The organism is Streptomyces sp. BK208, assembly GCF_004364245.1.
In the GTDB taxonomy this organism is placed as follows: domain Bacteria; phylum Actinomycetota; class Actinomycetes; order Streptomycetales; family Streptomycetaceae; genus Streptomyces.
In genome coordinates, this window is record NZ_SOAV01000001.1 from 676477 (window position 1) to 734147 (window position 57671).

The window sequence follows — 57671 nt, forward strand, 5'->3', positions numbered from 1 at the left end:
GCGCGTGGGGCGGGCCGTCCGCGGCGGGCGCGCGGAACGGGCCGGTCCGGGCGGACTCGGGAAGCAGCAGTCGCCGCAGACTCCCCCTCCCGGCACCCGGTAGTACAGGCAGCAGCTGCGGCGGCGGAAGGACGTGCCGGTGAGGGTGCCGGCTCCGGTGAGCAGCGGGTGGGCCAGCAGGTCCGCGGTGAGCGACCGGGCCCGGTCGGCGGTGTCCGTACGGCCGTGGCGGCGGGCCCAGCGGTCCAGTTCGCGTCCGGCGCCGGCCAGGGCGGAGGCCGTGTTGCCGCGCAGCAGCCCGGTCGCGACCCCGTAGCGGGCGTGCACGGTCGCGGCGAGGGGTGCGAGATGAGCGGTGAGCACGACGTCCGCGACGGTGGCGGCGTCCCCCGGCCGGGCGTGCACCTCGGTGAGCCAGAGGTCGTCGGGTGCGGTGGCCTCCGGGTCCCAGTGCAGCAGGCGGGGGTCGAGGTCGGGGACCTGCCCGTAGAGGACGGCGCAGGCCAGGGTCACCGACCAGAGGCGGGCCGCGAGCCCCTGGTGGGCCACGGAGGCGGCGACCCGGGCCTCGGGGGCGGCGAGCGCGTCGGCCACCTTCCGGACGCGCAGGTCCAGCGGATCGGCCGGCGGGCCGGCCCGGTGATCCGGAACCTGGACGTCCGCGGCCGCGTCCTCGTACCGCACGGCGGAGGTGTAGGCGTGGGCGAGCGGCACGGGGGCGGCGGGCCCCGGCGGGGGCAGGGGCCGCGAGGCGCGCAGGACGGAGAAGCCGCCGAGCGGGCGGAGGGCCGAGAGTCCCGGATCGAGGTCCACGAGCAGCAGTAGTATCAGGGCCGCCTGGGGGGGCCGGGCCAGGGGCCGGAGGCGGAAGTCGCCCACCCTGGGGAGGACGGCGGCGGCGGCGTACTCCATCGGTAGTAGGACCCAATGAGTGCTCAGGGACGACGACGGGAAGACCCTGAGGCGGCATCGTGTTGTGCATGGATGACGACCGATCGCCGCGCCGGGCCCAGTGCCCCCGCCTCACGCAGAGGAGCAGCCGATGAGCGCCCTCGCGTTGTCCGTGCTGCTGTCGCTCGTCTCCGCCGTGGCGTACGCGGGCGGAGCGATCGTGCAGGAGCAGGTCGCGGCGTCGTCCCCGGGTGCCCAGTACGCTCCCGTGCGCCATCCCGCCTGGTGGGCGGCGGTGTCGCTGAACGGCCTCGGTGGTCTGCTGCACGTGGTCGCCCTGGCGCTCGGCCCGCTGAGCCTGGTGCAGCCGCTGGGAGCGCTCACCATCGTCTTCGCGCTGCCCATGGCGGCGTTCTTCGTGGGCCGCAGGGCCGGAGCGACGGCCTGGCGGGGTGCGCTGATGGCCACGGTCGGTCTCGCCGGTCTGCTGTCGCTGGTCGGCGCCTCCGACGTGCAGTCGCTGAGCACGGCGCAGCGGGTGGCGGTGGCCCTGGTCACCGGTGGTGCGCTCGTGGCGCTGATGATCGCGGGGCGGGCCGCGCACCGGCATCCGGCGGTGCGCAGCATCCTGCTGGCGACCGCGTCCGGCATGGCCTTCGGCATGTCCTCCGTCTTCACCAAGACGGTCGCGGTCGACTGGACCGGCGGAGTGTCCGCCGGCGACCTGCCGTCGCTGGCCGTGATCGGGATACTCGCCACGGCCGGCATGGTGCTCTCGCAGGCCTCCTACCGCGGGGCCGGTCTCGCCGCGCCGCTGGCCACGCTCACGGTCGTGAACCCGGTGGTGGCCGCCGTCGTGGGCATCACGATGTTCGGCGAGACGTTCCGCTACGGCACGACCGGCACCGCGCTCGCCCTGAGCTGCGGAGTGGTCGCGGCCGGCGGACTGATCATGCTGACGACGGAGCGGATCGCGCGGGAGGGCGCCGAGGCCGAGGGCGTTCTGGACGGGGGCGTCCTGGACGAGGGTGAGGAAGAGGGACGGCACGGGAGTGCGGTGGCCGCGGTGTCCGGGGGCGGGGTGGCGGCATCGGCGGCCGCGGACGGTGCGGTTGCGGTGGCTGCGGCGACCTCGGCGGCTTCGGGCGGTGGGATCGCTCCAGCGGCGGCGGACAGCGGTGCGGTGGCTGCGGCGGCCGCGAACGGTGCGGTGGCTGCGGCGGCCGCGAACGGTGGGGTGGCCGCGGCGGTCGGGCAGGCGCCGGTGGCCGCGTCCGTGGTGGCGGCGCCCGTGGCCGCGGAGATTCCGGCGGCTCCGGGGGTGGCGACGGTGCCGGTGGCCCCGATGCCCCGGCTGTCCGGCAAGGTCTTCGTACCCTCCCCGGTCCCGTCGCCCGTTCCGGACACCGTCCCCTCCGAGGAGGAGACGTACGCTCCCCGGGCACCGGTGGAGCGGGACGGCGCGGCGCTCGCGTACGGCTCGCTCTACGGTGGCCTGTTCATCCCGCCGCTCATGCTCGACCGCCGACGGGTCCGGATCAGATCCTGACGCCGCGGGCCCGCAGATACGCCAGCGGGTCGACGTCCGAACCGAAGCCGGGCCCCGTCCGCACCTCGAAGTGCAGATGCGGGCCCGTGACGTTGCCCGTGGAGCCGGAGCGTCCGAGGCGCTGACCGACACCCACCGACTGACCGCTGCGCACGGAGATCGCCGAGAGGTGCGCGTACTGGGAGAAGCGTCCGTCGCCGTGCCGGACCACCACCTGGTAGCCGTACGAACCGCCCCACCCCGCGCTGACGACGTGTCCGGCCGCGACCGACTTCACGGAGGTGCCGGTGGGCACGGGGAAGTCGACGCCGGTGTGGTAGCCCTTCGACCAGGAGGAGCCCGCCTGGTGGTACGGCGTGCCGGTGGCGGCGTCGACGGGTGCCACGACGGCCTGGTGGGCGCCGGCCCCGCCGCCGGTGGACGACTTCTTCGGCGCCTTCCGCTGCTCCTGGTGCTTCTGCCGCTCCGGCTCCGACTTCTTCGCCGGTTTCTTCTGCTGCTTCGGCTCCTGCTTCGGCTCGTGCTTCGGCTCCTGCTTCTTCTGCTGCTTCGGCTCCTGCTGCCGTTCCTCGTGCTTTTCCTTCCGCTGCTCGGTCCCCCGGTCCGACCCGGCATCGGACGTCGTGGCCGTCCCCTGGCCGCGCAGTGACAGGCGCTGTCCGGGCAGGATCAGGTCGGGATCGGATCCGATCGCGCGGCGGTTGGCGTCGTACAGTCGCTGCCAGCCGCCCCGGACCTCGTGGGTGTCCGCGATGCCGGAGAGGGTGTCGCCGGTGACCACCGTGTACATCCGGGCCTTGCCGGCCCGGGACTGCGGTGTGGTCTGGGGCTTGACGTCCTTCACGGTGTCGGACTTCTCCGCCGCTCGGGCCGTCCGCTGCTCGCGGCTCTTCTCGGTCCCCGCTCCCCCGGCCGGCCGTAGGTCGGGCGTGTCACCGCCGCGGGCCAGCCCGGCCCGCTGCGAACACGCCGGCCAGGCGCCCGGACCCTGGGCGTCGAGCACCTTCTCGGCCACGGCGATCTGCTGGTCCTTGGTGGCCAGGTCCGCGCGCGGGGCGTACCGCGTGCCGCCGAAGGCCTCCCAGGTGGACTGGGTGAACTGCAACCCGCCGTAGTAGCCGTTGCCGGTGTTGATGTCCCAGTCGTCGGTGGACTCGCAGGCGGCGACCTTGTCCCAGGTCGCCACGTCGGCGGCGTGCGCCGTGCCGGTGCCGACGAGGGGCAGGGCCAGTCCCGCGCCGCCCGCGGTGACGGTCAGTGAGGCGCGGTTGATCCTGTTCGGCTGATACCGGCGGTGCCGGCCGCGTACGGCCATGGGGGACCCCTTCGACATTGCGTCAGGAGCGGCAAAAGTAAGCGCGGCGAACAGGCCATGACAAGACGGCAACCGGCCGGTTGAAAGCCCCGAGTGGCCGGGAACGCGCGGCCGTTGGCCGGATGGGGTGTCCGCCCCGCTGAGGCGCCGGGCCCCTCCCTCTCGTACTGGAGTCCTGAGAGTACGAAGTGCACCGACGTACCGGCACGTCAGCGTGGTCGAGCGGCGGAATTGACGATACTGGCGGACACGGGCACCACCGACACCAAGGTCATGAGGAGCCAACGCAATGAGCAGTACAGCGCAGATCGGCGTCACGGGTCTCGCGGTCATGGGCCGCAACCTCGCCCGCAACTTCGCCCGCAACGGCTACACGGTCGCGGTGCACAACCGGACCGCTTCGCGCACCCGGGCGCTCGTGGAGGAGTTCGGCAGCGAGGGGGATTTCGTCGCGACCGAGACCGCCAAGGAGTTCGTGGCGGCGCTGGAGCGGCCGCGACGTCTGGTGGTCATGGTGAAGGCCGGGGATCCGACCGACGCCGTGATCCGGGAGTTCGCCCCGCTCCTCGAACCCGGCGACATGATCATCGACGGGGGGAACGCGCACTTCGCGGACACCCGCCGCCGGGAGCGCGAACTGCGCGAGCAGGGCATCCACTTCGTGGGCACCGGCATCTCCGGCGGCGAGGAGGGCGCGCTGCACGGGCCCAGCATCATGCCGGGTGGCTCGAAGGAGTCGTACGACTCGCTGGGGCCGATGCTGGAGAAGATCTCGGCGAAGGCTGCGGACGAGGCTCCCTGTGTGACGCACGTCGGTCCCGACGGCGCCGGACACTTCGTGAAGATGGTGCACAACGGCATCGAGTACGCCGACATGCAGCTGATCGGCGAGGCGTACCAGCTGCTCCGCGACGTCGCCGGGTACTCCCCCGCGCAGATCGCGGAGATCTTCCGCACCTGGAACACCGGCCGCCTGGACTCCTACCTGATCGAGATCACGGCCGAGGTGCTGTCCCACGTGGACGCGGCGACGGGCAAGCCGTTCGTGGACGTGGTGGTCGACCAGGCGGAGCAGAAGGGCACCGGCCGCTGGACGGTGCAGATCGCCCTCGACCTGGGCGTCCCGGTCTCGGGCATCGCGGAGGCCGTCTTCGCCCGGTCCCTGTCCGGCCACGCGGCGCTGCGCGATGCCTCACGCGGCCTGGCCGGCCCCAAGGCATCCCCGCTCGGCGAGTCGGAGGCGGCGGCCTTCGCCGACCGCGTCGAGCAGGCGCTGTACGCGTCGAAGATCGTGTCGTACACGCAGGGCTTCCACGAGATCGCCGCGGGCAGCGAGGAGTACGGCTGGGACATCGACCTGGGCGCGGTCTCCGCGATCTGGCGCGGCGGCTGCATCATCCGCGCGGCCTTCCTGGACCGCATCCGCGCGGCGTACGACGCCCGCCCGGACCTGCCGAGCCTGCTGTCGGACGAGACTTTCGCGCAGGAGATCGCCGCCGCGCAGGACGACTGGCGCGAGGTCCTGGTCGCCGCGACCCGGCAGGGCGTGCCGACGCCGGGCTTCGCCGCGGCCCTCGCCTACTACGACGCCCTGCGCGCCGAGCGGCTCCCCGCCGCGCTGACCCAGGGGCAGCGGGACTTCTTCGGGGCGCACACCTACCGCAGGACGGACCGGGACGGCGCGTTCCACACGCTGTGGGGCGGGGACCGGTCGGAGGTCACCGCGTAGCACCGTCCCGGAACAGCCCCCGAGCCGTGTGCCCCGTCGTTCAGGTGAGCGGTGGCCCGGGCTCGGGGTTCGGCACGGGCTCGGGCCCCGGCGGGACCGGCGACGGCGAAGGACCCGGCGGTGTGGGCTGCGGGCCGGGACCCGGAGGCTGCGGGGTCGGCTCCGGACCGGGACCCGGAGGCTGCGGCGTGGGCTGCGGGCCTGGCCCCGGGGCCGGCGGCGGAGGGGTCGGCTCCGGGCCGGGAACCGGCGGTGTCGCCGGGTCCGGGGCCGGCTGTGGCGGCTCCGGGGCCGGTCCTGGAGTGGGCCCCGGCGGGACGGGATCCGGATAAGGGTTCGTCATGGCGCTGTCCTCCGGCCGGTCGGTCGACGTCGGCTCTCTCGACTTGTCCCCCGCCTACCCGAGGGCCGACGCCCCACTCACTCGGCCGTACGATCTCCCGCGCCCGAGTGCACCGGCGGGTCCGGGTGGCCCACACGGACCGCCGGCGCCGCGGCGGCGAGGCCCGGCCCGGGGCTGGCCAGCACGGGAACGCGGACCGTCGTGGTGTCCCGGGCGGGCGCCATGGACGCCTGGGCCAGGACGATCACGTCCGCGCCGGTCACCGAGTCGGCCGCCTCGGTCACCCGTCGCAGGTATCCGTCGGTGTCACCGGCCTCGAACCGCTGCCAGGCGCCGTCCACCAGCCGGGTCCGCACCTCCACGGGCCGGCCCGCGCGCCGGGCCTCCTCCTCGACCAGTACCGCCGTAGGAGCGAGTGTGCTCTCCAGGGCGGCGAGGACGAGGACACGCGGACCGACGGCGACCGCCGTAGCGGCCATCGGCCGGTCGACACGCAGTACCGGCACGCCGACGCCGGCCGCGGCTCCCGCTGCCTCGGCGACGCCGCCGATGGTGGAGCAGGTGCACAGCACGGCGCGCGCCCCGTCGGCCACCGCCCGCCTCAGCAGGCTCGCGACGGTTCCGGCCACCGCGTCCGGCCCTTCGCCCCGCGCCCGCTCCAGCAGTCCGGCGTCGACGTGGTGCCGCAGCTCCAGCCCCGGGTGCGCCGCGTCGCGCAGCGCGTCGAAAACCGGGACGTGGACGGCTGAGGTGTGCAACAGCGCCAGCACGCGAGCCCCCTCGATCTCTGCCTTCCGCGGTCAGGTTCGCCTCGCGGTCAGAACAGCCCGGGATGCGCCACGAGCCACTCCTTGGCCGCGCGCAGCAGCTCCGGGTCGGCGGCGGGCGCCTCGTCCGGGTGACGCTCGGCCCACTTCACGACGTACGGGCACAGCGGGGCGACCGTGGTGCCCTCTCGCCGCGCGATCCCGTACAGCTCGCGGGCCAGGGAACCGGCGATGCCCCGGCCCTCGTGGGCCGGTTCGACGATCGTGTGGACGGGGACGAGTGCGCGTTCGGGGGCGTCGAGCACGAAGTACTCGATGCGCCCGACGACCTCTCCGGCGGCGACCGCCTCCAGCCGTCCGGCCGCCCGGTCGTCACGGATCTCGATGTCACTCACGGCCACGCTCCTCGTCCCCGCGGGATCGCCGGGTCAGTACGGTCAGGCCGACACGGCCTGCGGGCTGCGCTCCTGGTCCGAGCCCGGCACCGGCTCGGACGCGTCGGCGCCCAGGGCGACGATACGGTTGTCACCGTCCACGTGCACGACCCGGGGCCGCAGCGACCGCGCCTCGGCGTCGGTGACCTGGGCGTAGCTGATGAGGATCACCAGATCACCGGGGTGCACGAGGTGAGCCGCGGCCCCGTTGATCCCGATCACCCCGGACCCCCGCTCCCCCTCGATGACGTACGTCTCGAGCCGGGCCCCGTTGGTGATGTCGACGATGTGCACGAGCTCACCGGGCAGCAGATCGGCGGCGTCCAGCAGATCGGCGTCGATGGTCACCGAGCCGACGTAGTGCAGGTCGGCCTGGGTGACGGTGGCGCGGTGGATCTTGGACTTGAGGACAGTGCGCAGCACTTTCGACTCCTAGGTGACGGCTCCCCGCCGCTTTCTGCAGGTCAGGGGCGTCGTTCACTGTACACCGGCGCTCGTTGAACTCGAAGACTCTGAAGAAGATCGGCTTTACCCGGGCAAGAAGGCTCCTCGCCTGTGCTTCCGTGCAGACCAGGCCGCTGCATCAACGTCGCCCACACATCCGCTGGAGCGCCTGTCTCCAGACTGGGCAAGGACCCATGCTGACCATATGCCGACTTACCTGACGACGCGCCAGGTTCGCACGTCGTCGAGCACGGAGCCACCCCCGCGTCGGCCTGGAAGACGGGGCCGAAGGCGTGGTCCGGGACGCCGTCGTCCGTACAGTTCACCGACGGGACGTAGGTGCGAGTCCACTCCACCAGTTCCCGTTCGAACGGGCGGGTCGCCAGGGATCCGTTTCTCCTCGAACGGGTAACGGCTGCTGTGCCGCTCATTGATGACCGGATGCACCGCGGCGAGGTCGCTGTTTCCCCCCTCCCGGGCCGGATCACGTGTTCGTCGGGTGGTGGTCGAACGTTCACCGGTAGTCGTCTCCTCGGTCCGTTCGCCACCGGTCGGGGACTGGCTCGTTGCCCGGCCGTCGTTGCCTCCGCGGGTGTGACTGGCGCCGCCACCGTCGCTGTCTGCGAGCACCGCCACGGGGTCGGTGTCACGGCCCGCTCGGCTGTTCGGCCGCCAGGTCGGGCTCCAGTGCCGGCCGGTGGCGGGGCCCGGCCAGCTCGCAGCGGACGTCGACCACGCCCTCGACCGAGCGCACCAGCCGTTCGACCAGTGGGACGACCGAGGTGTCGCGCACCCGTCCGGTCAGTGTGACCACGCCCTCGTGGGCCTCGACCTGGACCGGACCGATACCGTCTGGCAGTCGGCCGCCGACGACCTCGTGCCGGACCTCCTCAGCAATCTCCGGGTCGGGCCGAAGAAAGACCCTGAGCAGATCGCCACGGCTCACGATCCCCTGCAGCACGCCGTCGGCGCCGACGACGGGCAGGCGTTTGACTCCACGCCGAGCCATGACGCGGGCAGCCCCGGGCAGGGTCTCGTCGGGGCGTGCCGTGACAGCGGGGGACGTCATCAGGTCCGTCGCCATCACGCCTCGCGCCTTGTCGTGGGCCAGGACGGGCCCGGTCCTCGGGTGCACATCCTGGTCGCTGTCGCGGAGTTCCTCCTTGCGCAGCAGGTCGGCCTCGGAAACGACGCCGACCACCCGGTTCACCTCGTCGATGACGGGGAGGGCACTGATCCGCTGCGTTCGCATGGTCCGCACGATGTCCTTGAACCCGGCCCCGGCGGCCAGCGCCACGACGGAACGGGTCATGACGTCACTCACGGTGTAGACGGAGCCGTACATCGCTTCCTCCCGCGCGTATGTGGGCGGCGTTCTCACATGTCCAGGATGGGCTCTGTCGCTTGGGCCGGCATGGGCCGAACGGTCCGTCCCGCGGGGCCGTCCTTCCCGCACCGTCAAGAGCGGCACGATCGGCGGACTGTCGTGACCCGCGCCTACCACCACCGACAGGCCTCGCCTGCTCCGTCGCTCGACGGCCCGGAGGGTGGTCAGTACGCGGCAGCGCCCCGTTGTCGGAACACCTCACGGACCCGCACCGTCAGAGCGGGGTCGGGTACTGGCGTGTCCCACATGGGGAACGGGATGCCGAGTTTCCGGTACTTCGGTGCTCCGAGTTTGTGGAACGGCAGGACGTCGACGCGTTCGGCACTGCGCAGCCCGGCGACGAACCGGGCCAGAGCGTCCACTGCCCTCAGGTCGTCGGTCCACCCCGGCACCAGCACGTACCGGATCCACATGCGCACGCCGAGCCGGTCCAGGCGCTTGGCAAATGTCAGGGTAGGGGTGAGGTCGCCGCCGGTCAGTGCGCGGTAGACGTCGGCGTCGAAGGACTTGATGTCCAGCAGTACGAGGTCCGTGTCCCCGACAAGGGCGTCGTCGGCTCGGGCGCCCAGGAGCCCGGACGTGTCGAGGGCCGTGTGCAGGCCGCCTTCCTTGCAGCAGCGCAGGACGGCCGCCGTGAAGGCCGGCTGGAGGAGGGGCTCTCCCCCGCTGATGGTCATCCCTCCCCCGGCCGTGGTGACGAAAGCGCGGTATTCGCCGATCTTCCGCATCATCTCGTCGACCGTCACCTCCCGGCCGTCCCGCATGTGCCAGGTGTCGGGATTGGCGCAGTACAGGCAGCGCAGCGGGCAGCCGCTGACGAAGAGGACGAAGCGGGTTCCTGGGCCGTCCACGCCGGTGGACAGGTCCCAGGAGTGGATCCGGCCGATGACCGCTCCCTTGGTCATGGCGCTCACAGCGATCCGTGGAAGGTGCGGCCGATGACGTCGAGTTGCTGTTCACGGGTCAGGCGGACGAAGTTGACGGCGTAGCCGGACACGCGGATCGTGAGGTCGGGGTACTTGTCGGGGTTTTCCATGGCGTCCTCGAGCGTCGATCGGTCCAGCACGTTGACGTTCATGTGGAAGCCTCCGGCCGTCGTGTAGGCGTCGAGGATGCCGACGAGGTTGTCCTGGCGCTCGTCGGGGACGTGGCCCAGTCCTTCGGGTGTCACCGTCGCCGTCAGGGAGATGCCGTCGCGGGCTTGGTCGTAGGGCAGTTTCGCGAGGGACAGCGCGGCGGCGGCGAGCCCGTGCCGGTCCCGGCCGTTCGTCGGGTTGGCGCCGGGCGCGAAAGGCTGCCCGGCCCGGCGGCCGTCCGGCGTGTTGCCCGTGTGCTTGCCGTACACGACGTTGGAGGTGATGGTCAGCACGGACTGGGTGTGCTCGGCATCGCGGTAGGTGGGGTGCCTGCGCGCCTTGGCCATGAACGTCTTCACGAGGTCGACGGCCAGGGTGTCGGCGCGGTCGTCGTTGTTGCCGTATGCCGGGAAGTCGCCTTCGGTCCGGTAGTCCACGGCGAGTCCGCTCGGGTCCCGGATGATCCGGACCCGGGCGTACTTGACCGCGGACAGGCTGTCCGCAGCGACCGACAGGCCGGCGATGCCGCAGGCCATGAAGCGGTGCACCGGGTGGTCGTGCAGGGCCATCTCGATGCGTTCGTAGGCGTACTTGTCGTGCATGTAGTGGATGACGTTGAGCGCGTTCACGTAGGTCTCGGCGAGCCAGTCGAGGACGCGGTCGTAAGCGGCGGTCAGCTGACCGTATTCGAGGTACTCGCCGGTCAGAGGTGGCATCTCGGGGGTCACCTGTTCCCCGGTCATCTCGTCCCGGCCGCCGTTGACGGCGTACAGCAGTGCCTTGGCGACGTTGACCCGGGCTCCGAAGAACTGCATCTGCCTGCCCACGGCCATGGCGGACACGCAGCAGGCGATGGCGGTGTCGTCACCGGTGCGCGGTCGCATCAGATCGTCGGACTCGTACTGCACGGCGCTCGTGTCGATCGAGGCCTGTGCGCAGAAGCGCTTGAAGCCGACCGGCAACCGCGGCGACCACAGCACGGTCAGGTTGGGTTCCGGCGCCGGGCCGAGGTTGTAGAGAGTCCGCAGGAAGCGGAACGAGGTGCGGGTGACCAGCGGCCGTCCGTCGTTGCCGACGCCGCCGATGGACTCCGTCACCCAGGTGGGGTCACCGGAGAACAGCGCGTCGTATTCAGGGGTGCGCAGGAAGCGGACGATGCGCAGTTTGATGACGAAGTCGTCGACCAGTTCCTGGGCCTGGCTCTCGTCCAGGCGGCCCTCATCGAGGTCGCGCTGGAGGTAGACGTCCAGGAAGGTCGACGTGCGGCCCAGCGACATCGCTGCGCCGTTCTGCTCCTTCACAGCGGCCAGGTAGCCCAGGTAGAGCCACTGCACCGCCTCGTGGGCGCTCCGCGCGGGACGGGAGACGTCGCAGCCGTAGCCGGCCGCCATCTCGGTCAGCTCGCCGAGCGCTCTGTGCTGCTCGGCCAGTTCTTCCCGGTCGCGGATGACGTCCTGGGTGGAGGGCAGCGCGTCCAGGCGGGCGCGTTCGCCGCGCTTCGCCTCGGTGAGGCGGTCGGTGCCGTAGAGGGCCACCCGGCGATAGTCGCCGATGATGCGGCCACGGCCGTAGGAATCGGGCAGTCCGGTGATGATGCCGACGCGGCGGGCGGTGCGCATCGCGGGTGTGTAGGCGTCGAACACACCGTCGTTGTGGGTTTTGCGGTAGGTGCCGAAGACCTTGGTGACGAACGGGTCGGGCTCGTAGCCGTAGGCCCGCAGACCGCTCTCCACCACGCGCAGGCCGCCGGCGGGCATGATCGCCCGCTTGAGCGGGCGGTCGGTCTGGAGGCCGACGATCAGCTCGCGCTCCCGGTCGATGTAGCCGGGGGCGTGTGAGGTGATCGTGGAGGGAGTGGCGGTGTCCACGTCGAGGACGCCCTTGCGGCGTTCCTCGGGGAACAGCGCCGTCACCTTCGTCCAGAGGGCACCGGTGCGCTCCGTGGGGCCGGTGAGGAAGTCCGCGGTGCCGTCGTAGGGCGTGTAGTTCGCCTGGACGAAGTCGCGGACGTCGATGCGCTCGCGCCACCCGCTCCCGGCGAATCCCCGCCAGGCGTCGGTGACCGGGCCTGCTGCTGTCGCCGTCGCGGTCATCACGGGTCCTTCCCTCGATGGGTCCCTCACCGTCCATGCTGGTCCTCGGTCGTGCCCTCGAGGAGTGCCGGCCGGCATACCTTCACGTGCCGGCCGGCCCAAGGCGTCGGGACGTACGGCCCTCCCCGCGGCCCCGGTGCATCCTGCGGTGGAGCCGTTACCGCCGGGTGTCGGCCGGTCGGCGGCAGGGCCGACCGGCCCGCCTTTCCGGGACCGGTCGACCTCGCACCGGACCGGTCGGTGGAGGGACGCTGGAAACGGCACACCGTGCTGGCACCGGCACACAGTCCTCCGAGCCGAGGAGCGGGCGTCATGGTCCGATACGTGTACGACTTCACCGACGGCGGGCGTGAGCTGGCCGGTCTGCTCGGTGGCAAGGGCGCCAACCTGGCCGAGATGGTCCGGCTCGGCCTGCCGGTCCCGCCGGGCTTCACCCTCACCACCGAGGCGTGCCGGGCGTATCTGGAGACCGGCGCGGAGCCCGCCGGTCTCGCCCGAGAGGTCTCCGCGCACATGACCGGGCTGGAGGAGGGAGCCGGGCGGCGGCTGGGGCAGCGGGACGACCCGCTGCTGGTGTCCGTGCGGTCGGGTGCCCGGTTCTCCATGCCCGGCATGATGGAGACGATCCTCGACGTGGGCCTGAACGACGACTCGGTGGCCGGTCTGGCGAAGGCGTCGGGCAGCGCGCGGTTCGCCTGGGACTCCTACCGGCGGCTGGTCCAGATGTTCGGCAGCACGGTGATGGGTGTCGACGCCGCGCTGTTCGAGGGCGCGCTGGAGCGTCTGAAGGAGCTGCGGGGTGTCCCGGACGACGTACACCTCGGCGCAGCCGACCTGTCCGGGCTCGTGGAGACGTACAAGGAACTGATCCGCCGCGAGACCGGCGAGGACTTCCCGCAGTCTCCGGCGCTCCAGCTGCAGCGGGCGGTCCTGGCCGTCTTCGCCTCCTGGAACAGCGAACGGGCGCGGCTGTACCGGCACCGTGAGCACATCCCGGACGATCTCGGTACCGCCGTCAACGTACAGCGCATGGTCTTCGGCAATCTCGGAGCCGACTCCGGCAGCGGCGTCGCCTTCACCCGCGATCCGGCCACCGGACGGCGCGGACCGTACGGCGACTACCTGCCCGACGCACAGGGCGAGGACGTCGTCGCCGGCATCCGCAACACCGTCCCCCTGGCCGAGCTGGAACACCTGGACCCAGACTCCTACGGGCAGCTCCGGGAGCACATGCGGGCCCTCGAACAGCACTACCGCGACCTGTGCGACATCGAGTTCACCATCGAGCGCGGGAAGCTGTGGATGCTGCAGACCCGGGTGGGCAAGCGCACCGCCGAGGCGGCGTTCACCATCGCCGCCGCCCTGGCGGACGAGGGCCTCATCAGCGCGGACGATGCCCTCACGCGAGTGAGCGGGGAGGGCCTGGCCCGGTTGATGTTCCCCCGCTTCGATGCCTCCGCGACGGGTGACCCGCTCACGCGCGGCCTGCCGGCCTCGCCGGGCGCCGCGGTCGGTACGGCCGTCTTCGACTCCGCGGAGGCGGTACGACGCCACGCCGCCGGTGAGCCGGTGGTCCTGGTGCGCCAGGAGACCAACCCGGACGATCTGCCGGGCATGGTCGCCGCCCGGGCGGTGCTGACCAGCCGTGGCGGCAAGACCTCGCACGCGGCCGTGGTCGCACGCGGCATGGGCAAGGTCTGCGTCTGCGGCGCCGAGGACATCGTGGTGGACACCGAGGGCCGGCGGCTCACCACCGGCGACGGCACCGTCGTGGAGGAGGGCACCGTCCTGTCCGTGGACGGCTCCGCGGGCACGGTGTACGCCGGTGCGGTGCCGCTCGTGGACTCCACCGTGATGCGCCGCCTGGAGAACGGTACGACCGACAGCGTTGACGCGGCTTTGGACGCGGTGGCCGGCGCGGTCACGCGTGCCCTGGACCGCGCGGACACGGTGCGGCGGCTGGAGGTCAGGGCCAACGCCGACACGCCCGAGGACGCCGCGCGCGCTCGTCGGTTCGGTGCCCAGGGCATCGGCCTGTGCCGCACCGAGCACATGTTCCTCGGCGAGCGGCGCCGACTGGTCGAGTGGATGATCCTGGCGCAAACCGACGCGGAACGCGACCGGGCGCTCGACGCCCTGCTGCCGCTGCAGCGCCAGGACTTCACGGGCATCCTCACGGCGATGGACGGGATGCCGGTCACCATCCGCCTCCTCGATCCGCCGCTGCACGAGTTCCTGCCCGACCGCCTCGCACTCGCCACCCGTCTCGCCGCCGCCGAGGCCCGCGGCGAGGTCGTGGACACGCATGATGCCGAGCTGCTGGACGCCGTCAACCGCATGCACGAGGAGAATCCGATGCTCGGCCTACGAGGCGTCCGTCTCGGCCTGGTGGTTCCCGGGCTGGTCGCCATGCAGGTCCGGGCGATCGCCGAGGCGGTCGTGCAGCGTGTACGGGCGGGTGGCAACCCCCGGGCCGAGATCATGGTTCCACTCGTCGGCGACGTCACCGAGTTCCGGCTGGTACGCGAGGAGGTGGACCGCGTCCTGGCCGAGGTGTCCGCGACGTCAGGCGTCCCGGTGGCCTGCCCGGTCGGCACCATGATCGAGCTCCCGCGGGCGGCGCTCACCGCCGGACCGATCGCCGAGGTCGCGGAGTTCTTCTCCTTCGGCACCAACGACCTGACCCAGACCACCTGGGGATTCTCCCGCGACGATGTCGAGGCGGCCTTCTTCTCCGCCTACCTCGACAAGGGCGTCTTCTCCGCCTCCCCCTTCGAGACGATCGACCGCGCGGGCGTCGGACGGCTGGTGGAGATCGCCGTTGCCGAGGGCCGGGCCGCGCGCGACTCGCTGGAGACAGGCGTGTGCGGCGAACACGGCGGAGACCCGGAGTCGGTGCACTTCTTCCACAGCGCCGGTCTCGACTACGTCTCCTGCTCTCCGTTCCGGGTCCCGGTGGCACGGCTGGAGGCCGGGCGGGCCGCACTGGACGGGGCCGGGACCAGCGACAGCAGATGAGGCGGACACGCCGTCGCGGCCCCGTCGGGGCGGCATCCCTTCGACGACGGACAGTCCCGCGCGGCAGTGCGTCGCCGATGTCGTTCTGAACCCGTTTCACCGGTGCGTGTCAGGGCCGAACGGCCAGCGATCGGGCCCGGACAGCCCATCGCTTCCGGCTTCGGACGGGACCAGCCTGGAATCAGCGAGGGACGCGCCACCCGGTTCACGTCCGGGTCGCAGGCACCATTGCACGTTGCCTGGCCGCGTGCCCCGAGAAATAGGGAGCGGCAACCATGACCTCCACCACCACACTGACCGCGGGCCTCCCGGTCGAACACCGTGAACGGCTGATGCGAGTCGCCCGCGAGGTGTCCTACGCGGCAGGCGCGCGACTGTTCGAGGAGGGCGGGCGCGCCGACCGGTTCTGGATCGTCCGCACCGGCACCGTCACCCTCGACCTCCACGTCCCCGGCCGTAGGGCCGCCGTCATCGAGTCGTTGGGCCACGGAGAAATGGTCGGCTGGTCCTGGCACTTCCCGCCCTACCTGTGGCATCTGGGCGCCGAGGCGATGACACCGGTGCGGGCCTGGGAGCTCGACGCCGAGGCCGTCCGTGCCCTGTGTGCCCAGGATCCGGCTTTCGGCCGTGCGGTCGCCACCTGGGTCGGCGACGTCGTCGCCCACCGACTGCACGCCGCCCGGATCCGGCTGCTCGACCTGTACGGCCCGCACGGAAGCGGAGTGCTCCTGTGACCTGGGCACATCGCCCGTATCCCGAGAGGAGGAACACCATGCTGTACGGCAGCCCGCGCGTCGTGAAAGACGTCATGACGCACACCGCCGTGGCCGTCGGCCGCGACGCACCGTTCAAGGACATCGTCACCCTCATGCAGCAGTGGAAGGTCAGCGCTCTGCCCGTGCTCGCGGGCGAGGGCCGCGTCGTCGGCGTCGTCTCGGAAGCCGACCTGCTGCCCAAGGAGGAGTTCCGCGACAGCGACCCGGACCGGTTCACCCAGATGCGCCGCCTGGCCGACCTGGCCAAGGCAGGCGGGCTGACGGCCGCCGACGTGATGTCCGCGCCGGCCGTCACCGTCCACCCCGACGCCACGCTGGCGGAAGCGGCCCGCATCATGGCTCAGCGGAGGGTCAAGCGCCTGCCGGTGGTCAATTCCGAGGGTCTGCTGGAGGGCGTCGTGAGCCGGGGTGACCTGCTGCGCGTCTTCCTGCGCCCGGACGAGGAGATCGCCGAGGAGGTCGATCGCGACATCGTGCCGCTCCTCTTCCCGGCTCCCTCTCAGTCTGTCCGGGTGGCCGTCTCCGACGGCGTGGTCACCCTCACCGGTCCGTTCCGGGACACCTCCCTGGTTCCCATCGCCAATCGTCTGGTCCGGGCCGTGGAAGGCGTCGTCGCCGCCGAGTGCCGGGTGGAGCGCGACGGGCCCCGTGAGACCGTCACAGCTGCTCAGCCCTGACAAGACCGGCTGGGACGTGCGCGGCGGACACACGCGGCGTCCGACCGCGCACACCCGTACTCGGTAGGCGGTGCGCGCCGACCGGCTGGCCTTCGCCGACGCCGCTCAAGGTGCCACGGACACTTCGCACATGGATCGCCCGCCCGGGAGTTCGCGTCCGGTGACCAGTTCGGGCTCGATGCGGACGAAGACCTCGTCCGGCCAGGCCACCCACGAGCGGAGACCGCTCCGTGTCAGCCGGTCGTGATCGGTGGAGTCGGTCACCACGGAAGCGAGCCCGGTGACGACGACGCTCCAGCCCGCGTGCGCCGCCGCATCGAACGCGTCCCCCTCGAAGGCGACCACGGCCCCGTCGACGGCGCGGACCATCTCGGACGATGCCGAGGTACGCAACAGCACGGTGCCGTCCGGCTCCAGCAGGAAGTTGACCGGCAGGACGGCCGGCAGAGCGTCGCGGGTGAAGATGACACGGCCCACGTCGGCCTGCGACAGCCGCCTCAGGCACTCCTGCCGGCTCAGTTCCCGGAACCCGTCGTTGCGGTACATCAGCCCGCCGTCTCTCGCTCGTGGGTCTCGTGCGGAACGGGCCGTGTCACACCGTCCCGGGTGCGACGACTTCCCGGCGCGGACCGCCGAGGACCACCTTCAGTGCTCCGGTGTCGGCGGCACCGGCGAAGACCCCGTACGCCTCCTCCATACGCTCCAGCGGGAAGGTGTGGGTCACCAGCTGGGCGGTGGGAAGCCGTCCGGACGCCGCCATGCGCAGCAGCGTGGGCGTGGTCCGGGTGTCGACCAGGCCGGTGGTGATCGTGACGTTCTTGATCCACAGGTCTTCCAGGTGCAGGGAGGCCGGCTTGCCGTGCACCCCGACGTTGGCGACGTGCCCGCCCGGGCGCACCATGCGGGTGCACATCTCGAACGTCTCCGGTATGCCCACGGCCTCGATGACGACGTCGGCACCGAGTCCTCCGGTCAGGTCGGCGACCAGTTGCTCCGGGGTCTCCCGGGCGTCGGCCACCGCGTCGGCGCCGAGTTTCCTGGCGGCCTCCAGCCGGGCGCCGGCCACGTCCACGGCGACGATCCGCTCGGGCGCGAACAGGCGTGCCGTGGCGACGGCGGCCAGTCCGATGGGCCCGGCACCCACCACGACGACCGTGTCCCCGGGGCGGACGCGTCCGTTGAGCACGCCCACCTCGTAGGCGGTCGGGAAGATGTCGGCCAGCAGTACGGCGTCCTGGTCGGTGACCGCCCCCGGCAGGGGGTGAACGGAGAGGTCCGCGTACGGAACGCGGACATACTCCGCCTGTGTGCCGTCGATCAGGTGGCCGAGGATCCAGCCGCCTCCGCCGAGGCACTGGCCGTACATGCCCTCACGGCAGTAGCCGCACCTTCCGCAGGCGGTGATGCAGGACACCAGGACGCGGTCTCCGGGACGTACGGTGCGCACGTCCGTCCCGACTTCGACGATCTCGCCGACCGCCTCGTGCCCGAGGACGGTTCCGGGGCGCACCTCGGGCACGTCCCCCTTCAGTATGTGCAGGTCCGTCCCGCAGATGGTGACGGCATCGACCCGGACCACGGCGTCGGTGGGCTCCTTGAGGTCCGGGTCGGGTATGTCCTCCCACGCGGACCGGCCCGGCCCGTGGAACACGTAACCCTTCATCGCGATGCTCACCCTTTCAGCGCTCGGGAGCACCCGGAGCCCCGCTGACCGGCCTCCGCCGGGCAGGCCCTCGACCGTCGGTACGACGGGGATTGCTCCACAACTCCAGACTCTCCCGGGGTTCGCGCACGCGCTTGGGCCGGTCGGCCCTCGCGCCCAGCTTGTCGGCCCCGGCTCGGGACCGACCCGCGTGCCACCTCCGAGTGACCGGCCGCCACCGGACGTGCTCCGGCGTGTGTGGCCCCGCCGGCCCTCCGGACCGGGCCGGTCGACCCTGCCGGTCGGGACCGCCTGGCTCTGCCCCGCCCGATGAGTGCGCGGTGCAATGGCAGTGCAGGCGGTGGCAGCCGCCACCGTCCCACCGCAAGCCGGGAGGTACGTCATGCGCTCCCTGAGTCACACGGAAGCCGAACGGCGCCCGACTCGCGACATCGAGCGGCTCGAACTCCTCCGGCCCCGCACCACTTGGCCGGATGCGACGCACGGGCCGATACCGACGTGGCCCGCCGAAGGACAGCGGGAGGAACAGGTGGTGGTGCCCGCCGGTCGGACACACCTGACTGCACGGCTCGTCCTGCCGGCCACGTCCCGCGTCGTGCTGTCCATCGCCCACAGTGCCGGAGGCTGTCGCCCTGGTCCGTGGTATGAGTACACCGCCCCCCGCCTCCACCGCGCCGGAATCGGCACTCTGCTGCTCGGCCTGCTGACCGAGCAGGAGCGACGTGACCGGCACAAGCTCTTCGACGTGGTGCTGCTGGCCCGGCGCCTGGAAACAGCGACGCGGTGGCTGCGCCAGGAGACCGGACTGCCCGTGGGGTACGTCGGGAGCGAAGCGGGTGCGCCTGCCGCGTTGCGGGCGGCAGCGGCCGATGACGAGATCCGAGCCGTCGTCTCCCTGGGCGGCCGGCCCGAACTGGCCGGCCCGGCGGCGCTGGCCGGGGTGCGGGCGCCGTCCCTGTTCGTGGTCGGCGGCTTGGACCCGCAGGGCGCGGGCCTCAGCCGGCTCGCTGCCGACTGGATGAGCTGTCCGCACGACGTCACGGTGGTGCCCGGTGCCACGGGCGACCTGGCCGGCCCCGGAGCCGCCGAGACCGTCGCGGGTCTGATCCGTGACTGGTTCACGAACGACCTTCCGGGATTGACCATCGGGCGGAGCGGTGGGCTCGCCGGTTCCTGCGTGCTGTGACCGAGTGGGCCTGGCCGGTCTGCTCGGGGTAAGTCGGCATGGGGCGGCCCGGATCTGCTTCAGCTGCCTTCGCCGCCTGGGTGTCACCCGACATCGATACTCCCCGATTCTCGTGGGGACCGAGGGAGACCTACAAGGGCGACGGGGCAGGGCGAGTGGCGTAGTGCGGCGTGGTGGGTGGGTCTGAGTTCGCGGTGGACCACGCCGTGCCGGTGGTGGACTCCGAGAACGAGGAGGTCGGCGTGGTGCGCGGCCCGGGTCAGGACGTGGGGTGCCGGGCCGTCCAGGACTTGTCTGTGCACGGTGACGCCGTTTGGGAGCGCTGCCCGGTCCGGGAGTGCCGCACGAAGAAAAGCGTCGGCGGCCGGAGAGCCGGGGCCCGGTGGACCCTGCCGCGTCTCCTGTCGGCTCCGGGCGTGGATCGCGACCAGGTCGCAACCACGGGCCCGTGCTTCCTGAAGGGCGAAGGCGACGTGGGCGGCGCCGGCGTCGGTTCCCTCCGCGACACCTAGGACGACCTGCCGGTCTGCCGAGGGGCGTTCTGGGGTGGAGTCGCCAACGGTCACGACGGGGCACCACACTCGTTCTGCGACACCGGGCCCGACGGATCCGACGAACATGTGGCGCACAGAGGCATCGTGTCCGCGACGGCCGATGACCAGTACGAAGGCGTCTTCTCCCGCGCGGACCAGGACGTCGGTGGGTTCTCCCGGCAGGACTTCGGCCTGGATCCTGACCTCGGGGCGGCGCCGGCGGGCCCGGGTTTCGGCGCTGGTGATGATCTCTTGAAGTACGGCGGTCTCAGTCCGGCTTTCCGGGAGATCTTCTACAGGGGTGGCGCCTTCGAAGCGTTCCCACACGGAGGCGTGCACGATACGAAGGGGCCGGCCGTGCAGGGCGGCCTCGTCCGCAGCCCAGTCGAGCGCCCTCATGCTGGAGGGGGAGCTGTCCACGCCCACCGTCACTGGTCTGTCCACCGGTCACGCTCCCTTTTGTCCCCAGTGAAACGACGGTCCGCGGGGCCCGCAAGCTGCACGGGCCCTCCGTGCCTCGCGATGGCGCCCGGTCAGCTCGGCGGTTCGCCTCGGCGGACGGAACCCGGAGCACGTGCACCGTGGTGGTCGGCCCGCGCGGAGGAGACGAGCTGCCAGGGCACGCTGATCACCATGACTCCGGGAGCGAAGCGCAGGCGTGCCTTGATCCGGAGCGCGGACTGGTTGTGCAGCAGGTTCTCCCACCAGCGGCCGACGACGTACTCGGGGATGTAGACGCCGACCATGTCGCGCGTGCTCTCGCGGCTGAGGGAGCGTACGTACTCGACGACGGGCCTGGTGACCTCGCGGTAGGGAGAGTCCAGAACCTTGAGGGGGACGTCGATGCCCAGCCGCTGCCACTGGTCTTCCAGCGCGTGTGTCTCGTCGTGGTCGACGGCGACGGTGAGTGCCTCCAGCCGGTCAGGCTTGGAAGCGCGGGCGTAGGCCAGGGCCCGGAGCGTCGGTTTGTGGACGTTGGAGACCAGCACGATTGCCAGGACACGGGAAGGCGAGGTGAGGTCGGTGTGCGGGTCGGTGCTGGTCAGCTCGGCGGCGGTGCGGTCGTAACGCATGCGGATGGCGCGCATCAGCAACCACAGCACGCCGGCGGCGAGTACGGCCAGCCAGGCGCCGTCGAGGAACTTCGTGAACAGGACCACCACCAGGACCAGGCCGGTGAACACCGCGCCGACCGCGTTGATGGTTCTGGCGACACGGTGGCGGCGCCGCAACGCGGGGCCGCTCACTGTGGACAGGGCCTGGTTCCAGTGCCGGACCATGCCGGTCTGCGAGAGAGTGAAAGAGGCGAAGACGCCCAGGATGTAGAGGTGGATCAGGGCCGTGACGCTGGCTTCGAACCCCCACAGCAGCAGGCCCGCGGTGACGGCCAGTGCCACGATCCCGTTGGAGAAGGCGAGCCTGTCGCCGCGGCTGTGCAGCTGACGGGGCAGGTAGCGGCGCTGCGCGAGGACCGAGGAGAGCAGCGGGAATCCGTTGAACGCGGTGTTCGCGGCGAGGACCAGAACAAGTGCGGTCGCCGCCTGGATGTAGTAGAAGCCGACACTCCTCTCCCCGCCGAAGACCGCGGCCGCGATCTGGGCAATGGCGGTGCGCTGCTGGTAGGCGGAACAGTCCTGGCCCAGTCCGGTGAGCCGGCAGGCGTCATCGGCGATGTGGACCTTGGCGACGATCGCGAGAGTGGTGACACCGACGAACATGGTGATGGCGATCAGGCCCATCGCGGCCAGGGTGATCGCCGCGTTGTGCGACTTCGGCTTCCGGAAGGCGGGGACGCCGTTGGAGATCGCCTCCACGCCGGTCAACGCGGTGCAGCCATTGGAGAACGCCCGCAGGACCAGCAGTACCAGCGCCACACCGGCCAGCTGTGCGTCGCCCTCTTGCGGCCGGATGCCGTACGAGGCGCTCTCGGCGACCGGTGCGTCCCCGGCCAGATACCGGAAGAGCCCGGTGGCGACCATGATGAGGACGCCGCTGACGAACAGGTACGTCGGCGCGGCGAAGGCCCGTCCGGACTCGCGCACTCCCCGCAGGTTCACCACCGCGAGCAATGCCACGAAGCCCAAAGCCATCGGCACTCGCTGGGTGTGCAACTGGGGAACGGCGGAGATGATGTTGTCCACGCCGGAGGCCACCGACACCGCCACCGTCATGACGTAGTCGACCAGCAGGGCCGCCCCCACCACCAGACCGGCGTTCTCGCCGAGGTTCGCGGACACGACCTCGTACGAGCCCCCACCGCTCGGGTAGGCGCGTACGACCTGCTGGTACGACAGCACCACCACGGTCATCAGCGCGACGACCGCCGCCGCGATCCACGGCGTGAGATGCACATACGCCATCCCGCCCAGCGTGAGCACCAACAGGATCTCCTGCGTCGCGTACGCAACCGACGACAAGGGGTCCGAGGCGAAGATCGGCAGGGCTACGCGCTTGGGAAGCAGCGTCTGCCCCATCTCACTGCTGCGCAGGGCACGGCCGACCACGAGCCGCTTCGTCACCTCGGGGATCCTGATCACAGGAGCGAAGGTAGAGCGGCAGCCTGCTGATCAGAAGGACCATCGCCCCGACGCACGGCAGCACTTTGTCCGCGGTCTCACCGGCGTCCCTGTGCCGGCGTCCCGCGTAGTACCCGCCGCCGACCACCGCGGCGTCGTACGGCTTCACATCCGTCACCCGACCGCGCGGGCGCCTCGGCCGCGATGCCCTCCTCGCGGCCGGACCTCGGCTGCAGTCTCGGCGATCCGGGCCGTCGGCCCGTTGGCCGATCCGTCGACTGCAAGCACCTTGTCCCGCATGGCGGTCTGCCTTCTTTCGCAGGTCGCTCTGCCTAGGCCGTGTGTCGGAAGTGCTCTGGGGTGCCCGCTGCGGCGGCATGTTCTTCGGTGTGCTGCCGCAGCGGGCTAGAGCTCAGTCGGTCTGGTTGCTCGTTCGTGTGGGCAGGAGGAACATCAGCGCCCACATGGCGGCGAAGGCAGCGCCGACCCACCACAGGACGGCGGTGAACGCGTCCCGGTTGAGCGCGCCGTCGGTCGAGCCGCCGGTGGCGGAGAAGAACACCAAGGCGGTCAGTGCAGTGCCCAGGGCCATGCCCAGGTGGATGGACGTGTTGAACAGGCCCGAGGCCGAACCGGCGTTCTCGTGCGGGACCTTGGCGAGTGCCATGTCGGCGAGCGGCCCGCCGACCGCGCCGAAGCCGAGTCCGAGCAGCAGGAGCGGAACGGTCATCGCCAGGAGCGTCAGGTCGCCTTGACGGCTGACGATCTGGATGCCGTAAGCGGTCATCGTGGCGAGCACGAGCAGAATCCCGGCCTGGGGCAGGCGGCGTCCGAAGCGTCCGGCGGCCTTTACCGCGACCGTCGCTCCGGCCAGCTCACCCAGGGCGATCATGACGAAGGCCACGGCAGCCTGGAGCACGCTCATGCCCAGGCCGCGCTGGAGGTAGAGCGTCCAGGTCATGAAGAACATGCCGGTCGACAGGCCGAGCAGCAGTTGCGTCGAAAGGCCGCCGGAGAACGCCCGGTCCCGGAAGAGCGACAGCACCACCAGCGGGCCGTCGTCCTTCCTGCGCTGCTGGTGGCGGGCGAAGACGCCGAGCACGAGGACGCCGGCGGCGAGCATGGCCCAGCACCACAGGGGCCAGCCGTGCGCGTGGCCCTCGGTGAGCGGGAAGACGATCAGGACGATGGACAGCGCGGACAGCAGCACGCCGGTGAGGTCCAGACGCTGCGCCCGCTCCGCGGTCGACTCCTGGACGAACTTCCGGCCGAGGAGGAACACGGCCAGGCCGAGGGGCACGTTGACCAGGAAGACCGGCCGCCATCCCAGGCCGAACAGGTCGGACTGGGTGAGCACACCGCCCAGCACCGGCCCCAGGACGGAACCGAACGACAGGACGGCACCGTAGAGGCCGAATGCCTTGCTGCGCTGCTCGCCGTCGAACGTGACGTGGAGGGTGGCCAGGACCTGCGGCAGCATCACGGCGGCCCCGCCGCCCTGCAGGATGCGGGCGGCGATCAGCGTGCCCGGGTCGCCGGCGAGCCCGCACAGCAGCGAGGCCAGGGTGAAGACGGCGGTGCCGACGAGGAAGATCCTGCGGCGGCCGTAGAGGTCACCGAGCCTGCCGCCGGTGATCAGCCCCAGGGCGATCGTCAGCGAGTAACCGGCCGTCACCCACTGGAGCGCGGCCGGTCCGGCGCCAAGCGACTCCTGGAGAGTGGGCAGGGCGGTGAGGACGATCGAGCTGTCGAGGATATTCATCAGCTCGGCGACCAGGACCACCAGCAGGGCGATCTTCGCGGCCAGGGCCACCTTGGGCGCACCTGGCTGGGCGGAGGGCTCGGAGGACTGTTGCGGCTCGTTGCCGAGCGCGGGGGAAACCACGGAGAAGCTCCTGATCCAGAAGAATCGGGGAGCCCGCCGTCGGCCGCAACGGGTCAGCACAGCACCAGGCCCGGGGCAGACGGCAGAGCTGCACCCGGGAAGCAAAGGGAAATGCGGGAGGGGGTGACGCAACTCAGACCAGCGCGACGTCCGCCCCCGCACGCGTTCACATCAGAACGCGGGGAAACGACGGACGGCTACTTGGCCTGGGGGTACAAGCTCACCTCGAGATCGTGAAACGAAGGGTCCGGGCCCTGCCGCTGCGGTCACCAGGCAGCAGGAACCTCACCACGGTACGACAACCGTCAGGTCCCGCGCACCTTCATATCGCGCAGCTCGTCAAGCACACGGGCATGAGGCCGCGTCCGTCCGTCCCGTCACAGCCACTCGTTGATAGCCGCGACGAGGATGATCGCTTCGTAGCGGACGGCGAGCTTGTCATATCGGGTGGCGACCGCACGGTTCCTTTTGAGACGACTGATCCCGCACTCGACCGCATGACGATCCCGGTAGTCGGCCCGGTCGAAACGTGGTGGCCGGCCACCACGGGACCCGGGCTTCCTGCGGTGACTCACCTGGTCGGTCTTAAGGGGAATGGTGCAGCGAATTCCGCGGCGGCGCAGGTAGGCCCGGTTCTTGCGGGAGGCGTACGCCTTGTCGGCACGGACCCGGTCGGGGCGGACGCGAGGGCGGCCCGGCCCGATGCGGGGCACGCGAACGCCTGCCAGTACGGGTTCGAACTGCGGGGAGTCTCCGCGCTGTCCTGCGGTGATCACGATCGACATGGGCTTCTGCCCTTGCTCGACGGCCAGGTGCAGTTTGGTGGTGAAGCCGCCGCGCGACCGTCCCAGCCCGTGATCACGAGGCTCGGTGAAGATGCCACCCGGTGGTTCCTTCTGCAGGTCGCCCTGTTTGCGAGCCCCGGCCGCATGCTGATGGGCGCGGCAGATTGTGGAGTCAACTCTCAGATCCCACGTGATCGCTCCCCTCGCGTCGGCCAGGGCTTGAAGCCGGCTCACGATCCGGTGCCAGGTGCCGTTCCGCTGCCATCGGCGAAACAGGTCGTAGACCCGTTCCCATGGCCCGTACTCGCCGGATGCCGGGCACGAGCGTGGACGAAGTCCCCATCACGGATACCGGGCGATCGGGCCGGCCGCGGCTGACCCCAGCAATGACGAGGGGTCCGCACGACCTGACCGGTCGTGCGGACCCTGGTGTTACGTGAGGAGGAGGTTCACACGGTGCATGGCCTCAGTGCCCGGATCCGGGCCACCCGGGGGGCTCAGTCGTCCCAGGTGAGGTCCTTCTGGTCGGTGATCAGCTTCCCGGCGATCTTCAGGTTGCCGTTGGAGTCGATGATGGCGAGGATCTTCTTCGTGCTGCCGTGTTGGGTGGTGATGTAGACCTTGTCTGCCTCCTGAGAGGTGGACTCGTTGGAATTCAGTGCGATCTCCACGCTGTTCGGCGAGATGATCGCGACGTCCTTCTCCGGGGAGTCCGGGTAGATCCGGTTGTTCGCCAGCTTGACCCGGCCGTGGCTCTCCGCTTCCTCCCAGCGCGTTGCGACTCCGAGGTCGAGTTCGGCCATGAGTCCCCCTTGTGTTCCGGCGGGCCGTGCCCGCGATCGGTGGTATGCCCGGATGTCCCGGTCCGATCATGGAGCGCAGGAGGAGGACGCGGACGGACTCGGGCATTCCAGAGATCGTGGCCGCTTTCCGTCCTGATGGGCGGATTCCCTTCAGGCGCAGGAGGCCGGTTCAGCCGTCCCTCAATGGGCACCTCGCCGGTCGACGAAGTCCCACGCCCGACGCTGGCGCGGCCCCAGGGCGATGACGAGGAGAAATGACAACTATCGTGCTTCGGCTCACCTGGTGATCTCCCGACCGTCGACGAGATCCTCGACAACGTCGCCGCCTACTGCCACAGAGTCTCTGACTCAGGTCACCAGCGGAGCCGGCGCAGATACGGGTCCTGCGGGCGGCACGGCAGCAGGCGTGCACGGGCGTCCAGGACCGTGAGGCCGACGGACGTCGCGAGGACCGGATGGAAGTCGGCCTCGGCCAATTGCGGCAGGTCCTCGGCCATTCGGGAGACCCTGTGGAGCAGTTGCTCAAGACCGACGAGGTCGACGGGGTCCGTTCCGGCCGAGCCGAAGAGCAGCGGGGCGCAGCGCGGTGAGGTGATCAGGTCGTGCACGTCCAGGTCGGTGAGCGGGGCGAGACGGGCGGCCTGGTCGACGAGCACCTCCGTGGCGATTCCGCCCGGTCCGAACATGACCACCGGTCCGAAGACCTGGTCCTGGACGATGCCGACGAGCAGTTCGGTGCCGCGTTCCGCCAGCGGCTGCACGACGGCCCCGCTCATCACGTCGAAGCGTGCCCGGAGGTCCCGGTAGGCGCCCCGCACCTGGGCTTCACCCAGAAGATCGAGACGAACGGCACGCTGAGCGTCCTCGCGCACCAGTCCCGGCCAGTACGCCTTCAGGACGACCCGGCCGTCCAGGCCGCCCAGGCGCTCGGCGGCGCGCACGGCATCGGCCTCGGTTTCCGCCCAGGCCCATGGGGGCTGGGGGATGCCGTAGCAGCTCAGGAGTTCGGCGCACGTCTCCGGTTCAAGCCAGCCGCCGTCCGGGTGCGCGGTGAGCCAGCCATCGGCCAGGGCGTGCGCCCGTTGGGTGTCGATGCCGTCCGGGATCCGCCTGGTGCCGGGCGGGCGGGCCAGCCAGACCGTCCGGCGGGCGGCGTGGGTCAATGCGCGCGCCGCCGCGTTCGGTTCGGCGTACGAGGGGATCACTCTGCCTTCGCCGGCCGGTAGCAGGCGGACGGGCACGTCCTGCTCCAGGCGGACCAGGACGACAGGGGTGCGCCGTCTGCCGGGGCCTCGGGTGACGGCTCGTACCAGGTCGTCGCCGGTCGCGGCGGCCACGGCTGTGGGGACGAGGACGACCACGACGGCGTCGACACCGCGGTGGGCGGTGAGCCGGTCCAGGCAATCGCGCAGTTCGTCCTCGGCGACAGCGGCAGTGACATCCACTGGGTTACCGGCAGTTGCTCCGTCGGGCAGCACGGCAAGGAGTTCCTGGATCAGTCCGGGGGTGGACGCCGGCAGGACGAGCCCCGCCTCCACACACGCGTCCGCGGCCAGTACGCCGGCCCCGCCCGCGTTGGTCACGACGGCGACCCTGGTCCCGGCGGGCAGGGGCTGGGCGTGGAACAGAGCGGCTGTCTCCAACAGCTCTCCGATGGAGCGGGTCGCGGTGATGCCGGCCTGGGTGAACAGTGCCTGTCTGGTCAGGGTGCCGGTGGCCGCGGCGGCACTGTGGGACGCGGCGGCACGACGGCCCGCGTCGGTGCGGCCGGCGTCGACGGTCAGCAACGGTATTCGGCGGGTGACGCGCCGGGCGGTACGGGAGAAGGCCCGCGGATTGCCGAAAGACTCCAGATACAGCAGGGCGAGGTCGGTGACACCGTCGTTCTCCCACCACTGGAGCAGGTCGTTGCCACTGACGTCGTACTTGTCGCCGAGCGAGGCGAACGTCGACACCCCGATACCCAGGCGGGACAGTCCGCCGAGCAGGGCGATGCCGACACCTCCGGACTGAACGGCGATGCCTGCGGTTCCCCGGCTCGGGTGCCCGGCGGCGAAGGTCGCGTCCATCCGCAGTTCCGGGTCGGTGTTGGCGGCACCTAGGCAGTTCGGGCCGACGAGGCGCATACCGTGGGTGCGGCACGCGGTGAGCAGCGCCTGCGCCTGAGGGGGGTCCAGACCTGCTGACACGACCACCAGGGCACGTGCGCCCGCCTTGCCGGAATCCTCCGCCACGCTCGGCACGGCGGCGGCCGGGGAGCCGATCACGACGAGGTCGGGCGGGATGGGCAGCGCCGCGACCGCGGGATAGGACGGAACGCCGAGAACTGCGTGGGCATGCGGGTTCACGGCGAACAACCGGCCGGTGAAGCCGCCAGTGCGCAGGTGGCGGAGTACGGCGCGTCCCACGGAACCGGGCTGTCGGCCGGCCCCGACGACGGCGACCGTCCGCGGCCTGAACAGGGGCTCCATGCTGGCCACGTCCGCGGTGCGCCCGCGGCTTTCCACCGCCCTCAGATAGGAGTCGTCCTGGTCGAGCGCGATGGTGCAGCGTGTCTCGGGCCCGTCCATGCGGTGAGTGACCCGCAGCCCGAGGTCGGTGAACAGACGGAGCACTTCCCGGTTCTCACTGAGGGCCTCGGCCACGAAGCACGTGAGGCCGTCGGCCCGGGCGGCGGAGGCCAAGTGCTCGACGAGGAGGGTGCCCACGCCGCGGTGGTGCAAGCCGTCCGCGACGGCGACGGCCAACTCGGCCGAACCTCGTTCCTCCCCTGCGTCGTACTCGGCGAGGCCGATGATCCGACCCGTCAGCTCGGCCACCAGTGCCCGGTGGCCGGGCCGGGACGGCTCACAGGCGTGGTCTGCGGCGGCGGCGGCGGAATGTGGACTCACGGCGAAGAAACGCATCCGCAGGTTCTCGGGTGACATCCTCTCGTAGAGCCGGTGAAGTTGATCGTGGTCTACGGGTTCCACGGCGCGGATACGGACGGTGGTTCCGTCCGTCAGCAGGGCGTGGATCGCGGAACGTCCCAGGTCGTCCGTCATCACTCTCTCCACTCGCCGGGCCGGGTTGCGCCGACCGGTCTCCCCGCCACCCCACCGCTGCGGTACCGACGGCCCGGGAGCCGGGCATCGGGCTCACCTCTGCTCCGGCACGATGACGACCGGGCAGGCCGAGCGGTGCAGTACGGAGTGGGCGACCCGGCCGAGCCGGCCATGACTTCGACGGCCGATCACCATCAGGTCGGCCTCGGCGGAAGCAGCGGGCAGCACGCTGCGCGCCGGACCCTCGACGGTGTGCCGGCGCACGGCGATGTCGGACGGGGCGTCTTCCAGGGCTGCTTCCAGCTCCATGGCTGCCCGCTCCTCGTACAGCCGGGCTGGCTCCCCCTCCACCAAGGGGTGATCAACCGTCTCGTGGGCGGGGCAGCGCCACGTCCGCACGACGGTCAGTGGCACGTGGCGCAGGCGTGCCTCGGTGACGGCGAACCGCAGGACGGACGAAGGTGCCTCGCCGAGACCGACGACGATCCTGCCGTACCGTCCGGTGACGGCTCGGTTGTCGTGGTTGCCGCGCAGGACGACGACCGGGCAGTCGCTCGCGGCGGCCACGGTCCGGCTGACGGAGCCCAGCAGCCGGTCCGCGACGCCGCTACGGCCGCGACTGCCCACGACGATCACGGACGCGTTGCGTCCGGCGCAGACCAGGGCGTGCTCAGCTTCGTGGGGCATCATCTCGGTGGTGACGAGGAGATCAGGATGCCGACACCGGGCGCGCCTGGCGGCGGCCCCCAGGATGTCCTCGGCCTGCACCCGAGCAGACAGCTCGCCCAACTCCCGTGCAAGCGACGCCCCTTCGTACCCCTCCCACAGCGCTCCGTAGAGCACGCGGAGGGGCACTCCGTGCAGGTCAGCCTCGTCGGCCGCCCAGTCGACGGCCCGCATGCTGGACTCGGAGCCGTCCACGCCGACCACCAGTGGCAGATACATGACGCCTCCTCCACGCGACAGGGACCGTCAGGAGTGCGCAACGACGGCGACGGGCGCGGTGGCGTGGTGCAGCACCGCGTGGGTGACAGCGCCGATGTGCGCGCCGAACGGGTTGCCGCGGATGCGCCTGCCGACGACCACCAGGGACGCGTCGTGTGCGACATCGACCAGGTGGCGGGCGGGACTGCCGGAACGGGACACCTCGACGACCTCGACGTCCGGGTACTTCTGCCGCCAGGGCAGGATCACCCGAGTGAGGTCGGTTGCCTTCCTGCGGGCCACCCCCACGTCGGGCACGGAGCCGGCGGTCAGCACGTAAGGGTAATAGGGCGGCAGTTGCCAGCCGCTCACCACGTGCAACGCCGTCCTGCGGCGCTGTGCCTCCTCGAAAGCGAAGACGAGCACGCCGTCGTCATAGCCGTCGATGTCGAGGCCGACCACGACCGGCCGGAAAGCGGTGGCCGCGGACGGGATCCCGGCGGGATCCATGACGTGTTCGTCGGCGGCCATCTCACCGGCCCGTACGAGGACCACGGGAATCTCGGTGTGGGCGATCACGGACTGTCCGACGGATCCCACGAGGTATCCGCCGAGTCCACTCAGGGCGCGTGAACCGAGGACCAGCAGTTCCGCCTCTTCGACGGCCTCGACCAGCGTGTTCGCCGGAGGGCCGGACCGCTGGTCGCAGGTCACCTCGACACCGGGGTGGCGCAGCCGGAGCCCTTCGCCCGTCTTCCGTGGGACATGCTCGGTCCAGTACTGGTGGGTTTCGGTGCCGAGAACCGGGTCCTCGGCCAGGGGTGCCGGAACCGGCTCCCACACGTGAAGCAGCCGTACCGGCAGGTCGCGCAGCCCGGCCTCGCGGGCCGCCCATTCGGCGGCGGCGTGGCTCTCGGGTGAACCGTCGATCCCCACCGTGATCGTGCGGGTCATGCTCCCCACCTCCTGTATCGGTCTTCTGATTTCAGCGTGTCCCGCGCCCGGTCCCAGGAACAGGGACCGCAGGTCCCCGGTCGCGGCCGAGAGTCCCCTTCGGCCGGCCGGTGGGGCGGTCCCGGCGCCGGGACCGCCCCACCGATCGTGTTGAGCGCAGCCACTTCCGGTCGCGGACGACGGGAAGCCGGACCCACAGGCGACCGAGACCGATTACGTCGCCGGCGGATGCAGCGGTCAGGACGGTCAGCTCCCGCGAGGGCCGGGCCGGCCCTGCCGAGCGCGGGGACAGCGGAACGAGACCGAGGAGTGACCACCTGTTCTCGCCGGTCCCGGCGGGGCGAGAGGCACCCGCAGCTCGGTCCTCATCACCGCCCACTACCAGTGGAAGGACTGGCTGCGCGTCGGCCCAGGCGCCGGCACGCGCCCTCCTGCTGGCCACCCCGCTCACGCCGTGCGAGCTTCCCTGCCCCCAGCAGGCGGTGGAGTGGGCCGACCTGCACGGCCGGCTGAGCTTCGCCGGCCGACTCCGTGGTCGGGCACAGACGCTTCGGTACGGCCCCGTTGGCTTCGCTTCACCACGACGCGGCGTCGACCAGGTCTGGAGCCCATGACGTACGGAACAGGCCGACGGGAGCCCAGGCCGGCCTCGACGATCACGGCGTCGTTCCGGCGTCCTTCCCCTCCGCCTGATCCACAGGCACCCGCCACACGAGGCGGGTGCCTCCGTCCTGTGGGCGCTCCAGTCGCAGTTCTCCGTCGAGTTTTTGCGCGCGTTCTTCCATGTTGCGCAGTCCGCTGCGGCGGCCGCCGGGCGGGATGCCGACGCCGTTGTCGGCGACTGTGAGCCGGACCGACTTGCCGTCGGTCTCCAGCGCGACCTCGGCATGGCTCGCGCGGGCGTGGCGGGCGATGTTGGTCAAGGACTCCGTCATGACGGCGACGAGTTGGTCGGCGGTGTCCTTCGGTACGTGTGTGTCGAGCAGGCCCTCCATACGGACTCCTGGCGCGAAGCCCAGCACCGGTGCCATCTCGGCGACCGCCCGCACCGCGCGGGCCCGCAGTGTGGACGACGCCGGCTCGTCCTCCCGGGAACGCAAGCCGAAGATCGTCGAACGGATGATCTTGATCGTTTCGTCCAGGTCGCCCACCGCACGCTGCACGCGTTCCGCCGCCTTGTCATGCTGGATGAAGCGCCCTGCGCTCTGCAGCGTCATGGCCGTGGCGAACAAGCGCTGGATCGCCAGGTCGTGCAGGTCGCGGGCGATGCGGTCGCGGTCCTCCAACAACGCGATCTGCTCCGCGTCCCGGCGGCGTTCCGCCAGTTCCATCGCCACCGCCGCCTGAGCGGCGAACACCTGTAGCGGTTGCGTCTCCTTCTCGGTGAACACGGGCCCACCCGCCTCGCGGACCAGCAGCACCACGCCGCGCACGTGCTCGTCTGTACCGATGGGGACGGCCACCGCCGGCCCGAGGCCCGCGAACCGCGGCGGGCCAGCCGTGATCCGTTCGTCGTGCGACACGTCCTGACTGCTCACGGGCACACTCCGGGCGAACGCTTCACCCATGAGGCTGCCGCGCACGGGCAGTACCCGTCCGCGCCAGGCCCCGGCCTCGCGTCCGATCGCCAGCTCCACCGCCAGCTCGTCGGTACCCGGCACCGGCAAGGCCACCACGCCGAGCGCGCATGCCGTGATCTCCCGAGCCCGTTCGGCGATCAGCCGCAGCGCCCCGCCCTGTTCGGCGCCGGACATCAGCGTGTGCATGATCTCGGCGTTGACCTGAAGCCAGCGCTCACGCAGCCGGGTCTCCTCGTACAACCGGGCGTTGTCGATCGCCACGCCCGCCGCCACGGCCAGGGTGGACAGCACCGACTCGTCGTCCTCGTCGAACTCCTGCCCGCCGCGCTTCTCCGTCAGGTACAGGTTGCCGAAGACGTGGTCGCGTACCCGGATGGGGACACCCAGGAAGGTGTTCATCGGCGGGTGGTGCGCGGGGAACCCGTAGGAGGCGGGGTGGTCGGACAGCTTGGCCAGACGCAGCGCCTCCGGGTGCCTGATCAACTCACCCAGAATGCCGTGTCCCTCGGGGAAGTGCCCGATGCGGGTGATCTCCTCCTCGCTGACTCCGACCGTGTGGAACGCGGACAGCCGTCTGCCGTCCGGGCCGATCACGCCCAGCGCGGCATACTCGGCGTCGACCAGCGTCGCCGCGGCCTCGACGATGCCGCGCAGGGCCTGCTCCAGGTCCAGTTCCCGACCGACGGACAGCACCGCTTCCAGCAGACTGTGCACCCTGTCCCGAGTGCCGCGGGCCGCGTCCAGCCGGGCCTGCAACTCGCCCAGCAGTTCGTCCAGCCGCAGCTGCGGCAGGCGCACGCTGGCCTCCCGCGTCTCCTCGGACTCGTCCACCACCGGCCTCCACGCCAGGGACAGTGCGGCTTTCCGGCCGCATACGTGCCACGGTAGCGGCTGCGGAGCGACCACGACACAGGAGTTCCCTGCTGCTTCGTGTGCGGCCGGAGATCACAGACCAGAGGCTCGCGACGGCGCTCAGCGGCCTTCGGCTCGCATGCGGTCCTGCGCCTGGGTGGCGATCACGGCGGCCTGGATGCGCCGCTCCACACCGAGCTTGGCGAGCAGGCGGGAGATGTGGTTCTTGACGGTCTTCTCGGCCAGGTACAGGCGCTGGCCGATCTGCCGGTTGGTCAGCCCTTCTCCGATGAGGGCGAGGATGTCCCGCTCGCGCTCGGTCAGACCGGGCAGCGCTTCCGACTCCTCCTTCTGTTCCTCACCACCGCGCAGCCGTGCCATCAGTTTCGCCGTGGCGCTCGGGTCCAGCAGCGACTGGCCGCGGGCCACGGTGCGCACGGCGGAGACCAGGTCGGAGCCCTCGATCTGTTTCAGGACGTACCCGGCCGCGCCCGCCATGATCGAGTCGAGCAGCGCTTCCTCGTCGTCGAACGAGGTCAGCATGAGACAGGCCAGACCCGGCATACTCGACCGCAGCTCCCGGCAGACGCTCACTCCGTCGCCGTCCGGCAGGCGCACGTCCAGCACCGCCACGTCCGGACGCAGCGCGGGAACGCGCACCAGCGCCTGCTGGACGGTGGCCCCCTCACCGACCACGGTGATGTCCGGTTCGTCGTCCAGCAGGTCGTGAACGCCCCTGCGGACGACCTCGTGGTCGTCAAGGAGGAAAACTCTGATCGCGGTCGCCCGGTCGGCCAGCTCGCTGTCCATCATCGATCGCTCCTCGAAGAGGCGTCCCGCCTACAGGGCCAGTCTTCCCCCAGCCAGAACCGGGGGCCAGGGGCCGGACGGCCCTCCTTCTCCCCGATGGGTGGACTCCATGCCCAGAGTGAGGTCGATCCCGGTTCTTCACACCGGATGCGCTGCGCCGTGTGTGGCACCGCGCACCGGGTGGGCCGGCGGGTGTCACGCCGCCTGCGGGACCACCGCCACCGGGCAGGCCGCGTGCTGGAGCAGGGTGTGAGTGACGCGTCCGAGCTGGAGGCCGAAGTGGCCCGACCGGTGCCGGGCACCCACGACGACCAGATCGGCAGCGGCCGACCGCGCCACCAGCACCTTTCGGGCCGGCCCTTCGATCGTCGTCCTGCGCAGTCGCACACTCGGATGTGCCGTGACCGCTTCGGCGATCACAGTGTCGATCAAGGCGGAAGCCCGTTCCTCGTGCTGGTGCTCGGAACCGGCTGGGGCCCCGGCGTCGGTGCTCTCGTACTCCGGGCACCGCCATGCCCTCACCACGTCCAGCTCGCAGCCCCTTGTCTCGGCCGCATGGAAGGCGAAGCGAACCGCCTCCCGGCTTGTGTCGGGGTCGCCTGCGCCCAGGAGGACGCGTTCGTGAGCGCCCGACAACGCGGACTTGTCGCCTCGGACGACGATCACGGGGCAGTCGGACCGGGCCGCCACGGCCAGACTGACCGAGCCGAGCAGTGCCCCCTTGAGTTCCCCGCGTCCTCGTGATCCGGTGACCACGGCGGTGGCGTGCATCCCTTCGGCCAGGAGCGCCGACACCGCTTCAGCAGGCACCGTGTCCGTGGAGATCTCCAGGCCGGGGGCGTATCGCCGGACACGTTCGGCGGCTGTTCCGACGATGTTGTCCGCCATCACCTGCTCCGAGGAGCGCTCCCGGCTCATGCTCGGCAGGACGCCCTCGTACCGCTCCCACAAAGAGGCGTAGACCAGGCGCAGCGGAAGCCGTCGACGCAGCGCCTCGTCCACCGCCCAGTCGATGGCCAGAACACTGCCGTCCGACCCGTCGACGCCCACAACCAGGGGAAGTGCCATCGTCCCCACCGCCTTCTCTCTTCCAGCCACCTCGTGCAGCGTGGGTTGCCACTTCCACGGTCGCACCACCACGGCCGACGTGGCAGGGACTGGCTGGGTCCACAGGAGGGACCTTCGGCCCCGGACGAGGCCGACCGGGCCGCGCGATGAACCCAGAGGCCCCTGTTCCGGTTTCCGCACATGAGTGAGGCTGTGGATCAGGGGGAGCACCGCGAGACGAGGCGATCGTCATGGAACGGATCCAGATGACAAGGCGCCCGCGCCCTCCGCGTCGGCCGGATCCACCCGACCTGCGTACACCGTCGGGACGTCCTATGCCGTACTAACCACGGTTCCGGGTCACCGACCACGGCCGAGCCTGTGTCGGCCAGCGGCCGGAATCCACCGAGGCGTCTGCCCGGTCGACGGTGCCGCTGCGCGATTCGCCGTCGGGGGTCCCACGACCGCAAGGAGCCCGAGTGAACAGGCCGGCAACGTGCTCACAGGTGTCCGCCTCCTCCCTACGGACACCTCCGGATGTCTGGGAAGGAACGTCCTCATGAACGCCACCAGCCTCCCGCCCCCTCACGAGGACGAGGCGGTTCTGCTCGCCCATGAGGCGGGCGGACGGACGACCGGCGAACTGCTGGACACCCATGTGCTGCCCGCTCTCGGCGGACGACCGGGCGCCCTGGAGGACGCCGCCCTGCTGCCCGACCACCCCGACCTCGTGATCAGCACCGACGGCTTCGTCGTCAGCCCTCTCTTCTTCCCCGGAGGGGGACATCGGCTCCCTGGCTGTCTACGGCACGGTCAACGACCTGGCCATGCGCGGTGCCCGACCGATCGCCCTGGCCGTAGCTCTGATCATCGAGGAGAAACTTCCCCCTCTCGAACTCCGGGCGGTGGCTCGCTCCTTGAGCGCGGCGGCCCTCGGCGTCGGAGTACCCGTCGTCACCGGCGACACGAAGGCCGTGGGACACGGCGCGGTGGACAAGGTGTTCATCACCACCGGCGTCGGGCAGCGGCACCTGGCACTGCGCCCGTCCGCCTCGCTCGCCCGCCCCGGGGACGCGGTACTGCTCTCCGGCCCGATCGGCCTGCACGGGACGGCGGTCCTGTCGACACGCGAAGGACTTGCCTCCGGCGGCGGCGTCGCATCGGACAGCAGACCTCTGCACCGGCTCGTCGACGCGCTGGCGCCGTTCGGGCGGAGCATCCACAGCCTGCGTGATCCCACCAGAGGCGGCCTCGCCACCGTGCTCAACGAGATCGCTCGTGACTCGGAGGTGGCGGTCGAGATCGACGCGGGCTCCGTTCCGGTCCCCGAGGCGGTCGTCTCGGTCTGTGACCTGCTCGGCCTCGATCCACTGACCGTGGCCGGCGCCGGATGCCTGGTGGCCTTCGTCGCCCCCGCGGACGAGGCCGACGCGCTCACCGCGCTGCACTCGCTCCCGGAGGGTCGGAATGCGGTGCGTATAGGCGATGTGCCTAGGCGAGGACCTACCGGCCGAGTCGTCCTGCGCACGCCTGCCGGCGTCCGACGCGTGATCGACATGCCGCTCGGCGAGCAGTTGTCCCGAATCTTCTGACCCGACGACTTTCCGCGCATCACAGTCTGTGCCCGCACAGCGGTGCAAGCAGGTCGGGCCGGACCGGCAGCCCTTACAGCGCGCTGGTCGTCTCACCCTCCCGCCCGCACTTCCATGACCGATCACTGGCGCGAGGAGCGGGGAGGGGCCGTGCGACCCGCCACTGTCCGCGAGGCAGGGACTGTGCGGCCCTTCCTCGCGTGTGCAACAGCGCGAAAGACTGGACTCGGAGCGGGACCTCGACCGTCGCGAGCAGGTGACTGCCATGTCGGAAGTGACCACCACGGACCTGTACGAAGTCACCATGGCCCTGTCGTACCTGCGTGAGGGCATGAACCAATCGGCGACCTTCAGCCTCTTCGTCCGCTCACTGCCTCCCGAACGGGGCTTCCTCGTGAGCGCGGGGACGGAACCGGCGCTCGACTACCTCAGTCATCTCCACGTCACCGCCGCCGACCTGGAAATGTTCGCCTCAGCACTGCGTCGGCCCACCGCCGACATCGCACCCCTGAGTGGCATGACGTTCACCGGCGAGGTTCGCGCCGTGCCCGAGGGCCGGATCGTGTACGCGGGAGAGCCGCTCCTGGAGGTGACCGCTCCGATCGCGCAGGCCCAATTGGTCGAGACCTTTCTGCTCAACCAGATATCGCACCAGACGACCGTCGCGTCCAAAGCGGTGCGCTCCGTCCTGGCTGCTGCCGGGCACCCGGTGTTCGACTTCTCGCTGCGCCGCACGCACGGCACCTGCGCTGGTCTGCAGGCCGCCCGCACCGCGGCTCTGACAGGCTTCGCGGGCACCAGCAACGTGACCGCGGCCGTCCGATGGGGGCTGCCCGCGTCCGGCACGATGGCCCACTCCTACGTCGAGGCGTTCCCCGACGAGGAGGCCGCCTTCCGCGCATTCGCCCGCGCCCATCCCGGGCCCGTCACCTTCCTGGTGGACACGTACGACACGGTGCGCGGGGTACGCACGGCGGCCCGGGTCCTGCGTGACCTGGAGCGGGGACCGGGCTGCGCCGTCCGGCTGGACAGCGGTGACCTGGAGGATCTCGCCCGACGGGCCCGAAACGAACTGGATGCCGCCGGCCTGCCCGACGTGCGCGTCATCGCCAGCGGTGGCCTCGACGAGTACCGGGTCGACGTCCTGGTCCGCTCGGGCGCGCCCATCGACGTCTACGCGGTCGGCACCCGTGTCGGCACCTCCGCCGACGCTCCCTACCTCGATTCCGCCTACAAACTCGTGGAGTACGACGGCCACCCGGTGATGAAACTGGCGTCGGGCAAGGCCACACTGCCGGGGAGCAAGCAGGTGTACCGCCGCCCGGGCCACCCGGACATCATCGCCCTGCGGGAGGAAGAGGCACCGCCCGATGCGGAGCCACTCCTTCGCACGCTGATGCGCGACGGACGCCGCCTGAGCCCGCCGGACACCCTGCCGGCGGCACGTGTCCGCCTGACAGCGGACCTGGCAACCCTTCCCGCCGAGACCCTGCGGCCGTGCGTTCCTCAACCGGGGCGGGCCGTGATTTCGGAGCCGCTCTCCGGGTTGGCGGAAGACCTTCGGGAACAACTGCTCTCCTCGAACCTCGTCTCCGGCGATCACGGGGCATCGGGTACACGGCGTGACCAACCACCGATGCAGTCGGCTGGCGCGTCACGCCGACAGCGGGCAGCGTGGACGGAGACGGGAAGCACGTACGAGTGAGGTGGCCATGCAAACACCTGAGCCGACAGCACGCGTGGTCGTGGGCGTGGACGGGTCCCCTTCCTCCTACGCCGCGCTGCGCTGGGCGGATCGGCACGCGCGCACCGTCGGTGGTGTCGTGGAGGCGATCCACGTGTGGGACACACCGTCCGCGGCGGGCTTCACCGGTCCCGCCATCGACCCCGACTTCGACCTGCAGCAGGCCCGTGAGCGATTCTCCGAAGAGCTGCATGCCATCTTCCCCGACGAACGGCCGCCGGGTCTCAGGGAGGTACTCGTCGAGGGTGACCCGTCGGAGATCTTGATCCGTGCCTCGGAAGGGGCCGACGTCCTCGTGGTGGGCCGCCGTGGCAGGGGCGCGTTCGCCCGGGCTATGCTCGGTTCGGTAAGCCAACGCTGTGCCCAGCACGCGGCCTGCCCGGTCGTCGTCGTCCGCCAGGAGCGGGAAACGGACCCCGCGCACTGAGCCGTCGAGGGTCAGGGACGCTTGGCAAGGTCACGACGCTCCAGGGACGCCACTCGTGTCGGCCGGTCCAGGAAGCGTCCAGCGCAGTGCGCTGCGCACAAGGCCACTGTCGCGACGAGGGCACGGCTCCGACACCCGTGGAGGTTCCCGTCCGGTCGGCTCCCTCACGTCGGCCGAGTCGATTCCATTGCCGCGCCCGATGGCGCACCGCTCACGACTCGGCCGCCGAGCTGATGCGCCGGCCGGTCAGACGTTCCATATCCACGGCCAGCCAGTCGATCCGCCGTCCACCCGCCCAGGGCCTGGTGTGCGCGGCCTCGTCCAGCCGTTCCGCCTCAACCCGATCTGTCACGGCCCGGCAACGACCCACGGCCAGGACACTCCAGGCTCATGGCGTCGCCCACCTGGTCGACCTCGAAGGCGACCTGCTGCTCTACGGCCGAGGCCGTTGTGGAGCCGGAGGCAGTACGGAAGGCCACGACCCCGTCCGTCACCTCGTAATTGACCGGGAGCACGGCAGGACCGTGCTCCGTAGTGAACACGAGACGTCCCACTCCGTGGGTGGAGAGCAGGCCCCGGCACTCCTCTTCGCCGAGGTCGAGCAGATGCGGGTCGCGCAGCGCCGATCCCCGCCCGGACGGTCGGTCCGAGCCACCTCCCTGCAAAGCGCCGTACGTCGTCCCCAAGGCGTCTGCCAGCCGCACCAGAGTGCCGGAACCCGGGTCGGCGGTATGCGTCTCCAAGTAGGACAGGTGACCGGGCGCCATACGTGCCCCCTCGGCCACCGCTTCGATGCTGAGACCTTTGCGGCGACGGGCTGTGGCCAGGCGCCGCCGACGCCACCCGCGTCACCGCCGTGCACCGAACCATGGTGAGTCCGGTCGGCAATGCGCCTCGCCTCCGGCATCGGTCGCTGCGGTTCGCCGAGCTGGTCCACATGCGCGTCCGGGCCGGGAAACACCAGCGTGACGTCCCCGGTGTCCGACCAGCGCACGTCGTACGGGGGCGTCCCGTCGTCGTGGTGCAGGCCGACTGTCTCACCGTCCCGCCAAGACACCGGTGGAAAGACTCTCGACGACAAGCCGGTCGCCAACGTGTGCGTACATGACCGCCCCTCTCCTGAGAGTGGCCCGACGGTGCGGCTGCGTCGGCTCTCTGCGGGCATCGGCGAGAGACGATCTCCTCGTCGGCCGTCCATGCGTCGACGCGTCTCAGGCGTCCTGTGGAGCACCGCGAACGATCAGGGCCGGACGGCCTATGAGGAACGCGGGCGGTACCCGAAGGGCCCTGTTGCACGGGGTGCCACGGCGTGAGGCTGGAGACGACAGCCGGAGGTGGTCACGATGCGCGGGAACGGAACCATTCGACGATCTCTGTGGCGCTGGCGCCGCAATCCGCTGCGTCGTCGCGAAGACGTGCTCGAGGCATGGATCCTGCTGATCGTCTGGCTCGTCATCGCTCTGGTGGGTCCCGTCGCAGGAGTGCTCGGGGCACAGGTCTCCGCCCACAGCGCCGCGCAGCGACGCGCAGAACGCCATGTCGTCACCGCCACGCTCGTATCGGACGTGCCCCGCAACGCTCTGACCGACGGCACGACGGGGGGCCGCGTCGACGCGACCGTGCGCTGGACGGCGTCCGACGGTACCCGGCACTCGGGCAAGGCCGCGGTCGACGGACGACTCAAGGCGGGTTCCCGAGTGTCGGTCTGGACGGACCGGCAGAACCACTTGACGCCCGCGCCCCCGACCGCGACAGAGGCAGGCGTGGACGCCGCCTTCATGGGCGCCGCCTCGTCGTTCGCCGTCGTCACGGCGGCGGCTGCCGGCTACTACGGGGCCAGGCTGGTACTCAATCGTCGGCGTCGCACGGCGTTGGAGGACGAGTGGCAGCAGATCGGAGCCCAGTGGGGACGCACGGCTAGCTGAGCCGAGTCTCGTGGGGCCTGAGAACCGGATGTCCCGGAGCCTGGCCGGGGGAGGCTCTCCGGACCTCAAAAACCGTAAGACGAAAGGAGGAGTGATGAGCGGCTTCTTGATCGCGACGCGCCTCTGCCACAGACGGCGCCGTGCGCTTCTTCTCCGTATAGATCTGCGTCAGACGCTCGATCGCATCGTCCTGCGTCCCGATGCCGCCCTCCTCGGACTCTGTTCCCATCCCGTTCCGGAAACGGATCGTGTACGGATGCGGACACCGGGACGGCCGGGCACAGCCGCAGTCCCTGAAGAACGACCCCATCCCCCGGGCGAGCTGACGAGCCAAGAGACGCAACCTCCAAACGAGAGCCGGACATCCGCGCCCAGGCCCCGCCACGGCGGCCGGCAGGTCAGCAAGTCAGGACACTCCCGCGCCCGATGCTGACCATTTGCTGACCTGAGCGGCCCCGCTACGCCTCTGACCTGCACAAACGCCCAGATGCTAGATCTTGGACTTGAACATGGTGCGCAGCATGTTGAACTCCCGAAGACGGCTCCCTGCCTGCTCTGTGCAGGTCAAGGGCGGTCTCGACTGTACACCGGGACATGCCGGTCGAGGAGTGTGAAAAGCGTCGCTCGGCTCCGGCGAGACGGCTTCACATGCGGGCTTTCGCGCCGCACCGGCGCCTGTTGACAAGAGTGCGTCAGGTCCTGGACTTGAACGTGGTGCGCAGCGCGTCGGACTCCTGAAGACGGTTCCCTGCCTGCTTCCCGCGGGTCCGGCAAGGTCTCTGCTTCCTCCCTGGAACCCGTGCGCCTCCGAAGAAGGGGTCCAGACAACATGCAGAGCCCTTGCAGAGGGGGCTGTGCAGACTGACCGTGCGTTCCGGCCGGACGGCTCCGCAGAGGTTTTCGGTCTTTCGGGCGCGACCACACAGCCACTATGGGAGGTCCCAGAATGTCGTCCGCTCTTTTCGGGGTCCCTGACGTGTACGACGTGATCGTCATCGGCGGTGGGCCGGCCGGGGCGACCACCGCCGGACTTCTCGCGCAGCGCGGCCGCCGGGTCCTCGTGCTGGACCGGGAACGCTTTCCCCGCTATCACGTCGGAGAGTCCCTCATTCCGGCGTTCATGCGGCCCATGCAGGAAATGGGCATCACCGAGCGCATGGACGCCCGGGGATTCGAGCGCAAATACGGCGGCACCCTGGTCTGGGGGAACAAGCAGGTGCCGTGGAACTTCTCGTTCGTCGAGGGGGGAGGGCACGAATACGCCTTCCACACCCGGCGGGCGGACCTGGACGCCCTCATCCTGGACCGGGCCAAGGAGCTCGGTGCCTACGTGATCGAGGACGCCACCGTCAAGGAGCCCATCGAGGTGGACGGCCGGGTCACCGGCGTGCGCTTCTCCGTGCGCGGCCTCGACGGACTGCAGGAGGTGAGGGCGCAGTTGGTCGTGGACGCCTCGGGGCAGGCCCGGGTGCTCGGGCGCCGGCTCGCCGACGTGGAGTGGCACGACGAGCTGCGCAACGTCGCGGTGTGGACGTACTTCGACAACTGCGAGCGGCTGCCGGGCGACGAGTACACCAACATCCTCATCGAGGGTCTGGACGGCGGCTGGTTCTGGGCCATCCCCATCGACAAGGGCACGATCAGCGTCGGCTACGTGACGCGTTCGGCGACCGCCGGCGAGAACGGGCAGTCGCTGGAGGACCTGTTCCACGCCGAGCGGCAGCGCACCACCAAGCTGGCGAAGATGCTCGCCGGCGCACGACAGTGTGCCGGTTTCCGGACCGCGCGCGACTGGTCGTACCACAGCAACCGCTTCTACGGCGACGGCTGGGTCCTGGTCGGGGACGCGGCGGCCTTCGTGGATCCGCTGTTCTCCACCGGCGTCGCGCTCGCCACGCTCGCCGGCAGCACCCTGGCCAAGATCCTCGACCGGATCATCGAGCACCCGCGGATCGAGGAGAAGGCGCTGGACCGGTACGCCGCCGCGTACTCCGGCTTCTTCGACGAGATCCGGTCGTTCGTGGAGCGCTTCTACGACCAGAGCAAGTACAAGGAGTTCTACTACAGCCTCGCCCAGGAGATGGTCGACCCCGAGCGCACGAACGAACCGTCCGCGGACTTCGTGACCCTCATCTCCGGGCTGAGCGGCCGGCACCCGCTGTTCCACATCAGTCTCGACGACCTGGTCGCGGACGCGACGTCACCCGCCCCCGGCGCCACCGGCTCCTGACCCGCCAGCGTCGTGGAACAGCGAAGAGGACGACCCGGACATGACTAGCCCGCAGGTGCAACTGCTGTTCCTGGACCTCGCCCTGATCCTGCTGCTGGCCCGTTGCCTGGGACGGCTCCTGTCCATGGTGGGGCAGCCGCCGGTCGTCGGCGAGATCCTCGCGGGCGTCCTGCTCGGCCCCACGCTGCTCGACGGTGCGGTCGCCGACGCCCTGTTTCCCGTGGACGTCCGCGTTCCGCTGACCGGCATGGCCGACATCGGCGTCGCCCTGTTCATGTTCGTCGTGGGCCTGGAGATCGACGTCTCGTCCCTGCGGGGGCGGGGCCGGGTCACGGCGATGTCGGCCTTCGGGTCCACGGCGGTGCCCTTCCTGCTCGGCACCGCCCTGGCGCTGTGGCTGCTGCGTGAGCACGATTCCGCCCAGCCGGTGGCGTTCGTCGCGTTCGTCGGTCTGTCGGTGTCGGTGACCGCGTTCCCCGTCCTCGCCCGCGTCCTGGCCGACCGCGGACTGTCCGCCACGGCAGTGGGCGGGATCGCACTGGCCACGGCCGCCGTCGTGGACGTGGTGGCGTGGATCGCGCTGGCCGGGGTGCAGGCCTCCGCCGGGGGTGACGGGCGGCACTGGCGGGTGGCGCTGATCCTGCCGTACGTGCTGCTGATGCTGCTGGTGGTGCGGCCCCTGCTGCGCCGGGCTCTGCTGCGGTCCGGGACGACCGGCCGGCTGACCGCCGCGAGCTGCGGAACCGTGCTGATCGGGGCCCTGTTGTCGGCGACGGCGACAGAGGCGATGGGGATGCACTTCATCTTCGGTGCCTTCCTGTTCGGCCTGGTGGTCCCCCGGCACGGCACTGCCGGGCTGCGCACCGAACTGCTCGACCACACGCAGCGGATCACGTCGTTGCTGCTGCCGGTCTACTTCGTGGTGGCCGGACTGCGTGTCGACCTCAGCGGCCTCGGCGCGGACGAACTGCTGCAGCTCGGCGCGATCCTGCTGGTGGCCGTGGCGGGCAAGTTCGGCGGCACGTACGTCGCCGCCCGGTCCCAGGGGCTGCCGGCCCGGCCCGCCGCGGCGCTCGGCGTCCTGATGAACACCCGTGGCCTGACGGAGCTGGTCATCCTCGGCATCGGACTGCAGCTGGGTCTGCTGGACGACACCCTGTACTCCCTGATGGTCGTCATGGCCGTGGTCACCACCGCCATGACGGGCCCCCTGCTGTCCCGGGTGTACGCCAGACCCGTGGAGGTGCAGCGCCCCGCCGGCACCCGCGAACCCGATCCCCTGCGGGCTTCCTCCGTCTAGCGGGTGCGCCCGGGCCGGGCCCGGAAGGCACCGCCGGGCCAGGACGTACGCCCATGACGCGCGCATCGCGCAGGAAGCGAGTCGAGAGGGACATGCGGTTGGTCGAGCGGGCGGCGGAGCTCACCGAGCTGATGAGGTTGCTCGAGGAGTGCGCGCCCGGACGCGGCGGGGCCGCCGTGGTGAGCGGTGGTATCGGCTGCGGGAAGACGGAACTGCTCTCGGCCGTCCGGGACGCGGCCGTCCACCAGGGGTTCCTGGTCCTGAGCGCCGTCGGTTCCTGGGCCGAGCGCGAATCGCCGGGCAGTGTCGTGTTCCAGTTGCTGCGCGGCGCGGAGGGGACGCTCGGCGCGCACGAGGAGCTCGCGGTGCTGCTGGACCGCGTCACCCGCAGGTCCGAGTACCTCACCGGCGAGGAGGGTGACGGGCCTGCGGCCGGGTTCGGACAGCGGACCCTGGACGCGGCCACCACTCAGGCGCTGCACCGGCTGTGCCTTGCCGTGATCGGCGCCGCCGCGCACAGGCCGGTGCTGCTGTGCGTCGACGACGTGCAGTTCACCGATTCCCTGTCCCTGTACTGGCTGCTGCGGTTGCTGCGGCGGGCGCCCGCCGTGCCGATCGTCGTCCTCGTGGCGGAGTGCACGCTGTCCAGGCCGGCCCACCCGCAGCTGCACGCCGAGCTGCTGTCCCGATCCGGATACCGGCGCATCCCGCTGGCCCGGCTTTCGGTGCGTGGGGTGGCCGAGCTGATCGCCGATCAGCTCGGAGCGCTCGCCCAGCGGGTGCCCGCCTCGGACTGTCACGCGGTCAGCGGCGGGAATCCGCTGCTGGTGCGCGCGCTGGTGGAGGACCACCGTCGGGCCGGGGAGCCGGGTGCGCGAGCCGTGCCGCGGCTCGTCGTCGGTGACGCCTACGCCGAGGCCGTGCTGAGCTGCATCCATCGCGGCCGGCCGGTGCTGCTGCGGCTGGCACAGGCCTTGGCCGTGCTCGACGCGGACGTCGAGCCTTCCCTGCTGAGCCGGCTGCTCGGGGAGGACGAGGCGACCATGTGCAGGGGCACGTCGGCCCTGGAGGCCGCTGGGCTGCTGGGCTCGGGCCGGCTGCACCCCGTCGCGCGGACCGCCGTCCTGGAGAGTCTGGCGCCGCGGCAGCGGTCCGCGCTGCACGCGCGCTCGGCCGAACTCCTCTACCGGGACGGTGCGCCGGCGACGACCGTGGCCCGGCTTCTGCTCGCTTCCGACGACCGGGGCCGCAGCCCCTGGGCGAAGGAGGTGCTGTGCGACGCGGCGGAACGGCATCTGGCGGGCCATCGCCTCTCCGACGCGCACGCCTGTCTGGAGGCGGCGCTGCGGATCTGCGGCGACGACCAGGACCGCGTGGGCATCAAGGCGCTGTTCACGGGGACGGCCTGGATGCTCAACCCGTCCATCAGCGCGCGCCACCTGGGTGAACTGGCCACCGCGTTGCGCGACGGGAGGCTCCCGGACCGGCACGCGCTGCCGCTGGCCAAGTTCCTGCTGTGGCACGGCCGTTTCGACGAGGCGGTGGAGGCCGTGGAGCGGCTCGGTGAAGGGCGCCCGGAGTGCGATCCGGCGGCCGTCGCGGAGATCCGTGCGACCCGGGAACTGCTGGCGACCACCTACCCGGACGCCGTGCGCCCGCCGGACGCCCGTCCCGGACGCTCCCGGCACATCGGGCGGGCGCAGGACGACCCGCGGGTGCTGGGCGCGGCGGCGCTGGCACACGTCCTTGCGCACGGGCCGGACGACGACGCGGTCGCCGACGCGGAGGCCGCGATGCGGACGATGCGGCTGAGCAAGAGCACGCAGGAGTGGATCGTCTGCGCCGTCTCGGTGCTGGAGTTCTCCGACCGGCTGGACGCTGCCGTCGCCTGGTGCGACCACTGGCTGGAGCAGGCCCGCACCCGCCGGGTGCCCCTGTGGGAGGCCGAGTTCGCCTCCCTCCGGGCGCGAGTGGCGCTGCGTCAGGGCGATCCGCCGCTGGCGCGCCGGCTGGCGCAGGCCGCCCTGGCGCGGGTGCCCGCCGAGAGCTGGGGGGTGTGCATCGCGGGACCGCTGGCCAACCTGGTGCAGGCGGCCACCCGTACCGGGGACCATGACGCCGCGTCCGATTACCTGGAGGTCCCCGTGCCCGCGGGTCTGTTCCGCAGCCGGTTCGGCCTGTACTTCCTCCAGGCACGGGGCCGCTTCCACCTGCAGACCGGGCGTCCGTACGCCGCGCTGGACGATTTCACCGCCTGCGGCGACCTGATGCGTTCGTGGGGTTTCGACCAGCCGACGCTGGTGCCGTGGCGGTCGGAGGCGGCCCACGCGCACCTGGCCGTCGGCGACGTGGAGCGGGCTCGCGTCCTGGCCGGGCGGGAACTGGACCTCGTGGGGCGGCAGCCGTCACGGGCCCGTGGGATCGCGCTGCGCGCGGTGGCCGCCTGCGGACCGGACGAGGGGCGCCTGGCGTTGCTCACCGAGGCGGTCACGCTGCTGCGCGGCTGTGGCGACCGGCTCGAACTCGCCTCCGCCCTGGCCGACCTGGCGCGGGTACGCGTGGCGGCCGGGCAGCAGGAGCAGGCCCGGCAGGACTTGCGCTCCGCCGTCCGTCTGGCCACGGCGGCCGGGGCGCTGCCACTGGTGCGGACGCTGACGGCGCGTGACGCGACCGGGCGCGAGGACGCGTCGGCCGCGTCCGGCCCGGCCGGCCTGGCCCTGCTCAGCGACGCCGAGCGGCGGGTGGCGGATCTCGCCGCCCGCGGACACACCAACCGGGAGATCGCCGGCAGGCTCGCCGTGACCCCGAGCACGGTCGAGCAGCACCTGACCCGGGTGTTCCGCAAGCTCGGGGTGCGCACGCGGCAGGAGCTGCCGGTGCCCGACGCCGCCGCGTCCGGTGCGGACTGACGTGCCCGCCGCCGGACCCGGCCCTCCGAAGGTCCGGCCCGCCGGCTCCGGTCTCCCCCCCTTCCGAACCGTCTCCTCCCGATCGTTCCTCCTCATCGGCACAGCAGAAAGGCGATGGCCATGCAGAACAGTCGCGGCGCGCGGGGACGCGCGGACACCTATGACGTGGCGATACTCGGCAGCGGCATGGCCGGCGGCATGCTGGGCGCGGTGCTCGCCCGCAACGGTGTCCGCGTGCTGCTGCTGGACGCCGGCACCCATCCGCGGTTCGCCGTGGGCGAGTCGACCATTCCGTACACCTCGGGCATGACCCGGCTCATCGCCGACCGCTACGGGGTTCCCGAGCTCAAGCCGCTCGCCAGCCACAAGGGCATCAGCCGGCAGGTGTCGCGCCACTGCGGCCAGAAGCAGAACTTCGGCTTCGTGTACCACCGTGAGGGCGCCCCGCAGAACCCGCGGGAGATCAACCAGCTCGTGGTCCCGCAGGCCATCCGCACCGAGACCCACCTGTTCCGGCAGGACATCGACGCGTACCTGTTCCACACGGCCGTCAAGTACGGTGCCGTGCCGCTGCAGAACACGCGGATCACGGACGTCGACGTCGACCCGGAGTCGGGCGTCGTGCTGCGCACGGAGCAGGGGCGGGAGTACCGAGCCGACTACATCGTGGACGGAAGCGGGTTCCGGTCGCCGCTGGCGGAGAAGTTCGCGCTGCGGGAGACGCCGACCCGCGCCCGCACCCACTCCCGGGCCATGTTCACCCACATGACCGGGGTACGTCCGTTCGACCAGGCGCCGGCCGCACGGCAGCACGACCAGCCCAACCCCTGGCACCACGGCACCCTGCACCACGTCTTCGACGGCGGCTGGCTGTGGGTCATCCCCTTCGACAACCACTCCGCGTCCCTCAACCCGCTGTGCAGTGTCGGGCTGACGCTGGACCCGCGCGTCTTCCCCCGGGACGACACGCCCGCGCAGGAGGAGTTCGACGCGTTCCTGCGCACGTACCCCCAGATCGCGTGGCAGTTCCAGGACGCCCGGGCGGTACGTCCCTGGGTGTCCACCGGGCGCCTGCAGTACTCCGCCAAGCAGGTGGTCGGCGACCGTTTCTGCCTCACCTCGCACGCGGCCGGGTTCATCGACGCCCTGTACTCACGCGGGCTGACCAACACCATGGAGCTCGTCAACGCCCTGGCGTGGCGCCTGATCGCGGCCTCCCGCGACGGCGACTGGTCCACCGAGCGGTTCGCCTACCTGGAGAACCTCCAGCAAGGCCTGTTCGACTTCCACGACGACCTGGTCTTCAGTTCCTTCGTCGGGTTCCGGGACTACGAGCTGTGGAACGCGGTGAACCGCACCTGGATGCTCGGCACCATGCTGGGCAACGTCATGCTGGAGGACGCCTACTACCGGTTCACGCGCACCGGCGACCGGGGCATCTTCCGGGACCTGGAGGACTCCGCGCACCCCGGGTCCCCGCTCCCCGTGAGCGCCGGATTCAACGCGATGAGCGCCCTCACCCGGGATCTGTGCGTCCAGGTCGACGAGGGTTCGCTCGCTCCCGGTGAAGCGGCCCGGCGTATTTTGGCCTGCGTTCACGAAGCGGATTTCATCGCCCCGTCGTTCGGTCTCGGAATGCGTGAGACCCGGTGCTTCAACATGTCTCCCGGAAAGATGGCGAAGAACGCGGTCTGGTGCCGCAGGGATGCCCCGGAGGAAATCGGCCGACGCATGATAAACGCGAGCAAGGGACTGGTCCGGATGAGGCTCACGGGCGGCTGACGAATCCGTCCATGGAACTCGGGAACGAGTTCGCGACACACCCCCCTACTCCCCGCCTAGGGGTCTGCGCGAAAGAAAAAAGGGGGCTGTTCCGACCGGCTTGGTTCGCTTAGGTTTCCGATGGTGCGGTTGGACGTTCCGAACTGCAGGAAGTGACTCGGAAAATGACTGCGTATTTCGATCGGGATCCCGCTGATCTCATTGCTGTCGTCGGAATGGCCGGGCGGTTCCCCGGCGCAGCCGACACGGAGAGCCTGTGGCGGCTGCTGATGTCCGGCAGCGACGCGATCGGCCCCGTTCCGGCGGACCGCTGGGACGCAACCGAGCAGCTCGACCCCGAGCGGCGCATCCAGGCGGTCGGCGGATTCCTGGACGAGGTGGACCGGTTCGACGCCGCGTTCTTCGGCATCTCGCCGAGAGAGGCGGCCGCCGTCGACCCGCAGCAGCGCCTGCTGCTGGAGGTCGGCTGGCGGGCGCTGGAGGACGCCGGACAGCGCGTGCGGGACCTGGCCGGCTCCCGCACCGGCGTGTACGTCGGCGCCTCCTGGCACGACTACGAACTGCTGCGGCAGGACCGGGGGGCCCGCCCCACCCCGCACAGCCTGGTCGGCAACGCCCTCGACGTCATCGCCGCCCGCCTGTCCTACGTGTTCGGTCTGCGCGGGCCCAGCATGACCGTCGAGACCGGCTGTTCCTCCTCGCTCGTCGCCCTTCACCTGGCCGCGCAGGCCCTGCGGCAGGGTGAGATCGACGCCGCGGTGGTCGGTGCGACCAACCTCATGCTGGACCCCCACGTGACGGTGGGCCTGACCCACTTCGGCGCCCTCTCCCCGGACGGCCGCTGCAAGGCCTTCTCCGCGTCGGCCGACGGATTCGTACGCGGGGAGACGGTCGCCGCGCTGTACGTCAAGACGCTGGAGCGGGCCCTGGCCGACGGCGACCGCGTCCACGGCGTGGTCGTCCGTACGGCCGTCAACAACGACGGCGGCGGCGAGAGTCTCGTGACGCCGAGCCCCGAGGGCCAGGAAGACCTGCTGCGCCAGGCGTACGGCGACGGAACGCTGCCGCCGGGCGCGCCGGCGTATGTCGAGGCGCACGGCACCGGCACCGGACGCGGGGACCCGATCGAGGTGCGCGCCCTGGGCCGCGTCCTGGGCCGCGACCGTGGCGACCGGCCCCTGCTGGTGGGCTCGGTGAAGACCAACATCGGCCACCTGGAGGCCGGCGCGGGCTTGGCCGGGCTGGTCAAGCTGCTGCTCGCCCTGCGCCATCGGACCCTGCCGCCGAGCCTGCACGCCGAGGAGCTGAACCCCGGCATCCCGTTCGGCGAGCTGGGGGTCCGGGTGGTGCGCGAGCCGGTGGAGCTGCCCGCCTCCGGTCCGGTGTACCTGGGTGTGAACTCCTTCGGCTGGGGCGGCACCAACGCCCACGTCGTCGTGGCCAGCCCGCCCGAGACGCCCGGGGAGACGGCCGTCGTCGGCAGCGGACTGCCCGTGTTCGTGCCGTTGTCCGCCCGGGACCGCACGGCGCTGGCCGAACGGTCGAGGCAGCTGACCGACCATCTCCCGGCGACCGCCGACGGGACCGGCGCGCTGGCCGGCACACTCGCCTGGCGGCGCGACCACTTCCCGCTGCGCGCCGCGTTCACGGTCACCGAGCCCGCACGGCTGCGCACCGCCCTGGAGGCCGTCGCCGCCGCAGCCGACGCCGACGACCTCACCGGCGAGGACGCCCAGATCCCGGACGCGGTCGTGGGCCAAGCCCGCCAGCACGGTCGTACCGCCTTCGTCTTCCCCGGGCAGGGGTCGCAGTGGCAGGGCATGGGGCGAGCGCTGTTCCGGGAGGTCCCCCTGTTCGCGGACGTGGTCCGGCGCTGCGCCAAGGCCCTCGAACCGCACGTCGACTGGGACCCGGCCGCCGTCTTCGAGGACGGCACCGACGGCACCTGGACGACCCGCATCGACATGCTCCAGCCCACGCTGTGGGCGATGTCCCTGGGGCTCGCGGAACTGTGGCGCGCCGCCGGGGTGGAACCCGACGTCGTCCTCGGGCACAGCCAGGGCGAGATCACCGCGGCCACGCTGGCCGGCATCCTCTCCTATGAGGACGCGGCACTGGTGATGGCCCGCCGCAGCGCCATCGCCCGACGCACCTCGGGCCGGGGGCGGATGCTGGCGGTCGACCTGGACCGGCAGGCCGCGCTCGCGGCCCTGGAGGGTTTCGAGGACGACGTGGCCCTCGCCGTGCACAACGGCCCGCGGGCGTGTGTCCTGTCCGGCGCCGAGGAGTCGGTGCTGATGCTCAAGGAACTGCTGGAGGCCGAGGGCACCTACTGCCGGCTGGTGAACGTCGACTACGCGTCGCACAGCCCGCAGATGGACGAACTGCGCCCGGACCTGCTCCGGGCCCTGGCGCCCGCCCGGCCGCGGACCGCGAGCGTTCCCCTGATGTCGACGGTGCGCGGCCACTTGCTGGACGGACCCGAGATGGACGCCGCGTACTGGGCGGAGAACCTGCGCCGGCCCGTGCTGTTCGCCGACGCGATGGGCGCCCTGTTCGACGACGGCGTCACCCATGTCGTGGAGATCAGCCCGCACCCGGTGCTGACACCTGCGGTCGAGCAGCTCGCCGCGCCGTACGCCGAGCCCCCCGCGGTGCTGACGACGATCCGCCGCGACCAAGGCGATCCGCAGGACATGGCCCGGGCCTTCGCCCGCGGGTACGTCGCCGGGCTGGAGCCGTTCGGCGGCCTGCCCCGGCGGGCCCGGGTGCCCGTGCCCGGTTACCCGCTGCGCCCGGAGCGCCACTGGGTGCCGCGCCGGCCGCGCGGCTCCGGCGCGACCCGTGGCTTCGCCGCCCGGCTGGAGCCGGCACCGGGCGCGGCGGGCACCTGGCAGGGGCCGCTGGAACTGTCGGTGACGGATCAGCCGTGGTTGGCCGAGCACCAGGTGCACGGCACTCCCGTGCTGCCGGGCGCGGCGATGCTCGCCGTCGCCGTCAACACGGCACGGGCCCGCTGCGGCACGGGCCCGCTGCGGCTGACGGACGTCGCGTTCGTGAAGTCGGTCGCGCTGGACGAGCACGGCGTCCGGCTCACCGCGCAGTGGCGGGCGGACGCCGCCGACGGTGGACGTTTCCAACTGCTGGAGCTGCCGGAGGGCGGCGAGTCCTGGGAGGTCACCGCCGAGGCCCGGGCCGATCGGTGGGCCGACCCGCACGACGCCCCCGCCTACCCCGCGTGGGCGGACGGGGAGGCGGAGGAGATGGCCGAGGCGAAGCCCGCGCCGGAGCCCGAAGCGGGGGCCGAGGCGTTCTACGGGCGGTGGAGCGCGCGCGGCCTCGGCTACGGCCCGGCCTTCCAGGGCGTGCGGCGGCTGTGGTCCGGCCCGGACGGGCAGGTTCTCGGCGAGGTCGTACTGGCCGACGCGCTGCGGGAGAGCAGCCGGCCGGGTGACGTGCACCCTGCGCTGTGGGACGGCGCGCTGCAGGTGGCCCTCGCCCTGTGCGAGGACGTGGGCGGCCGGGCCGCGCTGGTGCCCACGGCGGTGCGTCGGGTGCGCCTGTCCGACAAGCGGGACGAGCCCGTGACGTCCGTGTGGTCGCACGCGGTGCGCCGGGCGGACGGCGGCGTGGACGTGCGGGTCTTCGACGCGGACCGGGGGTTCCTCATGGCACTCGACGGTCTGCGGCTCGACCCGCTGCCGGGGGCCGGTGAGGCGGACGACGACGCCGGCCGGCTGCACCACCTCGCCTGGTCGGAGTTGACCACGGGTGACGAGGGCCCTGTTGCGGCCGGCTCCGCGGCGCCGGCGCGGTGGACCGTGTGCGGCGATCCCGCGGACGCCGCGCCGCTGGCCGCCGCGCTGGTCTCCGCCGGCGCCGAGGACGCGGTGGTGTGCGGCCCCGACGACCAACCGCTCGACCTCTTGCGGGCCGCCGGCGCGGTGGTCTTCCTCGCCCCGCGGGCCGCCGCCGGACCGCGGGAGCAGGAGCTCGCCCTGAGCCGGCTCGCCGGTGTCGTGCGGGCCTGCGCGGAGTCGGCCGGGACACCCGGGCTGGCCGTCGTGACCGCGGGTGCCCAGGCGGTGGCCGACGGGGACCTGCCCGATCCCGGTGCCGCCCTGTTCTGGGGGTGGTCCCGGGTGCTGCGGCGCGAGCACGGCGAACTGGCGCCCCGTGTGGTCGACGTGGCCGCCGACGACGCGAGCTGGGCCGGGCACTGCGCCGCCGAACTGCTCACCGACGACGGCGAGGACCAGGTGGCGCTGCGCGGCGGGCGCAGGTTCGGTGCGCGCCTGGCCCGGGGCTCCGCGCCGGAGGAGCGGCTGGCCGCCCTGCCCGCGCAGCTCACGGGTCGTCAGCCGTTCCGCTACGGCGGCACCGGGAGCGACGCCGCCGCGCGGTACGTGCCGGCGGTACGGCGCGCTCCGGGAGCCGGTGAGGTGGAGATCGAGGTGACCGCCGCCGCGGTGGAGCCCGGCGAGGCGGCGGCCGCCCTGGCCGGCTCCGGGGACGGTACGCCTCCGCTCGGCCACGCGTGCGCGGGCCGTGTGGTGGCCGTCGGCCCGGAGGTGCGCGGCCTGGCACCCGGCGACCGGGTGGCGGCCGTGGGAAACGGGACGGTGGCCAGCCATGTGACCGTGCGGGCCGACCACACGCGGCCGGTGCCGGAGGGGTGGACGGACACCGACGCCGCGGCTCTCCCGTCGGCCCTGGCCACGGCCTGGTACGCCCTGTCCCACGTGGCCCGGCTGGACGCGTCGCAGACGGTGCTGGTCCACTCGCCGGGCGGCACGACCGGGTACGCGGCCGTGCAGATCGCCCGCGCCCTGGGAGCCCGGGTGCTCGCCGCCGCGCCGGACCCGGCCGAGCGGGACGCCCTGCGCGACCTGGGCGCGGAGGAGGTGTACGACACGCGGGACGCCTCCTGGGCCGACGCCGTGCGGCCGGCCACCGGCGGGCGGGGCGCTGACGTCGTTCTCGCCCCGGCGGCCGGGCCCGGACTGGAGCACGGTCTCGCGGTACTCGCCGAGGACGGGCGACTGGTCGTCGTCGGTTCGACGGCGCGGGACGGACGGCGGCCCGCCGACGCCGGCCGGCTCGACGCGGCCGTCCTCGCCCGCGGCGCGGGGGTGGCAGGGGTGGACCCGGCACGGCTCTTCGACCGGGCCCCCGCCCGGATGGCGCGGGCCCTGGACTCGGCCTGGGACCTGCTGACCGCCGGCCGGGTACGACCGGTGCCGGTCCGCACCGCGGGCTTCACCGGTGCCCAGGAGGCACTGCGCCGGACCGCCGCAGGCCCGGACCCCCGGGCCTGTGTCCTGACGGACCCGGACACGGTGGAACGGGTGGAGGCCCTGGTCCTTCCCGGTGGCGCGCTGCGTTCCGACGGCACGTATCTGATCAGCGGCGGGCTGGGCGCGCTCGGTCTGTCGCTGGCCGAGTTCCTCGCCGCGCAGGGGGCCGGCTCGCTCGTCCTGCTGGGCCGGTCGGCACCGCGCCCGGAAGTCGCGGACCGGCTCACGGCGTTGCGTGCCTCGGGCACCCTCGTCACGACGGTGCGCTGCGACGTGGCCGACGCGGCCGCGCTGCGCGAGGCCCTGGACGCGGTCCGCGCCCCGCTGCCGCCGGTCCGGGGCGTCTTCCACGCGGCCGGGGTGCTGAACGACGCGACCGTCCGCACCGTGACCCGTGAGCAGATCGCGGACGTCGTCCGGCCCAAGACGGACGGTGCCGCGAACCTGGAGGCCGTCACGGCCGGCGAACCGCTCGACTGCTTCGTCCTGTTCTCCTCGGCCGCGGCCCTGTTCGGCAACGCCGGGCAGGCCGCGTACGCCGCGGGCAACGCCGGTCTCGACGCCTTCGCCGAGTCCCGCCGGCTGCGCGGCCTGCCCGCCCTGAGTGTGCAGTGGGGCCCGTTCCTCGACATCGGTCTCGCCGCCGAGGACGCCCGGCGCGGGGCGCGGCTGGCGGAACGCGGCATGGGCGGCTTCCACGCACGGGAGGCGTGGCCCGCGCTGCTGCGGATGCTGCGGCGGGGCGACTCGGTGACCGGCTATGTACCGCTCGACCTCAGGCAGTGGTTCGACGCCTGTCCCGAGACGGCCGCGTACGGCAGCTGGCAGTGGCTGCGCGAGGCGGCACGCCGGGAGGACGGTGGGCCGCAGGCGCACGCCGTGGAGTTCCGCGAGCTGCTGACGCGTGCGGCCGAGGCGGAGCGCCCCCGGCTGGTCGAGGGCAGGATCCGCGAACTGGCGGGCCGGGTGCTGCGCATGGACCCGGACGGCATCGGCCACGAGGCGCCCTTCAAGTCCCTCGGGCTGGACTCCCTGATGAGCCTCGAACTGCGCAACCGCCTGGAAGGCGCGTTCGGCCTGCGCCTCTCCCCCACCCTGCTGTGGGCCTACGGCACCCCCAAGGCGCTGGCCGCGGCCCTGACCGAACAACTGACCACGACCGCCGGGTCGGAGTGAAGCGGGCTGCCCCGCTCTGGCCGGGCAGTCCCTGACCACACCCGTCGGATCCGATCGCGAGGAAACCGGTTCATGGCTCAGGACACCATCACCAGCACATCCGGAGAGCCGGAGCGGTCCGGCACCGGAAAACAGACCCCGCTGACCCGCGCCCTGAACACCATCCGGACGCTGCGCGAGCGGCTGGAGGAGCAGGAGGGCTCGCAGCCGATCGCCGTGGTCGGCATCGGGCTGCGCCTGCCCGGCGGCATCGACACGCTCGGCGGCTACTGGGACGCGCTGGCGGACGCCCGCGACCTGGTCGGCCGGCTGCCCCAAGAGCGCAGGGGCCCGTTCGCCGGGGCCTGGGACGGCCTGCCCCAGCGAGGTGGCTTCCTGCGCGGCGACGTGCTCGGCTTCGACGCCGACTTCTTCGGCATCAGCCCGCGCGAGGCGCGCCACCTCGACCCCCAGCAACGGCTCCTGCTGGAGGTGACCTGGGAGGCCCTGGAGAACGCCGGCATCACCGACACCGCGCTCGGGAGGATCTCGGCCGGGGTGTACCTCGGCATCATGTGGCAGGACTACCGGGAGTGGCTGGAGGCGGAACCCGACGCCTACGCCACCACCGGCAACGGGCACAACTTCGCGGCGGGCCGCGTCGCCCACGCCTTGGGCCTGCGGGGCCCGGCGGTGGCGGTGGACACGGCCTGCTCGTCCTCGCTCGTCGCGGTGCACCTGGCGGCGCAGGCCCTGCGCCGAGGCGAGTGCGAGATCGCGTTCGCCGCGGGCACCAACCTCATCATGTCCCCGCGGTCGATGCGCCTGGTGCACGAGACCCGTTCGCTGTCCCCCGACGGCCTGTGCCGCACCTTCGACGCCCGTGCCAACGGGTTCGTCCGCGGCGAGGGGTGCGGGGTCCTCGTCCTCAAGCGGCTGGACCACGCCGTACGGGACGGCGACCGGGTGCACGCCGTCCTGCACGGCACGGCTGTCAACCAGGACGGCCGGGCCGGCGGGTTCACCGCTCCCAACGTGCTGTCCCAGGTCTCGCTGATCGAGACCGCCCTCGCCCGGTCCGGGCTGGAGCCGCGAGACATCGGCTACGTCGAGACCCACGGCACGGGAACCGCGCTGGGCGACCCGATCGAGATGGAGGCGCTGGCCACCGCCCTGGGACGCCGCAACGGCGGTGCTCCGCTGCCCGTCGGCGCGGTGAAGACCAACTTCGGCCACCTGGAGAGCGCGGCCGGGGTGGCGGGCCTGGTCAAGGCCGTGCTGTGTCTGCGCCGGCGCGAAGTGCCGCCACTGGTCCACTTCCGCACCCTCAACCCGCGCATCGACCTGTCGGGAACCGGGATCACGGTGCCCGATCGGCTGCGCCCCTGGCCGGAAGAGGCCGGCCGATACGCGGCCGTCAGCTCGTTCGGCATGAGCGGCACCAACGCCCACGCGGTGCTCGGCCCGGCGCCGGATCCGGCGTCGGCGCCCGAGGTTCCGGTCACCGGATTCACCGTGTCGGCCCGGACCGGCGGCGCACTGCGCGAGCTGGCCGCCCGCTACGCCGACCATCTCGCCGACGGCGACCGGCGCGACGACCCGGCGGCGTACGCGGCATTCGCCCGCACCGTGACACACGGACGGACCCGGCATCCGGCAAGCGCCCGCGTCACCGCCTCGGACGCGGACGGGGCGAGGGCCGCCCTGCGCGCCCTCGCGGCCGCTGAGCCGCACCCGGACGTCGTGCTCGGCGAGACCGGCCCGGCCCGGTCCGGCACGGGCGCCGCCGCCGGTGACACCCCCGGGGCGGCCGGCGGCGGGACGGACGAGGCGGCGAACGGCCCCGCCGTGCCGCCCCGGCAGGTCGCGGACCTGCCGGCCTACCCTTGGCAACGGCAGCGGCACGCCCCCGAGCGGCTCCCGGGAGCCTTGGCCTCCACCGCCCCCGCGGCGCCCGGCAGCCTGCCCGTGGCGCACGAGGTGGTGTGGGAGCCTTCCGGGCCGACCGGCCCGGACCTCGACGCCGGGATCGTCGTCGCCGGCGACGACGAGGCGTTGCGGCGCGCGCTGGTGGCCGAGGCGGCGGCGCTCGGGGTGCGCGGCACGGTCCTCGCCCCGGCGCCGGTGCAGGTGCCGGCGGGCTGGAGCTGGGCCCCGCTGCCCCGCGACGCCGCGGAGTGGGCGGCGTACTGGGCGACGGCGGCGGACCCGGCCGACGCGCCCGCCTCC

At 71.8% G+C, this 57671-nt stretch carries 36 protein-coding genes and 2 pseudogenes (2 of these 38 only partly in view); 16 read left to right on the top strand and 22 right to left on the bottom strand.

Translation table 11 applies throughout. The features are described 5' to 3' along the window. Window positions 1-813: the 5' portion of a (2Fe-2S)-binding protein gene (locus tag EV562_RS03200; RefSeq protein WP_133885366.1), read on the bottom strand. It extends 27 nt beyond the left edge of the window; the window shows 813 of its 840 coding nt (coding positions 1-813); the start codon lies at window positions 811-813; the stop codon falls past the left edge of the window. Between the two features lie 229 nt (window positions 814-1042). Between EV562_RS03200 and EV562_RS03205 the strand changes: the two genes are divergently transcribed. Beyond that, entirely contained in the window at window positions 1043-2440 is a 1398-nt protein-coding gene (locus EV562_RS03205; RefSeq protein WP_133885083.1) for a DMT family transporter, read from the top strand. Here EV562_RS03205 and EV562_RS03210 read toward each other — a convergent pair. Beyond that, window positions 2430-3755: a transglycosylase family protein gene (locus EV562_RS03210; protein WP_133885084.1), complete on the bottom strand. Its 1326-nt coding sequence runs from the start codon at window positions 3753-3755 to the stop codon at window positions 2430-2432. The genes EV562_RS03205 and EV562_RS03210 overlap by 11 nt on opposite strands. A gap of 289 nt (window positions 3756-4044) precedes the next feature. Here EV562_RS03210 and gndA point away from each other — a divergent pair, with 289 nt between their 5' ends. Next, on the top strand, window positions 4045-5484 hold the full coding sequence (gndA, locus tag EV562_RS03215) for an NADP-dependent phosphogluconate dehydrogenase (protein WP_133885085.1): 1440 nt from the start codon (window positions 4045-4047) through the stop codon (window positions 5482-5484). A gap of 420 nt (window positions 5485-5904) precedes the next feature. On the opposite strand, the gene EV562_RS03220 is transcribed toward gndA, so the two are convergent. The 6 genes from EV562_RS03220 to pflB form a co-directional block, all read right to left on the bottom strand. Next, on the bottom strand, window positions 5905-6597 hold the full coding sequence (locus tag EV562_RS03220; RefSeq protein WP_133885086.1) for an aspartate/glutamate racemase family protein: 693 nt from the start codon (window positions 6595-6597) through the stop codon (window positions 5905-5907). Window positions 6598-6644: 47 nt separating this feature from the next. Further along, the gene (locus EV562_RS03225; protein WP_166661537.1) at window positions 6645-6989 is read right to left on the bottom strand and encodes a GNAT family N-acetyltransferase; all 345 of its coding nucleotides are present in this window, start codon (window positions 6987-6989) and stop codon (window positions 6645-6647) included. A 42-nt stretch (window positions 6990-7031) separates the two neighbouring features. After that, on the bottom strand, window positions 7032-7451 hold the full coding sequence (panD, locus tag EV562_RS03230) for an aspartate 1-decarboxylase (protein ID WP_133885088.1): 420 nt from the start codon (window positions 7449-7451) through the stop codon (window positions 7032-7034). Between the two features lie 667 nt (window positions 7452-8118). Continuing rightward, window positions 8119-8817: a CBS domain-containing protein gene (locus EV562_RS03235; RefSeq protein WP_133885367.1), complete on the bottom strand. Its 699-nt coding sequence runs from the start codon at window positions 8815-8817 to the stop codon at window positions 8119-8121. A gap of 206 nt (window positions 8818-9023) precedes the next feature. Next, window positions 9024-9764, bottom strand: coding sequence for a pyruvate formate-lyase-activating protein (gene pflA, locus EV562_RS03240; protein ID WP_133885089.1), 741 nt, complete (start codon window positions 9762-9764; stop codon window positions 9024-9026). Window positions 9765-9769: 5 nt separating this feature from the next. Further along, window positions 9770-12028 carry a formate C-acetyltransferase gene (pflB, locus tag EV562_RS03245; protein ID WP_133885090.1) on the bottom strand — a complete coding sequence of 753 codons (2259 nt, stop codon included), beginning with the start codon at window positions 12026-12028 and terminating at the stop codon, window positions 9770-9772. A gap of 312 nt (window positions 12029-12340) precedes the next feature. Between pflB and ppdK the strand changes: the two genes are divergently transcribed. The 3 genes from ppdK (at window position 12341) to EV562_RS03260 (ending at window position 16499) form a co-directional block, all read left to right on the top strand. Further along, entirely contained in the window at window positions 12341-15046 is a 2706-nt protein-coding gene (ppdK, locus tag EV562_RS03250) for a pyruvate, phosphate dikinase (RefSeq protein ID WP_133885091.1), read from the top strand. Window positions 15047-15321: 275 nt separating this feature from the next. Continuing rightward, on the top strand, window positions 15322-15780 hold the full coding sequence (locus EV562_RS03255; RefSeq protein ID WP_133885092.1) for a cyclic nucleotide-binding domain-containing protein: 459 nt from the start codon (window positions 15322-15324) through the stop codon (window positions 15778-15780). Window positions 15781-15821: 41 nt separating this feature from the next. Continuing rightward, window positions 15822-16499 carry a CBS domain-containing protein gene (locus EV562_RS03260; protein WP_166661571.1) on the top strand — a complete coding sequence of 226 codons (678 nt, stop codon included), beginning with the start codon at window positions 15822-15824 and terminating at the stop codon, window positions 16497-16499. 105 nt (window positions 16500-16604) lie between these two features. On the opposite strand, the gene EV562_RS03265 is transcribed toward EV562_RS03260, so the two are convergent. Both EV562_RS03265 and EV562_RS03270 read right to left on the bottom strand, forming a co-directional pair. Beyond that, complete coding sequence (locus tag EV562_RS03265; RefSeq protein ID WP_133885093.1) at window positions 16605-17045, bottom strand: pyridoxamine 5'-phosphate oxidase family protein; 441 nt, start codon at window positions 17043-17045, stop codon at window positions 16605-16607. Between the two features lie 46 nt (window positions 17046-17091). Then, the gene (locus tag EV562_RS03270) at window positions 17092-18162 is read right to left on the bottom strand and encodes a zinc-dependent alcohol dehydrogenase family protein (protein ID WP_133885369.1); all 1071 of its coding nucleotides are present in this window, start codon (window positions 18160-18162) and stop codon (window positions 17092-17094) included. 382 nt (window positions 18163-18544) lie between these two features. On the opposite strand from EV562_RS03270, the gene EV562_RS03275 reads away from it, so the two are divergent. Beyond that, entirely contained in the window at window positions 18545-19348 is an 804-nt protein-coding gene (locus EV562_RS03275) for an alpha/beta hydrolase (protein ID WP_208298273.1), read from the top strand. 1066 nt (window positions 19349-20414) lie between these two features. Here the strand turns inward: EV562_RS03275 and EV562_RS03285 are convergent. The 10 genes and pseudogenes from EV562_RS03285 to EV562_RS03335 form a co-directional block, all read right to left on the bottom strand. Continuing rightward, entirely contained in the window at window positions 20415-22418 is a 2004-nt protein-coding gene (locus EV562_RS03285) for an APC family permease (RefSeq protein WP_133885095.1), read from the bottom strand. Window positions 22419-22809: 391 nt separating this feature from the next. After that, window positions 22810-24282, bottom strand: a complete 1473-nt coding sequence (locus EV562_RS03290) for an MFS transporter (RefSeq protein WP_133885096.1) — start codon at window positions 24280-24282, stop codon at window positions 22810-22812. Between the two features lie 377 nt (window positions 24283-24659). Further along, window positions 24660-25364: pseudogene (locus tag EV562_RS03295) on the bottom strand (IS5 family transposase); the annotation flags it as partial. 200 nt (window positions 25365-25564) lie between these two features. Next, window positions 25565-25870 (bottom strand): DUF6342 family protein, encoded by a 306-nt coding sequence (locus EV562_RS03300; protein WP_133885097.1) that lies wholly within the window; start codon window positions 25868-25870, stop codon window positions 25565-25567. Between the two features lie 353 nt (window positions 25871-26223). Further along, window positions 26224-28914 carry a GNAT family N-acetyltransferase gene (locus tag EV562_RS03305; protein ID WP_133885098.1) on the bottom strand — a complete coding sequence of 897 codons (2691 nt, stop codon included), beginning with the start codon at window positions 28912-28914 and terminating at the stop codon, window positions 26224-26226. A 93-nt stretch (window positions 28915-29007) separates the two neighbouring features. Then, the gene (locus tag EV562_RS03310) at window positions 29008-29859 is read right to left on the bottom strand and encodes a universal stress protein (RefSeq protein ID WP_133885099.1); all 852 of its coding nucleotides are present in this window, start codon (window positions 29857-29859) and stop codon (window positions 29008-29010) included. Window positions 29860-29886: 27 nt separating this feature from the next. Continuing rightward, window positions 29887-30792, bottom strand: coding sequence for a universal stress protein (locus tag EV562_RS03315; protein WP_133885100.1), 906 nt, complete (start codon window positions 30790-30792; stop codon window positions 29887-29889). A 656-nt stretch (window positions 30793-31448) separates the two neighbouring features. Continuing rightward, window positions 31449-33203, bottom strand: a complete 1755-nt coding sequence (locus EV562_RS03325) for a GAF domain-containing sensor histidine kinase (RefSeq protein WP_133885102.1) — start codon at window positions 33201-33203, stop codon at window positions 31449-31451. 141 nt (window positions 33204-33344) lie between these two features. Then, window positions 33345-34037, bottom strand: coding sequence for a response regulator transcription factor (locus EV562_RS03330; protein WP_133885103.1), 693 nt, complete (start codon window positions 34035-34037; stop codon window positions 33345-33347). 192 nt (window positions 34038-34229) lie between these two features. Then, on the bottom strand, window positions 34230-35102 hold the full coding sequence (locus EV562_RS03335; RefSeq protein WP_208298274.1) for a universal stress protein: 873 nt from the start codon (window positions 35100-35102) through the stop codon (window positions 34230-34232). Window positions 35103-35640: 538 nt separating this feature from the next. Between EV562_RS03335 and hypE the strand changes: the two are divergent. From hypE to EV562_RS03350, 3 genes and pseudogenes are all read left to right on the top strand, one after another. Further along, window positions 35641-36673 (top strand): annotated as a pseudogene (hypE, locus tag EV562_RS03340) (hydrogenase expression/formation protein HypE). A gap of 265 nt (window positions 36674-36938) precedes the next feature. Further along, window positions 36939-38378, top strand: coding sequence for a nicotinate phosphoribosyltransferase (locus EV562_RS03345; protein ID WP_243859953.1), 1440 nt, complete (start codon window positions 36939-36941; stop codon window positions 38376-38378). A 7-nt stretch (window positions 38379-38385) separates the two neighbouring features. Beyond that, window positions 38386-38844, top strand: a complete 459-nt coding sequence (locus tag EV562_RS03350) for a universal stress protein (protein ID WP_133885104.1) — start codon at window positions 38386-38388, stop codon at window positions 38842-38844. 211 nt (window positions 38845-39055) lie between these two features. Here EV562_RS03350 and EV562_RS35960 read toward each other — a convergent pair whose 3' ends face one another. Further along, window positions 39056-39196 (bottom strand): hypothetical protein, encoded by a 141-nt coding sequence (locus EV562_RS35960; protein WP_347877063.1) that lies wholly within the window; start codon window positions 39194-39196, stop codon window positions 39056-39058. Then, a complete protein-coding gene (locus EV562_RS35965; RefSeq protein WP_347877064.1) occupies window positions 39180-39629 on the bottom strand; it encodes a pyridoxamine 5'-phosphate oxidase family protein in 450 nt (149 codons plus the stop codon). Before EV562_RS35965 ends, EV562_RS35960 begins: the two co-directional genes overlap by 17 nt. Window positions 39630-40187: 558 nt before the next feature. Here EV562_RS35965 and EV562_RS03360 point away from each other — a divergent pair. From EV562_RS03360 to EV562_RS03395, 7 genes are all read left to right on the top strand, one after another. Further along, window positions 40188-40769, top strand: a complete 582-nt coding sequence (locus EV562_RS03360; RefSeq protein ID WP_133885105.1) for a hypothetical protein — start codon at window positions 40188-40190, stop codon at window positions 40767-40769. 946 nt (window positions 40770-41715) lie between these two features. After that, a complete protein-coding gene (locus EV562_RS03370) occupies window positions 41716-42999 on the top strand; it encodes an NAD(P)/FAD-dependent oxidoreductase (protein ID WP_133885106.1) in 1284 nt (427 codons plus the stop codon). Window positions 43000-43039: 40 nt separating this feature from the next. After that, window positions 43040-44299, top strand: a complete 1260-nt coding sequence (locus tag EV562_RS03375; RefSeq protein ID WP_133885107.1) for a cation:proton antiporter — start codon at window positions 43040-43042, stop codon at window positions 44297-44299. A 53-nt stretch (window positions 44300-44352) separates the two neighbouring features. Continuing rightward, window positions 44353-47208, top strand: coding sequence for a LuxR family transcriptional regulator (locus EV562_RS03380; RefSeq protein WP_133885108.1), 2856 nt, complete (start codon window positions 44353-44355; stop codon window positions 47206-47208). Window positions 47209-47328: 120 nt separating this feature from the next. Further along, a complete protein-coding gene (locus EV562_RS03385; RefSeq protein ID WP_133885109.1) occupies window positions 47329-48990 on the top strand; it encodes a tryptophan 7-halogenase in 1662 nt (553 codons plus the stop codon). A 164-nt stretch (window positions 48991-49154) separates the two neighbouring features. Beyond that, on the top strand, window positions 49155-55463 hold the full coding sequence (locus EV562_RS03390) for a type I polyketide synthase (RefSeq protein ID WP_133885110.1): 6309 nt from the start codon (window positions 49155-49157) through the stop codon (window positions 55461-55463). Window positions 55464-55535: 72 nt separating this feature from the next. Next, window positions 55536-57671, top strand: the 5' portion of a protein-coding gene (locus EV562_RS03395) for a type I polyketide synthase (protein ID WP_133885111.1). The gene runs 7140 nt beyond the window's last position; the window shows 2136 of its 9276 coding nt (coding positions 1-2136); it begins with the start codon at window positions 55536-55538; its stop codon lies off the right edge, out of view.

Excerpts from the sequence above, each read along its gene's own strand:
- EV562_RS03205 (WP_133885083.1), top strand. The coding sequence starts at position 1,043 with ATGAGCGCCCTCGCGTTGTCCGTGCTGCTGTCGCTCGTCTCCGCCGTG.
- EV562_RS03210 (WP_133885084.1), bottom strand. The coding sequence starts at position 3,755 with ATGGCCGTACGCGGCCGGCACCGCCGGTATCAGCCGAACAGGATCAAC.
- gndA (WP_133885085.1), top strand. The coding sequence starts at position 4,045 with ATGAGCAGTACAGCGCAGATCGGCGTCACGGGTCTCGCGGTCATGGGC.
- EV562_RS03235 (WP_133885367.1), bottom strand. The coding sequence starts at position 8,817 with ATGTACGGCTCCGTCTACACCGTGAGTGACGTCATGACCCGTTCCGTC.
- pflA (WP_133885089.1), bottom strand. The coding sequence starts at position 9,764 with ATGACCAAGGGAGCGGTCATCGGCCGGATCCACTCCTGGGACCTGTCC.
- pflB (WP_133885090.1), bottom strand. The coding sequence starts at position 12,028 with ATGACCGCGACGGCGACAGCAGCAGGCCCGGTCACCGACGCCTGGCGG.
- ppdK (WP_133885091.1), top strand. The coding sequence starts at position 12,341 with ATGGTCCGATACGTGTACGACTTCACCGACGGCGGGCGTGAGCTGGCC.
- EV562_RS03255 (WP_133885092.1), top strand. The coding sequence starts at position 15,322 with ATGACCTCCACCACCACACTGACCGCGGGCCTCCCGGTCGAACACCGT.
- EV562_RS03265 (WP_133885093.1), bottom strand. The coding sequence starts at position 17,045 with ATGTACCGCAACGACGGGTTCCGGGAACTGAGCCGGCAGGAGTGCCTG.
- EV562_RS03270 (WP_133885369.1), bottom strand. The coding sequence starts at position 18,162 with ATGAAGGGTTACGTGTTCCACGGGCCGGGCCGGTCCGCGTGGGAGGAC.
- EV562_RS03275 (WP_208298273.1), top strand. The coding sequence starts at position 18,545 with ATGCGCTCCCTGAGTCACACGGAAGCCGAACGGCGCCCGACTCGCGAC.
- EV562_RS03300 (WP_133885097.1), bottom strand. The coding sequence starts at position 25,870 with ATGGCCGAACTCGACCTCGGAGTCGCAACGCGCTGGGAGGAAGCGGAG.
- EV562_RS03305 (WP_133885098.1), bottom strand. The coding sequence starts at position 28,914 with ATGACGGACGACCTGGGACGTTCCGCGATCCACGCCCTGCTGACGGAC.
- EV562_RS03310 (WP_133885099.1), bottom strand. The coding sequence starts at position 29,859 with ATGTATCTGCCACTGGTGGTCGGCGTGGACGGCTCCGAGTCCAGCATG.
- EV562_RS03315 (WP_133885100.1), bottom strand. The coding sequence starts at position 30,792 with ATGACCCGCACGATCACGGTGGGGATCGACGGTTCACCCGAGAGCCAC.
- EV562_RS03330 (WP_133885103.1), bottom strand. The coding sequence starts at position 34,037 with ATGATGGACAGCGAGCTGGCCGACCGGGCGACCGCGATCAGAGTTTTC.
- EV562_RS03335 (WP_208298274.1), bottom strand. The coding sequence starts at position 35,102 with ATGGCACTTCCCCTGGTTGTGGGCGTCGACGGGTCGGACGGCAGTGTT.
- EV562_RS03345 (WP_243859953.1), top strand. The coding sequence starts at position 36,939 with ATGTCGGAAGTGACCACCACGGACCTGTACGAAGTCACCATGGCCCTG.
- EV562_RS03350 (WP_133885104.1), top strand. The coding sequence starts at position 38,386 with ATGCAAACACCTGAGCCGACAGCACGCGTGGTCGTGGGCGTGGACGGG.
- EV562_RS03360 (WP_133885105.1), top strand. The coding sequence starts at position 40,188 with ATGCGCGGGAACGGAACCATTCGACGATCTCTGTGGCGCTGGCGCCGC.
- EV562_RS03370 (WP_133885106.1), top strand. The coding sequence starts at position 41,716 with ATGTCGTCCGCTCTTTTCGGGGTCCCTGACGTGTACGACGTGATCGTC.
- EV562_RS03375 (WP_133885107.1), top strand. The coding sequence starts at position 43,040 with ATGACTAGCCCGCAGGTGCAACTGCTGTTCCTGGACCTCGCCCTGATC.
- EV562_RS03380 (WP_133885108.1), top strand. The coding sequence starts at position 44,353 with ATGACGCGCGCATCGCGCAGGAAGCGAGTCGAGAGGGACATGCGGTTG.
- EV562_RS03385 (WP_133885109.1), top strand. The coding sequence starts at position 47,329 with ATGCAGAACAGTCGCGGCGCGCGGGGACGCGCGGACACCTATGACGTG.
- EV562_RS03390 (WP_133885110.1), top strand. The coding sequence starts at position 49,155 with ATGACTGCGTATTTCGATCGGGATCCCGCTGATCTCATTGCTGTCGTC.